The organism is Tepidibacillus sp. LV47 (assembly GCF_048381575.1).
In the GTDB taxonomy this organism is placed as follows: Bacteria; Bacillota; Bacilli; order Tepidibacillales; family Tepidibacillaceae; genus Tepidibacillus.
The window spans coordinates 173,015-230,685 of sequence record NZ_JBLWIF010000003.1 but is presented as its reverse complement, the minus strand read 5'-3'; the positions used below and the strand labels follow the sequence as shown (position 1 = coordinate 230,685).

Here is a 57,671-nt window from a genome sequence, read left to right as displayed (position 1 = left end):
ATGAAGTAAGCCGCTATCAAGTTGACAAATTCCCAGCTATTGTATTTGTTAAAGAGGATGGTACAGATACTGGTGTACGTTTCTACGGTATTCCTTCTGGTTATGAGTTTGGTACTCTTATTGAGGATATCATTGATATTGCCAATGAAAAAACCAATTTATCTCAATCAACCATTGATCAATTAAAAAATATTACACAGGATGTAACGATCTCCGTTTTCGTAACCCCTACCTGACCATATTGTCCTCGCGCGGTTCGCGTGGCTCATCATATGGCTATGGTCAACCCACATATTCGTGGTGAAATGATTGAAGCAATGGAATTCCCAGAATTATCTAGCAAACACAATGTAATGGGTGTTCCAAAAACAGTTATTAATGATGGGGCAGCAGAACAAGAGGGTGCTGTTCCAGAAGAAATCATTTTGCAAAAAATTCTTGCTGCTGTTAGATAAAATAGTGAAGCATCCGTTGATCACGGATGCTTTTTTATGCATTAAATTCGAAAAATAATCGAATAACTTTTGAAAGAGACTCTTTTCTTTATTTGGTACAGTTATTTTTGTTTCACCATAATCTGCTTTTTCTTGTTTTTGTTTTAACTGATTGGATAATTCAACAGCTTTCCAGATGTTAATCTCCCCATAACCGAAATATGGATCTCTTCCCCGTATACCTAAATCTGTAGCTGTCTTCGTAATAATTTTCTTTATTTCCCGATTCGTAAGTTTTGGATAACTTGATTTAATTAATGCCGCTAAGGCTGCAACGTGTGGGCTTGCCATTGAAGTACCTGACAATGCTGCATACCGGTTATTCGGATAAGTACTTGCAATGTTCACACCAGGGGCCACCACATCAACATATTTCCCGTAATTAGAAAACTCTGCACGTTGCTCATCAGGGGCAATTGCAGAAACACCGATTACCTCTGGATAAGCAGCAGGATAACTTAATTGATTGGTATTATCATTACCTGTGGCAGCAACTAAAACGACATTTTTTGAGTAAGCATATAAAATCGCATCATGTAAATATTTAGATTCGGCGTAATTCCCTAGACTAAGATTAATGACATCTGCACCATGATCGGTTGCCCAAATAATTCCTTGAGCAACATCAAATAACGTACCTGCACCTGATTGATCTAATACTTTGATCGGCATAATCTTATTGTACCAAGTAATACCGGCGATTCCCTGGCCGTTATTGGTATTGGCAGCGATAATTCCTGCAACATGGGTACCATGACCATCATCATCCATCGGTAAACGATTAGGATCTATAATATTAACCCCTTTTACCAGCTTACCTTGAAATTCTGGATGGGTTAGATCAACTCCAGTATCAATAACCGCAATCACAATGTCTTTTTTACCTTTTGTTAAGTTCCACCCCAGTTCTGTATCGATGATAGGCAAGTTCCACTGATAATCTAAATATAATCGGTCATTTGGAACTAGAGATCGAATAACGTTTGTTGGCTGTTGATTTATTTCATTAGTTAAATAAATAAAATGAGGTTCAACGTATTCGATTCTTGGATCTTTTTCAATGCTTGTAATTAATGTTTTAGTACTCCTTTTTGGGCAATAAGCGACAATCGTATGGTCGTGTTTCTTTTTTAGTTGTAAATCATATTGCTTTAAAAATAATTGCAGGTCTTTCTGATTCGGTAATTTTTTAAATTTAACGACGATTTCATTTTGTATATAATGACTAATTCCTTTCATTTCTGGGTTGGGTGTAAGATCAGGCAGACTTTGTTCAATATTTAAACTTAGTTTTTTTCTAGAATTATATTTAGTTGGTTTTGTTTTCCATTTATCGTTTTGAAGATGGGTGACGGTATACATTCTCGTTTGTTGTTTTGTTAAAATATGCGAAGAAAGATTGTCATCTATTTGAAACAGATAATGGATGATTTTTGTTCCTTGACGAATCGGAATATCTACATTTATTAACATTTTTTCGTTTTGAAAGTAGGGTTGTGATTGTTTTACCCTCATTAAGTTTCGATCAGCTAAAGTGTGAAATGAAACGATCCGATCTTCATAAATATGTAAAAACTGAACATTAGGGTATTGTTGTTGGATTTTTTTGATCGCTTCATGTTCACTTTTCTGTAATTGAGTTTTTATGTCAGTAGCCATTTGGTAAATCATCATTTGTTTGGTTAAGTAAGAGTCTTGAACGATATAATCATTTTCAGCTTTTTTTTCTATTTGATCAGACACTTGATTTTGCTGTTTGATCACTTTTGGGTTTGGAGTTGTATATTGAAGGGTTAAGATAAACAATACATAAATAATTGCAGTAATTCTTAATAAAAAGCGCATAAAAGATCTCTACCTTTCCAGATACATGGATTTGTATATTAGTGTCTGAAAGGCAAGGGACTTTTATAATCGAGAAAAAAAGGAAAAAGCATAGCGGTAAAGGCTATGCTTTCAATGCTTGTACTATATGGTTTGCAGTTGCTGAATTTTTTCATGGATAAATTGACTAATTTGTTCTACAGCATTTTCCAAATGATCGCTATTTACTTTGAAAAATGGCCCTTCATATTGATTGGTTGCGTATTGATAACGGGGATCATAATAATGTTCTAATAATATTTTAACAACGGTATAAAAATCATTGTTTTCAAGCCCTTGGCGAATGAAAGGTCGAACTTCCGTAGGTAATCGTCTCTCGATTCGCTCAATCCCTGCAATTAACAATTCTTTATGTTTGTCTGATTGGTATTCTTGTAATATCCGATTTACTCTTGTCTCAATTGAAGCGGAAACTAAAATGTGATAACCTTTTTCTTTAGCAGCCATAATGTGATCGGGTATGACAATTTTACCAATTCGTTTACTTTCTGCTTCCAGAATCACCGCGTCAGCTCTTTGTATTTCCTTCAATACTTCATATAAACGTGAATCGAAAGTTTTTTGATTGACAGGATGTGTACCAATTGCACCAAAAACTGATCCTCGATGCCCAGCAAGTCCCTCTAAATCTAAAATAGCAAATCCTTTTTCTTTTAATCGATGTAAGAGTTGTGTTTTTCCAACTCCTGTCATTCCATGTAAAACAAAGGTGGGAATTTGGATCGTCATCAAGGGAATTCTTTTTAGTATATATTGACGATAAGCTCGGTATCCTCCTTCTAATCGGAAAGTCCCCTCATAAATCAGACCGTAAAATGTGGCCATAGCTTTGCTTCTCATTCCGCCACGCCAGCAAAAAAATAGGGGTACTTGTCCTTCTTTTAAAAATTCCCTGACTTGTTTAACCAGACTAGGAATTTTTGGGGAAACGATTTCCATTCCAAGTTCTTTTGCATATTTTGGTCCTTTTTGTTTATATATTGTTCCTACCTGTGCCCTTTCTTCATTATTAAATAATGGAACGTTAATGGCTCCAGGTATGGTTGCTTCTGCAAATTCTTCTTCTGATCGAACATCAATAAGAAGATATTTTGGATCGTTTTCAATCTCTTCATATTTGATATCAATAAACACGGATCTTCACCTCGAAAATAATTCAAACAGCATTTTATATTATAACATTTTTCATACATATAAACCAAAAGAAACCCTTTTTGCCCAAAAGATTCAACATAATATTAACACCGACCCTAAAGGTAAATTAAAAGAAAATCGTTAAAAGGTTACGGATTAATCCGTAACCTTTTATTCTGGGCATATTGATCAATGATTCTTTTTGCTTCTTTCCAAGAACGGATTCGAATTACATTATTTGGTAATAACCCTTGATTATAGGGTGTATCAAATAAAAGAATTGGGATATGAAGTTTTTCCCCCATTGTTCGTGCCGCATCGTAATGATCTTCTAGAAAAAGGTCAATTTGATATTTGATGACTTGTTCGCATTTAAATGCATTGCCCGTCATGACGACACGATCAAAAGGGATTTGATTAATCTCAAACCATTTCATTGTTGGTTCACGATATTCTTCTGATCGGGCCGTAATATAGATTAATCGATAATTTTTTTGTAAATCAAGAAGCACTTTTTTAGCATCCTTAGCTAAAGGGGCCGTTTGATAAACATAGGCACCATATTTTGAATGCCACTTTTCATAATCTTCCTCTGTAATGCCATAAATTTTTGTGATGTCATAAGTGGTTATATCTTCCAATTTAAAACTTTTATTAAAATATTGATTTAGGTGGGGAATAAAGGTAAATGGGTCAGTCACTGTTCCATCAATATCAATCCCAAGGGTATATTCTTTATCCATAAAACACCTCATCCTTCATTAGCAAAAATGTCAATAATTAAAACTAATATTTGCACAAGATAAACAGGATACTAAGTCTAGAACTGTATGTTAATTAAAAGACGGAATGGAGGAATTCCATGTCTGATAAGAAAAAAATTACAGTTCTAAAAGGTTACAGGCCGTTAACTGAGGAAGAATTGGCTGCTGAATTAACTCCAACCTTTGATCAGAAGGTTGTACCTGTGAATCAACAGAAAGAAGAAGACCAACCTAAAAAAGTTAAAGACGGTGATAATACCGTAACAAACAGATTTGGTATTGCCTTCATCGGAGTCATCTTATCCATCCTATCCTTATTTATTTTACCTTATCTGTTAGCTCCTATTGGAATTGTTTTAGGGTATCTTGGATATCGCAGGGGAGATCAAACAGTAGGGTTGTGGGCAATGGGACTTGGAGCCGTTGGATTAATTGGCACTCTCATCATGACGGCCATAGTGTACTAAACTTTATCAAGGCACCTCGATGAGGTGCCTTTTTTTGCATTTATTTTCGTAATTCGCGATAATTTTGCCCTTGGCGTAAAACGGTTACTTTTTCTTGGTCTAGTAATTCCATTAGTGGAACAAGATATTTACGCGATACATTTAACTGTTCTTTTGCCTGTTGAATGGTTATCTTTTGCTCATTTCGTAGAAAATCGGTAATGATCTTTTTCAGCTTTTCAAAAGTCTCATGATGGATGACATGTTTATCGGTCAGTTTTAAAATTTTTCCTTGATTTAAAAGGAAATTGTATAATTCATTCTTTTCTTTTTCATTCAGCTTTACTTCCTTAGTTAAGTCATCCCAGGAATCAGGTGTAAAACCTTGTTCGATCAATTTTTGCTCGAGTTGATTTGCTTGCTCTTGAAGAGTTGGGGGTAATTGTGGTTTGAATGTTGGCAAAGCAACAAACTCCTCTTTGACCATAAGTAAATGTTTCTCTTCCCAATAATCAAATACGTTTTGAGCCATTTTCGGTTTCAATTTTTCCATAAATTGCTTCATGAACTCCGCTTTTGGGTATCCTAAGCGTAATGGAAAGGTTTTATGATATGTTTCTAAGGTAGAAACAATTTGTTTTTCGAGCTTTTCTAGTTGAGTTCTTGCAGCGTAAAATGGGTCTTGGCTTCCAGATTGAAATTCTATGATCTGTAGCTGGTCTGTTAATTTACTTAACCCTACTTCAATCTCGTTTTTTGGAAGAATCAATAGGGTTGATAGTTCTTGTAATGTTAAAAATACATGTGAGCTTGATTGTAATTGTTGAAGAATGAGTTCATCTAAGGTTCCCTTGCTTTTTTGCTTTAACAAATCAATCGTTTCCTGACGATATTTATGCTTTTTTGCATTGGGATCGATAATCGATCCACCACCAATGGTTGTTGATGGAGAAGGACGACGAATGATAAAACGTTCTTTCCGTGATGAGATAATGGGTTCTTCTAGCTTAATCTGGCAATATACTGTTTCACCAGGTAGCGCTTCTTTACGATCATAAAATAGAACTGTACCCATTACTTCAGTCGTACCAATATGAAATTTTACCTCACTGTTTTGTTTTAGTGCAAAATCGATTTCATTTAGAAGATGTAACTCCACATCGACTCTTTGACTTGGTTCCCATTGACCAGGGGTAACTACCGAATCTCCCCTTTGTAAATCTTCTACTTCGATCCCTGTTAGATTGATCGCAACCCGCTGACCAGCGAAAGCTTTATCAACACTTTGGGAGTGAACTTGGAGACTTCGTACACGTACTTTGTGATTAGAGGGCTGAATTTCAAGTTCTTGTCCTACTTCTATCGTTCCTGAATAAACGGTCCCTGTAACAACGGTACCAATTCCTTTTAATGTAAAGACACGATCAATAGGCATACGAAAGAAACCAGTTGAAGTTCGTTCTGGGATTTGGCTAAGCATCTCTTGGATGAGAAGTTTTAATTCATCTATTCCTTCATGGGTAGTACTTGAAACTGCTAGAATAGGTGCGTTTTTTAAGATTGTATCGCTTAATATTTCTTTAATATCCTCTTTTACTAATTCAAGGAAATCTTCGTCTACAAGATCTTTTTTCGTTAAAACGATAATCCCATGTTCGATTCCTAGAAGTTCTAGAATTTGAAGGTGTTCTTTGGTTTGAGGCATGATTCCTTCATCAGCCGCAATCACGAGTAAGACTAGATCAATTCCACCAACTCCAGCTACCATATGACGAATAAATTTTTCATGTCCAGGAACATCAATGAGCGAAACCTGATCACCATTAGGTAACATAAAAGGAGCAAAACCTAATTCAATCGAAATATTTCTTTCTCTTTCTTCTTTTAAGCGGTCTGTATTTACTCCTGTAAGTGCTTTGGACAATGTGGTCTTGCCGTGATCAATGTGTCCTGCCGTACCAACTATATAATGCTTTCTCATACGTATATCCCCTTCTAAAACACATTAAAAATGAATGTTATAGCTATTATAACAAAAAATTTTTACTACGTTAAAAAAAGAAAAGTGAAGCGACAGCCATCGCTTCACACATTAAAAGTTCAGATTCTATATTATTTTACCACCACCTAGGTCCCCATGGGTAAAATCCCCACCAAGGGCGATACCACCAATATGGACGGAATCTCCAGAAAGGATAGCCGAATCCAAACCAAAACCGTTGTTGAATATTAGCTTCTTCAACCTCATCAATGGTTTCTATATCTAAAAATTCAGATTCCTCAGAACCACGAGTATAGGGTATATTCCAGCCATCATACCAAGGATATTGGTTATAAGGATATTGGCCATACCACCACCATGGTCTTCTTCTCCATGGTCTATGTCCATACCAAGGAAAGTAACCATACCAGGGATAGGATTGACCGTACCAAGGATATTGGCCATAAGGATATTGACCATACCCTGGAAACCCAGGATATAATTGTTGATCTAGCTCTGCAGTTTGTTCATCATAATCGAACTCATTTGTTGTGAGTTCCTTTAATTGTTCTTCATTTTGTTTGACATTCAAGTTTTCCATTCTTTTATATCCTCCTTCTGGTGTATTGCCTATTACATCATCAATGTATGGTGAGATACCTAGAAAGGATACAAAAAAAATTAATTTAGGCAAAAGCCTAAAATGAATTCTTCCAGAAAAAAGATTACGTTGATGAATGATTTTGCTTTAAAAATTCTAACAGGTATAGACAACTAGTCTATATAATGTTAAGATGAAATTAGAAAGAAGGTGTTATAGAATGAATCGGTTGTTATTGACTAACGCTACCGTTTATGCGGAAGAAGAACGAATAAAACAAGGATATGTACTTATAGAAGGAGAAACCATTGTCGATATCGGTCCCATGTCGTCGCGACCTGACGTAAACGGAGCAACTGTCATTGAACTAAACGCCGATCATGTTGTCATACCCGGGTTCATTGATATTCATATTCACGGAGCGTCTGGGGCAGATGTGATGGATGCGACAAAAGAAGCGCTACAAACGATGGCCACCGTCCTGCCAGAAGAAGGAACAACAAGCTTTCTTGCAACAACGATGACAGCTTCTTTCGAACAGATTGAGCTGGCGCTACAAAATGTGACTCATTACATTCAGTTTAGCAACCAACCGGGAGAAGCAGAAATTATCGGAATTCATTTAGAAGGACCATTCATATCTCCAAAACGAGCTGGAGCCCAACATCCAAGAAATATTGTGGAACCGAATATAGAGTTGTTTAAAAAATGGCAAGAGATTGCAAATGGATATATTCGCCTTGTAACATTAGCGCCGGAAGAGAAAAATGGATTAGCGTTGACAGCGTATTTAAAAGAACATGGTGTTGTTGCGTCTATTGGTCATTCTGATGCCGTCTATGAACAAGTGAAAGCTGCGATTCAAGCAGGAATTACCCATGCCACTCATTTATTTAACGGCATGCGTGGTATTCATCATCGTGAGCCGGGAGTTGCAGGAGCGGTGCTCATGCAAGATGAGGTACTCTGTGAAATCATTGTTGACGGCATCCATGTGGCACCGGAAATGGTGCGCTTTGCTTATCGGAATAAAGGAAGCGATGGCCTCGTGTTAATTACTGATGCGATGCGTGCAAAATGTCTCGGAGCAGGGGTATATGAGCTAGGTGGGCAAGAAGTAACCGTGCAAGGAGAACAAGCTACATTACAAGATGGCACGCTGGCAGGCAGCATTTTGAAATTGAAAGATGCTGCCAAAAAAATGATAGAGTTTACCGGTTGTACCCTTGACGACATTATTCGCATGGGATCTTGGAACCCAGCCAAACAATTAGGTATTCTTGATCGAAAGGGGAGCATACGAGTCGGTAAAGATGCAGACCTTGTTGTGTTGAATCAACAATATGGGGTCGTCATGACATTCTGTCGCGGCAAACTCGCATATTCGAAATAGGGGGTGTTCTGTCGTGAAACTCATAGAAACAAAAGATTACAAGGAAATGAGCGAAAAAGCTGCGGAAATCATCATTGCTCAAGTAAAGAAAAAGCCAAATTCTGTTCTCGGCTTAGCAACAGGAGAAACGGTACTTGGAACGTATGCGGCATTAGTATACGATCATCGCCAACATAGAACGTCGTATCAGTATATCCAAACAGTCAATTTAGATGAATATATCGGCTTAGGCCCGAACCATCCCAATAGTTATCGCTATTATATGAACGAGCATCTGTTTTCCCATATCGACATCCCTCTCTCGCAAACCCATATTCCGAACGGACTTGCTGCTGATGTGGAAGAAGAATGCAAACGTTACGAGGAATTAATTGAAAAGCTAGGTGGGATTGACTTACAAGTATTGGGAATCGGGCGAAATGGGCATATTGGTTTTAATGAGCCGGGTACTCCTTTTGATTCTATTACTCATATTGTTGAACTAGCTGAATCAACAAGAGAAGCGAACTCACGCTTTTACTCTAGTCTTGAAGAGGTTCCAACCCATGCGATTACAATGGGAATTACTACAATTATGAAAAGCAAGCAAATTATCTTGTTAGCATCGGGAGAAAAAAAAGCACATATTTTATCTCAATTATTCGAAAGAGAAGTTACATTAAACATTCCAGCTTCGATTTTAAAAACACATCCGAATGTGGTCGTTATTGCTGATAAAGAAGCATTGTCGCTTGTAAGCAAAGACCAAAGAAAGGTGTATGTATGATGATTAACAAACATTCTCCACTTCCGATTTACTACCAGTTAGAACAAGGAATTAAAGAAATGATTGAAAAAGGGCAACTCAAACCAGGAGAAATGATCCCATCAGAAAGAGAGTGGGCGGAAACGTATGACATTAGTCGGATGACCGTTCGTCAAGCGATTAACAATTTAGTCAATGATGGTTATTTGGTAAGAAAGCGAGGAAAAGGCACATTTGTCGCTGCGACAAAAATCGAACAGCCGTTAAAAGGATTAACAAGCTTTTCTGAGGATATGCGAGCAAGAGGAATGGAACCAGGAACGAACGTGCTTGAATTTCGGACTATTCCTGCCAGTCCAACGCTCGCGCAGCAGCTGGACATTCGCGAAGGAGCGGAGATTTATGAAATTCGTCGTATCCGTCTAGCTGATCAATTTCCGATGGCCTTAGAGACGTTGTATATGCCTTGTGCTCTTGTACCTGGTTTAACGCGAGAAATTGTAAGCGGTTCTATCTATGAATTTATTGAAACCAAACTAGGATTAGTGATCAGGTCAGCGGTGCAAATAATAGAGGCTTCCGTAGCGCGGAAATTAGAGGCGGATCTTTTGCAAGTGAAAGAAGGGGCACCGGTTTTATCTATTCAAAGAAATAGTTATTTAGAAAACGGTCAATCCCTCGAAGTGGTTAAATCGATTTACCGCGGTGATCGTTACAAATTTACGGTTGAAATGGAACGGAAGAAGAGCAAGTAATTTGCTTTTCTATATATGAAATGATGAAAAAAAGGGAGGAATACGCATGTTAGGATTTTTACAACGAATCGGAAAAGCACTAATGCTGCCGATTGCCGTTCTTCCTGCTGCAGCATTGTTGCTTCGTTTAGGACAGCCTGACTTATTAAATATCCCGTTTATCGCAGCAACAGGGGATGCAATTTTTGCCAATTTAGCTTTATAGTTTGCGATTGGTAAAATTGATAACTGTGTGACACGTTTACGTTTAAAAGTAAACGATATGTCAAAAGTGGAAGAAAACGAGCTGAAAAGGTTAGGGGCAAAAGGAGTCATTCGTTTGAATCAAACGGATTTGCAAGTCGTAGTTGGTACAGATGTTGAGTTTCTGGCAAATGAGATGAGAAATTATAATTTATGTGAATAAAGAGGCTGACCATAGGAGCTGAAACCTCTGTCAATGACAATAAATTGGCTATACTTTTAGATTAACTTATCTATTGTTTTGGAGAGTTTGACTTTTTGCTCTTGTGTCAGCCCTAACTTTTTATACGCTAAAGGATATACGAGAATATGATTATAGCTATGAAATTTGAATTTTATATATAATAAAGAAGGGTGTTCACTATGAAACGTTTATTAGATTGTACCGCTTCTGATTTTCGCAATATGAATGGAAAACAATTGAAACAATCAATTAAAGCGGCCGAGGGAAGAGTAATCGTCTCGGAAGTTATAGGAGCGTAGGGTGAAGGGGTGATATTGATGCTAGATTTTGACCCGTTATTTTATCCCTATTCTTCGCAGAGAATGTCTGTATATGCTAAAAACGGAATGGTAGCTACGTCCCAACCATTAGCTGCACAAGCGGGATTAGACATTTTAAAAAAAGGGGGAAATGCCATTGATGCAGCGATTGCAACTGCCGCATGTTTAACGGTTGTTGAACCCACATCAAATGGAATCGGAGGAGATGCTTTTGCCTTGGTATGGACAAAAGGCACATTGTATGGATTAAATGCCAGTGGTCCATCACCAAAAAGTATTTCCCTTGAATTGGTAAAAAAAGCAGGTTACCACGAAATGCCGAAATTTGGCTTTTTCCCTGTCACTGTACCTGGTGCCCCATCAGCATGGGCTATATTGTCTGAACGTTTTGGGCAGTTACCATTAACAGAGGTTTTACGTCCTGCTATAGAATATGCGGAAAAAGGTTTCCCCATCTCACCTGCATTAGGGAAATATTGGGAAAAGGCCTTTCAAATTTATAAAGCAAACTTAAAAGAAGAACAATTTAAAGCATGGTTTCAAACCTTTGCCCCTAAAGGAAGGGCACCAAGGATTGGAGAAATTTGGCGTTCATTGGATCATGCCAAAACTCTTCAATCCATTGCCGAAACAAAAGCTGAATCCTTTTATCGAGGAGAATTGGCGGAAAAAATCCATCAGTTTTCTAAGCGATATGGAGGTTTTATTAGAAAAGAAGATTTAGAGACATATAAAGCCGAGTGGGTAGAACCGATAAAAGTGAATTATCGCGGTTACGATGTATGGGAGATTCCGCCAAACGGACAAGGACTGGTAGCTCTTATGGCGTTAAATATTTTAAAGGGATTTGAATTTACCGAAAAGGAAACCATCAACACCTATCATAAACAAATTGAAGCAATTAAATTAGCCTTTGCCGATGGAAAAACCTATATTACTGATGCAAAGAAGATGAAGGTAAAGGTAGAAGACTTATTGTCTGAAGCTTATGCAGAGGAAAGAAGAAAACTGATTGGAGAAAAAGCCTTAGAACCTAAACCTTTTAAGCCAGCAAAAGGAGGAACCGTCTATTTAGCCACCGCAGATGGACAAGGGAATATGGTTTCTTATATTCAAAGCAATTATATGGGGTTTGGTTCTGGCTTAGTGGTTCCAGGTACCGGAATTAGTTTGCAAAATAGGGGTCATAACTTTTCTCTCAATCCAGCCCATGTTAATGCCTTAGAGCCATGTAAAAAACCATATCATACCATCATCCCTGGGTTCTTAACAAAAGATAACCAACCAATAGGCCCTTTTGGTGTCATGGGTGCCTTTATGCAACCTCAAGGTCATGTTCAAGTGATTATGAATACCATCGATTTTCATATGAATCCTCAAGCCGCTTTAGATGCACCAAGGTGGCAGTGGTTAGAAGGGAAAAAAGTGGAATTTGAACATACCGTTCCCGTACATATTGTTGATTCCTTAGCTAGAATGGGGCACCAAACCAATTGGGCAATGGGTTCAGGAAATTTTGGCCGTGGACAAATCATTTGGAGAAACGAACATGGAGTATTGGTAGGGGGGACTGAACCAAGAACAGACGGCACAATCGCCGCATGGTAAATAATAAGCATGTCTGATTTTGACGTCAACACATTGTTGTTCCATTTTCTTGATTTCTCCATTTAAACATGATAAAATACTTTATGTTGTTTTTGGGAGTGGTTGAGTAGCTGGTGCTCTCCCCGGTCTTCAAAACCGAGTGGGCGGCACGTGATGTCGCTGGTAGGTTCGATTCCTATCCACTCCCGCCAATACTTAAAAAGGCAGCAACCACAAAGGTTTGTGGTTGTTTTTTGTATCATTATTATAAACTAATCATTCTTTCTACATCAGATTCCAACTTGCATACGCGTTTAAACACTTGAATATCTGCATCTCGTTGGTCTAATTTGTTGTTAATTGTTTGTAACATCGCTATAATATCTTGAGGCCATATTAGACTTCATATTATCTTCAAGATAGGATTCGCTTGTCCTTGTTACTACGATTTAGCTGCATTATTTGCAATAAAGGAAGAATTATTATCATCGCTTAAGTGGATGAAGAAAACTCTTAAACTGAAACCAAATAGTTGGCAGGATTTTGAATCTGATCAGCGATTTGATGGTCTAATAAAAAAGTATGAAAAAGAGTATAAAAAATTTATTGATATGGCAAAAAGCAAAACCAAAAACCGCCCTCATAATGATTAAGGGCGGTTTTTAATTTTTTTCATCAAATCTTGCATATTTTCCGTTTTTATTTGTTTTTTTCCTGATAGTAATAATTGGCCATTAAAGATAACTGCAGGAGCTTTTAATGCAAAAAGGGTTTTCATTGCTTGGCGAAAAGGAACCTTATAACGAAAAATATCTTTGACTAAACGAGGGAATAGATAACTATAGTTCCTCGGGTCCACAACATCAAGATCAATACAATCCCCATATTCACGATGTAAGAATTGATAGAGATCTCCTGTTGATTGAATGATTTTCCTTTCTTCGAAATAGAGGCTCGCTTTTCCAAGCTCTTGCAAAAAATCTCCTTCAAATGGCACACAACATGCCGCAACAATTTCATCCTGTTCTCGAACAATGATGATACTGGGTTTCATCTATCTTTCACACCTAAGCACTTATCTCTTTGTGTTCATTTTTTGTTTGTTTTAACGCCTTACTAGCAAAGAAAATTAAAATAATGGATAGTATAAATAGCGCAAGAGCGACAAAACCGAGAACATAGTTCGATGTTGTTGATTGAGGATTGGTAAAGTTTTTATATACCAATTGCCCTAAAGCAGAAAGGGTAACTGCAAACATAAAGAACATTGGATATTTTGTTATACGATTGCTTTTTCCCATTTTTGCAAGCCAGACAGAGACTGTTAGAAGAGCAATGGCACCTAATAATTGGTTCGCAGAACCAAATACAGGCCAAATGGCTTTCCAATTTCCAAGAGCTAGTAAGCTTGAAGCAATAATGGTAATCGTCGTTGCTACATAAGAGTTTGTTCCTATATTCTTTGTAATGCTTCCGTCAGTTGCTTCTCTTTCAAAGAATTCTTGAAAGATGTAACGGCCTAGCCGTGTTGCTGTATCTAATGTCGTAAGAGCAAAAGCTGAAACAACTAGAGAAGTAAAAGTTACACCAACGTTTTTAGGGATTCCAAGTTCCGCAAGAAAATTACCAACGCCTGTTGAAAATAAGGCGACTGGTCCAGGTGCACCTTTTGCTAGAACAGTAGCTGTATATTGATCCTTCGTAACCATAATTGCAGTGATTAAAGCGACTACTGCTAAAGTGGATTCGATTAACATTCCACCATAACCGATTAGTTTGGCGTCTGTCTCTTTATTCAGTTGTTTCGATGTTGTACCTGATGCAACTAATGAATGGAACCCAGAAATAGCTCCGCAAGCGATGGTGACAAATAAAACAGGAAACATCCAACCCAAACTTGTACTAAATCCGCCATAAGCATCCAGTTTAACGGAAGGATTATATAAGAATAAACCAATAATTGCTCCGATGATCATCCCGTAAAGGAGGAATGAATTTAAGTAATCTCTTGGTTGTAATAAAATCCATACAGGTGCAATTGATGCAACAAAAACATAAACCATGAGAATAAAAATCCAAGTGTTAAAGGATAAGTTCAGTGGATATAAAATACCAATCCAAATGGAAACGAGTAATAGTGCAACACCAATAATTGTACCTATTAATACAGGGAAATTGTTACGATATACGGTAAAACCATAAATAATAGCAACGAAGATAAAGAGCATGGAAGCAGTTCCAGCTTCAGGTACGGCCACGAAAGTATTGGCTACGACATTGGCAAAAACAGCGATGACAAGAACTAAGGTAAGCCAAGCAAACAGATTAAAAAGCCTTTTTCCAGTTTCCCCCATTGTATGATCAATGATGACACCAATTGATTTTCCTTTATGGCGAATCGAAGCCACAATCGAAGAAAAATCATGTACGGCTCCTAAAAATACACCACCGATTAAAATCCAGAGAAAAGCGGGAATCCAACCAAATACAGCCGCTGTAACAGGACCAATGATAGGTGCAGCACCAGCAATTGAAGCGAAATGGTGGCCTAAAAGAACTGGTGCTTTAGCAGGTACATAATCTACACCATCATTCATGGTATGAGCAGGTGTTGGCCGAGAATCATTTAAATCAAATTTTTTGACAAGATAAGAACCATACGTCTTATAAGCTGTTACGAAAACGATGAGAGCAATTGCAATTAAAACCAGTGAACTCATCTCATTCCACTCCTATACTAATTTTGAATGAATTTTAGAGAAGTCCTCATAGGTTGGTAGAATGTTGCAACCTCCTTTCCTTTTTTATTATGAATTACTCGTTTAGAATTAAGATCTATAACGAGTAATCGAATGTCGGCCCATCCTTTTAATGAAAAGGCAAAGGATTTCTTATATTTAAATTTTTTTATTTGGTCCTCAAGAGAAGCCGGGAAATGGTCGACAACAAGAATGCCTGTAAAGGTGCTTGACATATGTTCAGAATGAGGTTTTACCAATTCATCGATCATGCAGATTAAAAATTTTTGAAAAGTTTCAATCTTTGTTTCTGAAATCTCTTCGATAACTTGAAGAAAAAGATACTCATAATTTTTGGCACTCCATATTTTAACATTTTTCGTTCCAAAGAATTTTTCTTGGTGAATTTCTGCTTTTGCAAAAAGATTTATTTGCTGCGTTTTAAACTGAACATCTCGATTAATATCGAAATATTTAGACAATTTCAATTCTATATTAGAAACATACTCATTCCAATTCATGCTAGCCTCCAATAAATAGAAATGAATGTAATATTTTAAATAATATAAATTTTTATTTAATATAATAAAGGATCATCGTCATACTGTAAATAAGTTTATGAAAAAAAAAGAAAATAATTTAGGCTCAGCATTTTTTGCTAGGCTAAAAATGAATTATAGTACGTTAATTGCAACATTAGAAAAAATCGTATAAACTGAAATGTAAATGAAAAAAGGTTAGATAGGAGAGAAAGAGAAATGAAACGAGTTTTTTCTGGTATTCAGCCTAGCGGAGTAATGACGATAGGGAATTATCTTGGGGCAATGAAGAATTTTGTGAAACTCCAAGATGAAACAGAGAGTATTTTTTGTATTGTCGATATGCATGCCATTACCGTTCCTCAAGATCCAAAAGAATTAAAGGAAAATACGTTAAAATTAGCAGCATTATATCTTGCGTCAGGTATTGATCCAAAAAAATCTACATTATTTATACAATCCCATGTACCAGCACATGCAGAATTAGGATGGATTATGCAATGTGTAGGATATTTTGGAGAATACGGGCGAATGACCCAATTTAAAGATAAATCCGCGAAGAAGGAGAATTTTACAGCAGGTCTTTTTACCTATCCTGCATTAATGGCTGCAGATATTTTGTTATATGATGCTGAACTCGTACCTGTTGGAGAAGATCAAAAGCAACATTTGGAATTAACAAGGGATTTGGCCGAACGATTTAATCATAAATATGGCGAAACGTTTGTCTTGCCAGAACCTTATATCCCAAAAGTGGGCGGTCGAATCATGAGTTTACAAGATCCAACGAAAAAAATGAGCAAAAGCGATGAAAATCAAGGAGCTTTTATTTCGATTTTAGATGAGCCTGATGTGATTCGGAAGAAAATTTCTCGGGCTGTAACAGATTCTCTTAATACCATCCGTTATAATCCAGAAGAACAACCGGCGATTAGTAATCTCTTAACAATCTACTCTTTGTTTGCGGAAAAAAGGATTGAAGAGCTTGAACAAATGTATGCTGGGAAGGGGTATGGAGCTTTAAAAAAAGACTTGGCAGAAGTGATTATTCAAGGACTAAAACCCATTCAGGAACGTTATTATGAATTAGTAAAATCTGATGAATTAATTGAAATTTTGAAAGAAGGTGCAGAAAGAGCAGCTTCAATCGCCAATCGCAAAATGAAAGAAGTGAAGGAACGGATGGGGTTTATTGTGTAATATAAAAACGCTGAGTACTTTACTCAGCGTTTTTTGCTTCTCTTAATGGATAAGGGACTGTCCTTTCATTTGATTCTAGAGGTTTACCAACGAATCTAACAAGTAAGAAAATTGCTAGGATTGCAATTGGCAATGCGATCCATACGGATAACCCTAGTCCTACTGGTAAATACCCAAATAGGACGGTGATAAATGCAACAGGGAGTGCATAGTCTAATTGTGTTCTCACATGATCCAAATGGTCACTTCCTGCTCCCATCGAAGAAAGAATTGTGGTATCTGAAATTGGTGAAGCATGATCACCAAAGATTGCACCAGTTAACACAGCCCCAGCACTCATGATAATGAAATTAGGATCCGGTGATAATGCTGCAGCTAATGGAATAGTAAGTGGCATGAGTATTCCCATCGTACCATAAGATGTACCTGTCGCAAAGGAAATAATTGCTCCCAGTATAAATATAATCGATGGTAAGATAAACGCTGGTAACTTATCAGAGAGTAAACCAACTAGATATTTTGCAGTTCCTAACTCTTTCATTGTACTACTTAAGGACCAAGCGAGAAGTAAGATGACTCCGGTAATCAGTAAAGATTTCATTCCATTGATCCAAGTTTCAATCGCTTCACCAACCGTGAAGATTCGTTTCGCAACACCCATAATAATGGCTACGATACTAGAGAATAAAGCGGCTTGAAATAATACAACACTTGCATCTGAAGCACCGAATGTTTCACGAATGGTTTTTAAAGCGAATGGATGGGATTGAATAAAGTGAATCAGTTCCTTATCTTCCCCACCTACAATGGCCATATAACCATTATAGTAAAAACCAGCAAATGAAAGAATCATTAATAAACCGATCGGTATAATTGCTGTCCAAACACTTAGTTGAATGCCTTCTTTTGGTTGATTATCTTTGTCATCGACAGCCATTGGTTTCGCTGTATCGGCAAGAACTTTTCCTGTTGTTCTGGCACGATATTCTGCTTGATACATCGAACCAAAGTCTCTCATCATTAAGGCGATTGCGAGTATGAATACTAAAATTAAAATATTATAAAAACGGAAAGGAATGGTATCAATGAATACTCCATATGCGTTAACCGTTTGACCGATAGAGGAATAGGCATCTTTAATTAGACCTACTTCATATCCGATCCAAGTGGAAACAACCATGATTCCAGCAATTGGAGCTGCAGTTGCATCAACAATAAAAGCGAGTTTTTCTCTCGATATTTTTAGTTTATCAGTAACAGGTCGCATGATTGGACCAACAATCAGGGAATTCGCATAATCATCAAAGAAAACTAAGATTCCCATCAGCCATGTAATAATTTGCGCACTCCTTGGAGTTTTTGCTCGTTTTGCTAACGATTCAGCAACAGCCTTAGCACCACCCATTTTGGTTACAAGACCAATGAGTCCTCCAATTGCTAATACTTGCAAGATAATCCCGGCGTTCCAAGGATCTGCAAGAGAATTTAGGATATATTGGACAACTTGTAATAATGCCTGAATGAGCGACATAAATGGGTTATGTGCGCTTAATTGGAGGAGAAATGCGCCTGAAAAAACTCCAAGAAATAATGATAGCACAACATTCTTCGTAATAAATGCGAGTATAATTGCAATTAAAGGTGGAATGAGTGACCAAAAACCATATATACTAGCATTTTTTGCAGCTTGTTCCGCTTCTTCTGCAAAAACAGGTATCGAGCCACTGATAAAAAATAACATACTAAAGAGTAAGATTTGAAATTTTTGTCTCATCTCATAAGTAGCCTCCTTCATTTTTGAAAAAAAAAAACCTGAAGCACCAACAATGCTTCAAGGTTCTAATCCTTTAGTTAAAAAGGAATAAAAACTCTTGACCATCGATAGCGCTCCACAAACTTGAACGTTTGTGACAGTTCTGCACATATTCTGTACAGAACCAGCGTATGATTTTTTGGCGAAAATCATACACTTCGGCAATACTTCCTTTCAAGTTATTCCAATTGCCATGATGAATAACTCTACTCTTAAGTACTGCACCTCTATCTAGTCAAAAAATATTCAATTTTTCCTTTCCATAATTTAAAGATACTCAGTAAAAGTATTTCTGTCAACTAAAAAATTTTTACAAGTATCATTTTGGGAATGAATAAGGTATTTACTCAATTTGATTATTTGTTTGAAAAAGAAAGAAATATCTCGTATTATTGAAAGTAAAGAAAAGGGAATGAGGATTTAGAAAGGTGTGATCTTTTTGAGAAATAAAAGAAATTGGCTCACCTTGATCATGATTCATCTATTCATCCTTTTTATTGTTTTGCTTGGGGGCTGTTCTTTAGATCAGCATTCTCAGTCTCAACCTAAAGCAACCAATCAATCACTAAATCAGGAGCAAAAGGATAAAAACCAAGGGAACCAGGAAGCAGATCAGCAGCAAAAACAGCAATTTGATACTGAGCAAAAAAAAGGAGATACGATTATTATTAATACTCCACTACCTGACTCAACGGTTAGACTAGGAATGAGTTTTGTACTTAAAGGGAAGGCAAAATTGGATGTAAATGAACTATATTATGAATTTGAAGACGGACATAATATCTTAAGCAAAGGAAAATTCCCTTTAAGTTCTAAAAAAGATGCGGCGGGTTTTGCAGAATTTAACTATACCATAAAATTAGAACAAAATCCTAGCAGCCCATATGGAACTTTGATTTTATATGTTCTACAAAAAGATGGGGCAAGAACCGAACAATTGATGGTAACTTATAAATTTGATCCATCCATTGTGAAACCTTAAGTATGATTCATAATCCTTTTCATTTTTTCTACAATAAATTCGAACTCCTTTATTTCAATTGTACGAACATCTAAGACAAATTGTTCTTCAAAGATTCGTCCAATAATATGTGGAGGTGATACCCTTAGTTCCTGCTCAAATTGATGAACGGGAAGATGAAGAGGTTTTAGGCTTATCAATTTGCTCTTGAGCTTAACATCAGGCATAGATCCACCGCCGATTTCGGAAAAGCCATCAATGATTTTCAATTCAAATTGATCTGACACCACTGGTTTTAACATTTCGTAAAGTTTTTGACTTCGTTCTTGAATCATCTTTTCATCCATCAAAATCATTTTTAAAGTAGGAATTTTTTCATGAGCTTCTCCGAGTAAATAATGGCGTAAGGTTGCTTCTAAAGCAGCAAGTGTCATTTTATCGATTCGAAGGGAACGAGTTAATTGATTTTTTTTCAAGCGGTCAATCCACTTTTTCTTTCCGACAATAATACCGGCTTGAGGGCCTCCTAATAATTTATCCCCACTAAATGAAACGAGATCTGCTCCTGTCTTTACTGCTTCTTGTACTGTCGGTTCATTGCCAATGCCATGTTTTTTTAAGTCATAAAGAACTCCGCTGCCAAGATCTTCATATACAGGAATTTTGTGTTCTTTGCCAATTTCAACAAGGGTTTTTAAACAGACTTCTTTCGTAAAACCGATAATTTTAAAATTACTTGTGTGCACTTTCATTAATAAAGCGGTTTGGTCTGTAATCGCCCGTTCATAATCAAAGCGATGGGTTTTGTTGGTTGTTCCAACTTCTATTAAACGAGCTCCACTTTGGGTCATAATTTCAGACACGCGGAAAGAACCCCCGATTTCCACAAGTTGTCCCCGGGAAACAATCACTTCTTTTCCTTGTGCTATCTCTTTCAAGATTAGAATCACAGCAGAGGCATTATTATTCACAACGAGTGCTGCTTCCGCACCTGTTAACTGAACGAGTAAATCTTCTACATGGTCATAACGAGATCCCCGTTTTCCTGTGGATAATGTATACTCTAAATTGGTATATTCAGAAGCTGTTAGTTGAACGGCTTTGATCGCCTCGTGAGATAACTTTGCTCGCCCTAGATTCGTATGCAAGATTACTCCTGTTCCATTTATGACAGAGCGTAAATGAGGAGTTGTGATTTGTTCATAACGATCCATGATTTTTTCTAAAATCGTCGATAATGAAAGAATAGTAGGCGTTTCTGTTTGTAAGATCTTTTCCCTTTCTTTTTCAATCGTTTCTGATACAAGATCAGAAATCAAGTCAAAATGTGTATTTTTGATCAGTTTTACAACTTCTGGAAGTTGTAGAATCGTTGAAATCGCAGGTAAAGATCTTAAGGCTTTTTTTTGTTTCTCGTTTAGCATAATATAAACCCCTTCATGACAAGCTTACTTTTTAAAATTATTTTATAATAAAAATATTTTTTAAATCAAAAAACTTGAATAGAAAACCCACGCTCCCTCGAACGTGGGTATCCCTGATGACGAAAATTTAAAGAACTTGAATTTTTCCCGGGTGTTTATCTGTTACTTCTCCGATTATACGCGCATTTTTTACCCCGAGGTCGTGCATTTTTTGCAGTAAGTCAAAAGCAGCCTTCTCTTCTACAGCGACAAGTAAGCCACCAGAAGTTACGGCATCTGCTAAAATGAGTTGATCGTGATAATCGAGGTGTTCTGCAAATAAGACATGTGGAGAAACCCATTTAAGGTTATCTTTACTTCCAGCAGGAACGTGGTTATTCATTGCCAACTCTTTTGTTCCATCAAGAATTTCCACTTTTGTTGAATCGATCACAAGCCCAACATTTGTATCCTTGACCATTTCAAGGGAATGTCCCAATAATCCAAACCCAGTTACGTCTGTAACAGCGGAAATAGGAAAGCCTTTCATTGCTTCTGCAGCATATTTGTTTAAAAAGGCCATGACTTCCGTAACTCGATCGATTTGTTTTTGACTCAGGACTCCGTCTTTAATACCTTTTGTTTGGATACCAACTCCAATGGGTTTGGTTAAAATGAGTAGATCTCCAGGTTTCGCACCACGATTTGCCCAAATTTGGTTTGGATGAGCCGTACCTGTTACCGATAAACCGATTAGTGGTTCTACATTGTCGGTGGAATGGCCGCCAATTAATATTGCACCAGCCTCTTTGATCTTATCAGTACTTCCTCTAAGAATATCTGCTAACATTTCAGGACCTAGCTTACGGATAGGATATCCCACAATGTTCATGACGGTTAATGGTGTCCCACCCATTGCATAGACGTCACTTAGTGCGTTTGCAGCAGCGATTTGTCCGTACATATATGGATCATCAACAATCGGTGTGAAGAAATCCACCGTTTGGATTAATGCGAAATCATCGGATAATTTATAAACACCAGCGTCATCAGGGGTTTCTAAGCCGATTAATACATTTTCATTGAATTCTTGTTTAGGTAAATGACGCAAAACTTGCGCCAGGTCCTCAGGACCAATTTTGCAACCTCACCCAGATTTAGAAGTGGTTTGGGTTAATCTCGGTTTGTCGTTGTTCTTGTTGAGATTTAAATCCAAAATTTCCACATGAAACCCCTCCTTTTGTAAAAACTATGTACTATTATAATTTATTTTTTAGAAGAAATCTATTTCGACCATAATTCTTTGCCATATTTTGTCCAGAAATTGTTCTTTGCTATTTCTTCTTGAAGAAAATTTTGTTATCATACCTTTTACTGAGAAAAGATATATGATAAGGGTGAGAGCAATGATTTATGATTCAATCCTTATTCGTTATGGTGAAATTGCTTTAAAAGGAAAAAATCGTTATCGTTTTGAGGATCGTTTACTTCAAAACATTCGAGATGTCCTTAAAGATTTACCAAAAATAAAAGTTATAAAAACCTTTGGGCGTATTTATGTTGAATTACATGGAGAACCCCATGATATTGTGATTGAGCGGTTAAAAAAGGTATTTGGAATTGTTTCCTTTAGTCCTGTAAAAAAAACGGATTTAGACGTAGAAGAAATTAAAAAAACAGCACTTCAATTACTTAAGCAAATCAACCCCTTTCCAAAAACATTTAAAGTAGAAACGAAACGACCCTATAAGTTATTTCCATTGAGTTCACCAGAACTAACCTATGAGGTTGGTGCTTACATCTTAAGAAACACTGAAAATTTGACGGTTGATGTTCATCATCCTGATACTGTTGTTGATATTGAAATAAGACAAGAGGGGGCATTTATTTATTCCCAGACGATTCAAGGTGTTGGTGGAATGCCAGGGGGAAGCAGTGGTCGAGCACTTGTTTTGATTTCAGGAGGGATTGACAGTCCTGTTGCTTCCTACTTTGCGATGAAAAGGGGGTTACAAGTAGAAGGGATCCATTTTCATACATATCCAGTAACCACAGAAGAATCGCTTCAAAAAGTCCTTGATTTAGCAAAAGTACTCTCTCATTATTCTGGATCTTTTCGCCTTCATCTTGTCCCTTTTTTAGAGATACAAAAGGAAATAAAAATATATGCTCCAGAAAGTTACAACATTACGATCATGCGCAGAATGTTTTTACGAATTGCCGAGCGTTTGGCAAAAAAGAGACATGCGTTAGCATTAGTCACAGGTGAGAGTTTAGGACAAGTGGCAAGCCAAACTTTAGAAAGTATGTATACCATTAACCATGTCGTACGTATCCCGATTCTTCGTCCTCTCATTACAATAGATAAACTAGACATTGTTGAAGTAGCAAAAAAAATTGGTACCTATGAAGCATCAGTTCGACCGTTTGAAGATTGTTGTTCGTTGTTCGTACCAAGAAACCCCACAACGAAACCAAAAATAGAGCGAGCAGAGTTTATAGAGCAAAAAATGGAAGTAGATAAGCTGATTGAAGATGCAATTCAAAGAACGAGAACAATTACCATCACACCCCAAGATGATATGAAAGCAAAGGATGTGCTTTTTACAGATATAAAAGAATTTATGAAATAACATTTTATCCCAAAAGGCGGTCTCATCGATGAGAAGCCTTTTTTCTTTATGCGATGAATGGATAATACAAAATGTGGGAAATCTAACAGTGATATGTTGAAAAGGAAAGGAGTACATTCCTTTGAATGCTGGATTGTTTGAATTGTGGAGAGTATTGGATTTTATTTATCAACATATCACAAGGTTAGAGTACGTGGATAAAAAGAGTAATATCTTCCGTGTCGTTTTTTGTAAGTACCGCGGTCCAGATTTAATTACGAGAGATGGTGTTATCATTCATCATGGAGATCCTATTGTGAAATTACATATATATAATTGGAAATTAACCAAGATGTTAAAAGGAATTACAAATGAAACTCGACTGGGATTAACCACCTTACGAATCGTCAAAGATTCGTTACCAACATTGGCTGATTATATTTACAATCACCCAAAAGGGGAAAATGTAAAAGCACTCGTTGGAACGACCTTTTTACATCGGGGAATTCATCATTTAGGCTTTGACGTCGATAAAGTACCCAATACCTTAAAATTCAAATGGAAAGAGCAATATTTGCGTTTAATACTTTATATCATTCATCCCAATGGGAAAGAACGGCTGAAGTTAAGGTCAGAAGAGTTAGTTCCAAAAAGGGTATATATGTCGAAAGATCAATTATTCAAACGCTACTTGCTTCCCCAAGAAGAGGATGTCAAGGAGGAAAGACGATGAAAATTCTGATCATGACCGAAGAGTTTGCAGGAAATGGACATCATAAAGCAGCTGAGTCCCTTTTAAAAACGATGAAAAAAATAGATCCAAGACATGAAGTAAAGATTGTTCATTTACTCAAGATCATCAATCAAACATTAGAACAATGGATTCAAAAAATCTATCTTTTCATCATCCTCAAAAAACCAAGAATTTGGGGCTGGATCTATAAAAAAGAAGGGAATTTTTCCCTTTTATTTAAACCATTTATTGCATATGCGATGCTAGGTAAATTAGATCGTTTTTTAAAAGAGGAAAACCCTGATCTGATTATTGCTACCCATGCTAGCGGTTTAACTGCTTTAGCCAAACTAAAAAAAAGAAATCATTATAAATTAGCTGCTGTTTTTACAGATTATCATTTGAATAGTTTTTGGATTCATCCAGAAATTGATTATTATTTTGTTGGCCATGAAGAACTAAAGAATCGATTGGTTAAAAAATATCAAATGGAACCAGAGCGGGTGATTATTTCGGGGATCCCCATTGATCCAAGCTTTTCATGTTTGAAACAAGATCCACTAACTCAAGAGAACGCAAATTTTCGTATTTTAGTTATGGGTGGGGGCTTAGGGATTGGTTCGATGAAAGAGATCGTTCAATCCTTGCAGAAGATTAAGAATGTCCCTTTTTCTGTCTATGTCATTACTGGAAGGAATCAAAAGTTATATGATGAGTTAACTCAATTAGCCTCTTCTATCAATTATTCCCTTGAGGTTTTACCTTACATTGAGGATATTTGCCCTATTATGATGAAAAGTCATTTAATCATTACGAAACCAGGAGGTTTAACCATTTCCGAAGCTTTATCCACTTCTACTCCCATTTTCATCTATCAACCGATTCCTGGTCAGGAAGAATATAATGCACGGTTTTTAATTAAAAACCGTTCTGCGATTCGTATTCATAATTTGGATCACATTGTTTATTGGGTAGAATACCTTTATCATCACCCAAGAATCTATCAGAAATTCATCCAACATCAAAAGAAAATCGCCAAACCTGATTCTTCCTATGTGATTATTGAAAATCTATTAAATCGTTTATAAGAAAATTAAGGCTGCTATAGCAAATGGTATAGCAGTTTTATATTATTGTTAAGAAACAAGAGTGTGAATAGTGATTTCAGGACGGGAACGAAGACGAATATTTAATCCGGTTTGACCAAGTCCTTCACTAATATAAAAAGGTCTTTTCTTGTAGAAATGCAACCCTTTAATAATGTTTTGTCGTGCCAATTCTCCCATTTTTATAAGATGATAAGGTTTTGGCCAATGGATTTGACCGCCGTGAAAATGACCAGAAAGGAGATAATCAAATGGATATCCTTCCATTTGTAAAACAATATTTGGATCATGAGATAGTACAAGATTGATTCCATTTTTTTCGATATTTTGGTATGCTTTAGAAATATCACTTCTTCCTGTAAAATGGTCATCAATGCCAATAATATTGACAATTTGTCCGTGAATTTGGATTGTATGACTCTCGTTGATTAAAACGATGGCTCCTGTTTCTTCGATTTTTTGGCGAAAATCATGAATACGATCCCGTAATAAATAGTCATGGTTGCCAAATACAACATAAATCCCATATTTTGGTTGTCGTTGATGAAGAACAGCAAGATACTGAAGAAATTTATCGATGTTTTTGGCTTTATCTAAATAGTCGCCTGTCAATGCAATCAGATCAATCTCTTTTTCTTTTAATTGTTGATATAATTGACTAGGTGTAATCGAGATCTTCTCCATATGCAAGTCTGATAAATGTAAGATATGAATAGGTTTTTTAGTTTTTATCCCATTTATTCTTAATTGAATATGATTAAATTCTAGTTTATAGGTATTTCGGTGGGAATAGTAGTATAAAAGTCCAAATGCGAGTAAAGGAATTGCCCATTTTTTCACTATCTATCACCTTTCCATATGGAACATACAATCCTCATGTTAAATGACTGTTGAAGAATTGTATATATAAAAAATATGGAAAAAGAGATAGATACAAGAGTGATAACATGAATAATAGGAGGTATGTATGGAAAACGTCCATTTTTCTTTAACTTCTTTATTGATTGTCACAATTCTTTCTTTTTTAGTTCCGATACTTATTCGAAAAATAAAACAGATCTATATCCCCGTTGTTGTCGGTGAAATTCTTGTTGGGATGATTATTGGGAAAAGTGGTTTTGATTTAATAGTCATGGATGAATGGTTGCAATTTATCCAATTTTTTGGTTTAGCCTATTTAATGTTCGTCGCAGGTTTAGAAATTGATTTTGAAATTTTTACGAATCAAGAAGAAAAGCAAAAAGCAAGTAAATTACTAAATCCTATCACCCTTTCTTTGGTTATGTTAGGAATAACGTTATTCTTGGCTTATTTGGTATCGATTCTTTTACGGAGTATGGGATTTATTAAAGATCCTTTATTAATGGCATTAATAGTTGGAACAACATCTCTAAGTGTTGTAATGCCAGTTTTAAAAGAAAGGAAATTATCCAATACTCGTTTTGGCCAATATATCATTACTGGTGCAGTCATAGCTGATTTTGTTACTATGTTACTCATTTCTGTGGCAGTATCCATTTTTAAAGGTGGATTTAGTGTAAAGATTCTCTTTGTATTTGCTTTGTTAGGATTGGTTCTTTTCTTTTATCGAGTTAGTCATCGTTTTCAAGGAAATCCTATATTTCAAGAATTAGCCCATGGAACGACACAAATTGGCATTCGTGGTTCATTTGCATTGATGTTAATTTTTCTTGTCTTAGCTCAAGCTATTGGAGTTGAAATGATTTTAGGTTCATTTTTGGCAGGAGTTGTTGTTTCTTTAATCGGTGATCCAACAAGAAGGGAAGAAATCGTTCATAAACTAGATGCAATTGGTTTTGGCTTTTTAATCCCTACATTTTTTATTTTAGTTGGCGTTAATTTTGATGCATCTGTTCTAATCAACAATCCAAGAGGCTTATTGCTCGTACCACTCTTATTCATCATTGTTTATATCGTAAAAGGACTACCTGTATTATTGTTCAAATTTTTATTCCCATGGAGAGAGACGATTGCTGGAAGTATTATTTTATCAACGCAGATGAGTGTAACGATTGCGGCAGCTACAATTGGAGTTAATATTGGAGCGATTTCCAATGAAGCAAATGCTGCAATTGTATTAGTGGCCATATTGACAAGTATCATCTCGCCGATTTTATTCGGGAAACTGATCCCCATCGTTGAGAAAAAAGAAGAAGATCATTATGTACTAATCATTGGTGCAACGAGAAATGCTATTCTTCTAGCGAAACGATTTTTAAATTCGGGGATCAAAGTGTTTATGGTCGATTCTGATGAAGAAAAAGTACATGAAACGATGATGTCTGGTTTGAATGTGATTTGGGGAAATGCCCTTGATCCAGAATTAATCGAACAATTTGAGGCTGAAAAAGTAAGGGCAATAGTAGTGCTTACAGGAAATGATCAAGTAAATTTTGAAATTGCTCATTTTCTATCCTATTATTTTTCATCACACATTTATGTCGTTCTCAATGACCCAACTTTGATGGAAAAAGCAAAAAAAATGGAAAAAATACGGCCATTAAACCCTCAATTGTCTACAGTAAGTTTATTAGAAAATATGATCAAACACCCAGTTACTGCCGATATCTTAGAAGACCGATTAGGATTACACATGGAAGAGATTGAAATATGGGATAAGAGATTGATCGGAAAAACCGTTCGCAATCTAAAAATTTTTGCCGATATTCTTCTTGTCTCCATCTACCGTAAAGGGGAAACGATTCTTCCCCATGGGGATACAGAAATCGAAGAAGGGGATATTCTTTTAATCCTAGGGACAAAAGAGACCATCGAACAGTTTAAAAATACTCTTTATATTTAAGGATTGGAAATGGTTTTTATGATTCTATAAGCGTGTTGGAATATACAACCTTATTTTTAATTCATTAAATTTTTAAAAAAATTGTAAAATTTAAGAGGGAATTGTTATTTTTTGTAGAAGTTAGAAATTAATTTAGAAAATAAGTTTGATAAAGTAGCGAGGTGATAGGTAAAAAGTGGAGATACCAGAATATATCGATCGTTTAATTGATTTTTGCTTATCCATTGACGCAAGCGATATTCATATCGAGCCGTTTGAGAAAAGGGCAATAATTCGTTATCGCGTGGATGGTTTTCTTAAAGTATATGAAGAGATTACCCTTCAACAACAAAAAGCGATGCTTTCAAGGATGAAATTGCTTGCAGATTTGAATGTGGCGGAAAAGAGATTGCCACAAGATGGTGCAATTACCATCGATCATCACGGTATGGTTACTGATTTACGAATTTCAACTCTTCCAACCATTTATGGTGAAAAAATGGTGATTCGCCTTTTAAAAAAAGAACCTCGTTTTAAAAAGATTGAAGAATTAGGAATGTCAGAAGGACTACGAATTCAATATCAACGTGTGTTACACCAAACAAACGGATTAATTTTAATCACAGGACCTACTAGTTCAGGGAAAACGACCACACTTTATGCATCACTGCAGTTTTTAAATCAAATATCCAATAATATTACGACCTTAGAAGATCCAGTAGAATATAAAATCAACGGGATTAATCAAGTTCAAGTTCAATCAGAGATAGGTTTAAGTTTTGCGAAGGGATTACGAGCGATTTTAAGACAAGATCCGAATGTGATTATGATTGGGGAAATAAGGGATCGAGAAACCGCCAATATTGCGATTGAGGCAGCATTAACCGGACATTTGGTTTTATCTTCTTTACATACGTATGATTCTGCTAGTGCGATTACACGGCTATTAGACATGGGGATTGAACCTTATTTAGTGGCATCATCGATCCAAATGATTCTTGCACAACGACTTGTTAGAAAAAGTTGTGAGTGTAAAGGATTGGATCCTACTTGTGTATATTGCAAAGGAGAAGGATTTTCAGGTCGTTTTGCCATTTTTGAAGGTCTGCCAATCGTCGATCCGATCCGAGAATTAATTCTCAAACAGGCAACGACTCATGAAATCCGGTTAAAAATGAGGGAATTACAATTTAAGCAATTACAGGATATTTTACTGGAAAAGGTAGAGCAAGGACTTACAACGATGGAAGAATTCCATCGAGTTTTGGTGACAAATTATGAATAAAAGTTGGTTTTTACGAAAATGGAATGATTTTTTACTTAGCGAATTTAGTCGTTTAATGAAGATTCAAATTCGTAATGGGGTTCCCTTTATACAAGGAATTCGCTTAATCAAAGATGTGATGCCTAAAAAGGTGAGTAAAGATTTCGACCAATTTATTTATTGGCTAGAACAAGGAGAAACCTTATCGGCTACACTTAAAATTCTTCAATTTCCAAAATCCTATGTTTCCTTTGTAACCATTGGAGAAAGTCATGGTGATTTAGCGTTAGCGTTTGAACAATGTGAGTGGTATTTCAAGCAAAGATATCAATTTAAACATGCTGTACGTAACGCCCTTGCATATCCCATTTTTCTTCTATTATTAATAATTTTTTTATTTATGTTTTTTACCACGATTTTGCTTCCTCAGTTTCTACAATTATATAAGACACTGCAAATCGAAACTCCATCTACAACTCGATTGATTTTCACAATTTATCAATGGTTTCAAGACTATAAATTATGGCTTTTTCTTTCTGTATCTGTCATCTCCCTTGTGATTTATTTTCTGTTTAAAAATAAAAATTTTCTGAAAAAATTCAAGTTATTTCTGCTTCGCTTCCCTTTACTGAAAAAATATTGGTTACAAACATACACATATCATTTTAGCTCTAATTTAAGTCTTTTCTTAAATCATGGAATTTCATTAATCACAGGAATGGACATTCTGGCTGAGTCTAATGAGATATTAATACAAGAAGCAAGTATGAGAATTAAAAAATCATTATATGAAGGAAATAGTTTAGCGGAAATATTAGCAGAGGAGAAAATATTTTTGCCTTCATTTTTGGAAATGATACGGTTCTATGAATCAGTTGGTTCATTAGACACAGGAATGAAACAATATAGTGAGCAATTGCAAAAACAAATGGAATCAGAATTAAAACATAAACTAAAATGGCTCGAACCGATTTTAATTTCTTTAACGGGAGTATTTGTGTTTATTTTAATTTATATTTTATTTTCGCCTATTTTTTCATTAATTCAATCGATTTAAAAGGGGTTGATGGAGATGATTCGCTCAATAAGGCAAAATCAGAAAGGATTTACATTAATTGAATTATTAGTAGTTATATTCATTATTGGTGTAATCTTAGCTATTGCCACACCAAATTTAAGAGCTTCAGGGGAAAAAGCCCAAAAGAAAGCTTGTTTGGCTAATCAAAAATTAATTCAAGTACAATTAGAAAATTATTATCTCGAATATAACACTTATCCAGATGCTTCAAATTTTGTTACAGAATTGGCGAAAAAAGGGTTTCTAGATTCCGTCGTAACCTGCCCTTCAGGAGGAACCTATTCTTTTGATCCCAATTATGTAGATCCATCAACAGGTCTAACACGAGTAAAAGTAACATGTAGTATACATCCCGAAGCCGAGTAAGAAAACAATGAATAAAAAGGGTTTAAGAAATGGATATGCTAAATCATAAAGGTTTTATCCAGCTGGAAGTGATTTTTGTACTTTTTATGATTGGGATTCTTTTATCTTTTTCTATCCCATCATTTCATCATCTACAAGGGCGATCTGAGCTGGATCAATGGGTAGATCAATTTTTAGCGGATTATTATTGGGTGCAACAAGAAGCAATCCATTCGGATAAATGGGTGGAAATTGTTTTCAATCCTGATTACCATTATTATCTCATTCGTAATGAACGAGGTCTGATCAAAAAAGTGCAGTATAGTGACAAAATTTCCGTCTCAGAAAACTTCTTAAATCACCGTATTATGTTTAATGCTTTAGGACGTTTAGCCTATCGAAATGGAACCATTGATGTCATCTCTTCATCGGGAAAAAGACAGTTAGTGATTCAATTAGTAACGGGGCAGATCCATGTTGAAAGATAAAGGAATCATTATGGTAGAAACATTATGGGCTATATTTATCTTCAGTGTGATTCTGATGATTATCATTCCTACTTATCGACAAATGATGATCGAAAGGGAATATCGGAATCAAGATTATATGGCCCTAGCTATCGCTCGTTCTGAAATGGAAGTGAGTCAAGAACGATTACAGGGAAAGGAATACAATAAAAATATTTATCATGTTCAGGTTCATGTACAACCATATAATTCCCAAATTCTTGAAATACAGGTGATTGTATCATGGAAACAAGAAGAACAAAAACGGGGGATTTCTTTGAAGAAATTGGTCTATTCAGATACACAATGAATTCAAAAGGATTTACTTATGTTGAATTCATGATTATGATTTCCTTTTTTACCTTTTTAGTTGGTTATCTTTACCATTTTTTGATTTTAACACAAAAAGAAAAGGAAGAACAAAGAACTCAATTTGTTCTTCAGCATTCTTATCATATGGGATATAACTACTTAAAAAGCAGTGTATTACCTGCATCCCGTTTCTTTGGTGGTGGACAAACATTATATATTGAAAGTAAAAGTAAATTAGAGGCATTTCGTTTTGATGGAGTGAAAGTCATACGTGAGGTAAAAAAAGGGGAAGGAGCGCTTGATGGTACAGTGATTGTTTTTGAATATGTGGATTCGATTCGTTTTGAAATTTTACCAAACGGAGAAGGAATTCATCTATCGGGACGTTTAAAATTAGCTGATCAAGTGTTTTCCTTCGATGATTTTATTCTAAAAAGGGTACAGTCATGATGGCTCTCTTACGAAAGCAGGATGGTTTTGTGTTCCTTCCTGTTATAGGGGCATTCTTTATTATTCTTTTATCACTCATCCCATTTGTTGAGAGACAATTGATCTGGAAAGATGATTTTATGAAGATGAAAATGGAAACTGAAATGGACTACTTATTGGAATCTGGAGTAGCATTCGCATTGGATCAGTTAAAGCAAAATCCCAATTTCCAAGGAAATATGTCGTTCGTTTACAATGGCCAAACATATGTCGTACAATTTAACCAAGATTTATATCAATCAATCGTTCATTGTACGATTAGCATACCGGATTTGACATACAAAAGGATTTATGTAGATATTTCGAAAACAAATTATACGATCATTGATTGGAAAGAAGGATTTCAATATGATTAACGCACAACATATTATTCTCATTGGTTTTATGGGAGCAGGAAAAAGCACGATCGGTAAGGAACTAGCGAGACAACTTCATTATCCCTTTATGGATGTTGATGAAGAGATTGTGCGGCAAGAAAGAAGAACCATTCCCGAAATTTTTAAAACAGGAGGAGAGACTTTTTTCCGTCAAATCGAATCTGAGGTATTTGCCAATCTTGTTCAAAACAAAGAAAGGTCTGTAATTGCTACAGGTGGAGGAATTATATTATTGGAACAAAACCGGTCAATCTTGAAACGACATCAAACCATTTTACTAGAGGCGTCACTGGATACGCTTTTTAAACGAGTTTCAAAGCAACAACAAGATCGCCCATTATTAAAGACGGATTCAGATATGAAAAGTAAAATGGAAGTGCTTTACAATGAACGTTTACTCTTGTATCATGAATCGGCTAAATATATCATTCAAACAGATGGGAAAAGTATCGATACAATCGTAGAAGAGATACGATCTTGTATAGAACTCCCCTAAAATGTCGATACTTTATACATAAGGGGGAGTTTTTATGAATTTCAATGATTTGATCAAATACTTAACGGTGCAAATCGTGGAACGAATGAATCAACCGCGAACAAAAAGACTTCATGAAAAAAAACATAAAAGCTCATTTTCAACTCATTGGTTTGGTCTTATTCCTTTTTCATTAAAAATGATGATAAAAAGATTTCAGAAAAACATATAAAATTGCATAGTCTCATCCCTTCTCGTTCATATTAAAAAAGAGAGGGGGTGTGTCTAATGGCGCGTATTGCTGTTGAACAGTCCTTACAATCCGTAAAAGAATATCTCCAAAATAAAGGATATGAAGTGGTTGATCTGAATCAAAATACACAAGCAGATGCGATCGTGATTACAGGTCAAGATAGAAATATCTTGGGGATGCAGGATATTACAACCAAATCTCCTGTGATTAATGCCAAAGGGTTAACCCCGGAGGAAGTATACCAACAATTATCTAATCGTTTATCATGATCTGATTTGCTTAAAAAGAGCTTCGGAGTTGATTTTTTCCAAAGCTCTTTTTTAATTAACGATTCGTCCAAGCCACGATTTGTCCAAACTTTAGTAAATCTTCAAGGGAAATAAAACGTAGAAGATCTAAGTCATCATCATAAATCGCTAGATAAAGTTGATTTTGATTCCATAGATGATAACCGATAATCGGATAGGCAAACTTTACTTGTTTGTTATATTTATTGCCAATAAACATCATCTTTTGGTTATTTTTTAGTAAGGTTTGGATTTGGTTTAAATCAAATATTCCTTTATTTTGTAAAGAAATCGTTAACCATGATAAATCGCTACTAGGATAGAAGGAAAGATTTTTGTTATCATAAGCTTCTGTTAAGTGGTCTTGATATGTAAGAAATGTTGACTGGATAGAACGGATGTTTTGTTCATTTAAGTCAGGGAGCCACTCACCTGTGGAACCTTCAATATAAACAATTTCTTTGCCTAGATCGAATTTCCAAAAATTCTCAATTGGTGATAAATAATAAAAGGATCTTGGGGTAAGTTGTCTAATCTCCTGATTGGTAATGATATTCTTTTGATAAGGTAAAAAATTCCCGATCCCATATTCTACGATTTGTTCCTGATGGGATGAATCCGTTGTAATAATAAGATAAGCCTTATACCCAATATTCACAGGGATGGTTAACATCGTATGCGTTGGTGTTAACGAATATTGTTCGGTACTGTTTTGGATTGTGTTTTCATTTAGGTCGCTAAAAAAGGGATCTTTTTTTAGCTCATTTAACCAATTCGCCATAAGTAGAGTTTTTGAACTTGTTTCTAATTTACTTAACCCTGTTTTTTGAACCATGATAAAAGCAATCAGAATGGCTAGGATAGAGAAAAAATATTTAAAATAACGTTTTTTCACGATCTGTTTTTTCACCTCTTTTCGATAAATTTCAAAATTAATCCCACCACTAATTGTATTTTGTTAAAATCGCAATGTCTGTTAGTTCCTGTCGCTTAATAATGTGAATTTATTGATAAGTTTTAGCGAAAGAAGCTGAAAAATGAAAAAAAGATAAGTTAGAACAGGGCTAAACCGATTGTTCTAAATAAAAAATTCCATAATTAATAGGACGAACCATAATTCTTGGGGAATACTGCCATTTTATTTCATTAATCCGTTTCTCTTTGTCGGCTAGTCTTTTCTTTTTTTCTTCTTTTTGTTTGTTATCGTCTTCGTTTTTATTTATTTCAGAATGGTTTTGATAATAATTTTCAATTTGTTCTAGTTCGAATTCAAGCTGTTCTTTTGCCAATTTAGCCCATGTAAAGTCCTGATTATTAATCTCGCTTAGTATCCATTCCTCCAATTGAAGTACAGCTTCACGAAAGGTAATAAAAGGAGGAATCGTAGAAACATTTGCAGGCAAGACAGGAGTTAAAGGGATTCCTTCTAAGAAGGAAAGAAAGTTGCTCTTCATTTTTCCATTTCCTAAATTGATTCCTAATGAAAGAAAGAGGTCTTTCTTTTTGTCGCTGATGAATTCAACCTTATAGTTGACTCCTAACCATGGATGAAGGTTATGAACTGTCATTTGCTGATTTGGATATATTCGCATTGCACGACTTTGGATTTGTTGATAGAGTCGAACAATTTTTCCCCGTTTTTTTACCGAATCAAAAATTTGATGAAGGCGTCTGGATCCAAAGTTAACGAATTCTCCACGGATATCTTTTGCATTTTCTGGATCAAAAATGAATGTCATCGTTAGCGTCTCAGGTTCTACACCTGTTCTTTCGACAAAAGTCCAATAGTAAGGGCGGTTCGTTAGATCTTTGTCTACATCAACGGAAAGTTTTACTTGAATATGGGTAGGAGCTTTTTCAATAAACTCACATTGATGAAGATCTAGATATTTTTCCACAAAATTTCTCACCCATGTGTGATTCATCTGTTTTCCTTCACTCCATTTTTAATTCGATTTCCAATTCCGGCTAAACGTTTTCTTACTTCTTGATCATCTTTTGCTTCGATCATGATATCCATAATATTACTTTCAAAATCTTTCATTTGTAATTTTTCTAAAATCGTATCTAATGACCCAATCACATTTTCAAACATATTAATTTTTTCATGCAAGAGATATAAAATATGTTCTTCAATGGTTTGGTTTGTCGATAAATTATAGATATAAACATCTTTTGTCTGGCCTAAACGATGAACACGCCCAATTCGCTGTTCTACCCTCATTGGATTCCAGGGTAGATCATAATTGATAATATGATTACAAAATTGAAGGTTAATCCCTTCACCACCAGCTTCCGTTGCGACCATCACCTGTGCTTTGCGCTCAAATAGTTCCATCATCCAATCTTTTTTTCCGCGGTTAAACCCTCCACGATAAGGAACAGTGCGAATACCTTCTTCTGCTAATTTACTCATGAGAAACTCTTGGGTGGCCCGATATTCTGTAAAAATGATGACTTTTTCATTTTTTAATTCTTTGAGTAGAGAAATCGCTTTTTCTAATTTCGACTGTACTTCGACCTCTTTTGCGATCCTTATTAAACGTAGGATCTCCTCCTTCATTTCTTCGCTACCACCCGATTTTTTAAACATATTGACTAAAGTAATAAATGCTGCGTCACGGCTACTACATATTTCCCGTTGTAACGTAATAAGGGCAAGCATATTTTGCATATCCCCACGATATTTTCGATAATTGCCTTTGACAAAATTAGAAATTTCATCATATAAACGTCGTTCAGGTTCTGTTAATTCAATGGCAATATTTCTTACGATTCGTTTTGGAAATTCAAGCTGAATATTTTCGTCCGATCTCTTATTTCGGATCATTACCTTTTCAATCTCAGCTCGTAATCGCTCTTTGTTTTTGGGACTTCGTTTATCTTTCATGTGTTCCTTTTGAAAATGATAGTAGCGACCTAACTGACCTGGTTTTAAAAGGGTAACAAGATTATAAAGTTCGATCATGTCGTTTTGTATAGGAGTAGCCGTCAATAAGAGGATAAATTTTTTGCGGATGTTGTTAATGAACTCCCAATTTTTTGTGTTTTTATTCTTTAATTTGTGTGCTTCATCAACAACTAACATATCATAATCTTGTTTTAGAATTATTTCTCGATGGGGTGGACGTTTTGCAGTATCCATGGAAGCGACAATAATATCATACTTTTCCCACATCCACTCTTTTTTTTGGGCTACAGCAGGAATATCAAATTTTTGATTTAATTCTCGTGTCCACTGTAAAACGAGGGAAGCAGGAACTAAAATTAAAATTTTTTTAACAAGACCACGTATTAAATATTCTTTTATGATTAGTCCTGCCTCAATCGTTTTACCTAGGCCCACTTCATCTGCTAATATAGCTCGTCCATGCATTTCATTTAATACTTTTTTTGCTGTTTCTATCTGATGAGGAAAAGGAGTTAAATTGGATAAATGGGATAGACACTGTAGTTCATCAAAGTCTTTTATTTTCATCATTTCTTCCGCTTGATAGGCCATTTGAAACACTTCCCACATATCCCATGGGCCGTCTTGTTGAAAGGTACTTTGAAGATGTTCGATCCATTCTTGGTCAAAGTGAATGGGTATCATTTGGTCTTCTCGTAGAAGCGAATAAATTTTTTCAGGTACCTTAGTCATCTTCCTTCTCCTTTTTAAAACCTTTAAGACGATTTTTCCGCTTTATTCGCATATTTTAGTATGAGCGAAACTTTCATTTTTATGTTTAAACTCTAGAAAATCGATGAAAAATCTACCGTGATCAAATTTCAACTGGTATAATAAAAATTAAGTATTATTAATTTTTTAAAAAAGAATAATTGGCGAATGAAGATAAAAGGAGAGACTACATGAAGTAGCGCCGAAGGAGCAAACCGAATAAGGTGAATCTCTCAGGCAAAAGAACTTTTATCTGACGCAACTCTGGAGAGAGCTCATTTTTCGAGCCGCCCAAGGGGAAACTTTAGATAATTAAAGGTAACTCTCAGGCAAAAAGGACAGAGCAGATGATAGAAACATATCATTTGTTTTGTCTTTTTTTTTAAGAAATTTTCTGAATTGAGAAAGATAAATAATAGGAGGTGCTTTAATGACTGATGAATTGAAAAAAACACCACTTTATCCTTTATATCAAAAATACGGAGCAAAACTCATCGAGTTTGGGGGATGGGAACTTCCTGTTCAATTCTCTGGAATTATTGAGGAGCACATGGCTGTTAGGGAACGAGCAGGCCTTTTTGATGTTTCTCATATGGGAGAGGTGGAAATAAGAGGGAAGGATGCCCTCCAATTTATTCAAAAAATGATTACCAATGATGCTGCAAAACTAGTTGATGATAAAGCTTTATATAGTCCGATGTGCTATCCTGACGGGGGCACAGTTGATGATCTATTGGTTTATCGATTGGCTGAGGATCATTATCTCCTTGTCATCAATGCTGCGAATATAGACAAAGATGTAGCTTGGCTTCAAGAGCATCGTGAAGGGGATGTGGAAATTAAAAATATTTCGTTTGAAGTGTCTCAATTCGCTTTACAAGGCCCACTAGCAGAAAAAGTATTACAAAAAATTGCAGATATCGATTTGTCTACCATTGGATCTTTTTCCTTTCGGCGAGATGTTGATTTAAAGGGAATCAAAGCAATGGTCTCGCGAACAGGATATACAGGAGAAGATGGCTTTGAAATCTATTTATCCAATGATGACGCGCCAAAACTTTATGATATAATATTAGAGGTTGGGAAAGAAGATGGCGTCATTCCTTGCGGGCTAGGGGCTAGGGATACATTGAGATTTGAGGCAAAATTACCTTTATATGGGCAAGAGCTCTCACCAACCATCACTCCTATTGAAGCGGGACTTGGTATTTTTGTCAAATGGGACAAAGGGGATTTCATAGGTAGAGATGCTCTATTAAAACAAAAAGAAGAAGGAGCTCCTAGAAAATTAGTAGGGATTGAGATGATTGAACGAGGTATACCTCGCTCTCATTATCCTGTATATGTTGGTAATGAGAAAATAGGTGAAATTACTTCAGGTACCATGTCTCCTACAATGAAGAAAAACCTTGGACTAGCTCTGATTAAAACGGAACATGCAACGATAGGAAATGAAGTTTGGGTGGAGATTCGAAATAAGAAATTAAAAGCCCAGATCGTAAAAACTCCTTTTTATAAGAGGAGCAAGTAAAAAGTATTTACTTACATAACATTTAGGGAGGTTTATTTGCATGAGTGAATTAAGACCAGATTTAAAGTACAGCAAAGAGCATGAATGGGTAGAAGTATTAGGCGATAACAAAGTTCGAATTGGAATTACTGACTATGCCCAAAGTTCTCTTGGAGATATCGTTTTCGTGGAAATTCCAAGTGTGGGTGACGAAGTAACGGCAAATGAAACCATGGGTTCGGTTGAGTCTGTAAAAGCTGTTTCTGATGTTTATTGTCCTGTATCTGGTAAAGTTGTTGAGATTAATGAGAGTCTGGAAGATGCGCCTGAAGTGATCAATGAAGATCCATATGGTAAAGGTTGGATGGTTGTTGTCGAACTTAGCGATCCATCTGAACTAGATCAATTACTATCTGCTGATGAATATGAAGCCTTTATAAAAGAGGAGGAATAATCTCAATGACATCCCGATATATCCCAAATACTGGCCAAGATCAACAGGAAATGTTGACAGCCATTGGGATTAAATCGGTAGAAGAACTATTTGCCGATATCCCAGAAACTGTCCGTTTTAAGGGCCATCTGAACATCCCAAAAGCCATGTCCGAGTTAGAGGTTACTCGGCATATGCAACAATTAGCAAGTAGAAACATAACAATAAATGAATACGCTAATTTTCTAGGAGCAGGGGCTTATCATCATTTTATACCGAGTGTAGTGAATCATGTTATCTCACGTTCAGAATTTTACACAGCATATACTCCCTATCAACCTGAGATCAGTCAAGGAGAGCTCCAAGCGATTTTTGAATTTCAAACATTAATCGCTGAATTAACTGGGATGGAGGCAGCAAACTCATCGATGTACGACGGAGCAACATCATTAGCAGAGGCTGCAGCGATGGCTGCAGGCTCTACCCGTCGTCATAAAATCGTTGTTTCTCTTGCTGTCCATCCAGAATCGAGGGAAGTACTCAAAACAACAGTAAAAGGACATAATCTTGATCTTATTGAGGTAGGATTTAAAGATGGTGTAACAGATTTAGAAGAGCTGCAACATGTAATTGATGAACAAACGGCAGCAGTCATCGTTCAGTACCCGAACTTTTTTGGGCTTATTGAAGATCTTCATACCATTGAAAAAATCACTCATGAGAAAAAAGCCTTGTTCATCGTTAGCGCCAATCCAATGGCTCTTCCAATTCTAAAACCACCTGGTGAATATCATGCGGATGTTGTGGTAGGAGACAATCAGCCCATGGGTATACCCGTATCTTATGGAGGTCCACATGTAGGATTTTTTGCCACGACTTCAAAATTGATTCGTAAAATGCCAGGGCGTATTGTCGGACAAACCGTAGATGATGAAGGAAATCGTGGCTTTGTTCTTACCTTGCAAGCCAGAGAACAACATATTCGCCGTGAGAAGGCAACATCCAATATTTGTTCAAACCAAGCATTAATGGCTTTAGCCTCAGCTGTATATATGAACGCAATGGGTAAACAAGGAATTCAAGAAGTGGCAAAACAAAACTTGCAAAAAGCCCATTATGCCTATCAAGTCTTAACAGCGCTAAAAGGGGTCGAACCTTTATTTAAAGGTCCATTCTTTAATGAATTTACGATTAAATTAACGAAACCCGTATCAGAAGTGAATCGAGAATTATTAAAATATGGAATTATTGGTGGTTATGATTTAAGTTCAGTTTATCCTGATTTGGAAAATGCGATGCTGGTTGCGGTAACGGAAATGAATACCAAGGAACAAATTGATGACCTTGCTTTTAGACTGGAGGGAATATTATGAGAAAAGAAAAGGCCCTCGTTTTTGAATTAAGTAAGCCAGGCAGAGTTGCGTATAGTTTACCTGAACTTGATGTCCCCGAAATGGAGATGGAACAGCTTCTTTCTAAGGAAATGATAAGAGAAAACCCACCAGATTTCCCTGAATTGTCTGAATTGGATCTCATGCGTCATTATACAGAATTATCTCACCGCAACCATGGTGTAGATTCGGGCTTTTATCCTTTAGGATCTTGTACGATGAAATATAATCCCAAAGTGAATGAAGATGTTGCACGTTACCCAGGGTTTGCTCATATTCATCCCTATCAACCCATAGAAACGGTTCAAGGGGCTTTGGAGATGATGTATCATCTCCAAGAGATGCTTCAAGAGATTACTGGAATGAATAAAGTTACCCTACAACCTGCAGCAGGTGCGCATGGTGAATGGACAGGTTTAATGATGATCCGTGCTTATCACGAAAGTCGAGGGGATTTCCAGCGTAAAAAAGTTATAATTCCTGATTCCGCACATGGAACGAATCCAGCATCTGCAACGGTAGCAGGTTTTGAGACCGTTACAGTAAAGTCTAATAAAGATGGGAATGTAGATGTAGAGGAATTAAAAAAGGTTGTGGGGAACGACACAGCTGCACTTATGTTAACCAACCCCAATACTCTTGGTTTATTTGAAAAAGACATCGTCGAGATTTCCAAGATTGTTCATGAAGCTGGAGGACTTCTTTATTATGATGGAGCGAATGCAAATGCCATCCTAGGATATGCTCGCCCTGGAGATATGGGATTTGATGTTGTTCATCTTAATCTGCATAAAACTTTTTCTACCCCTCATGGTGGTGGTGGGCCAGGGGCAGGTCCAGTTGGGGTTAAGAAGATTTTAGAACCTTTTTTGCCAAAACCTTTAGTTGCGAAAAAGGGGGATCAATACTACCTCGATTATGATATCCCTAAGTCGATTGGTCGAGTAAAAGCATTCTATGGCAATTTCGGTGTTCTTGTAAGGGCTTATACTTATATTCGTTCAATGGGGCCAGATGGTCTAAAAGCAGTGGCTGAAAATGCGGTGCTCAATGCAAACTATATGATGAGAAAACTTCAAGATTATTACGATTTGCCGTTTAAACAGCATTGCAAGCATGAATTTGTTTTATCTGGTAAAAAACAGAAAAAACTTGGAGTACGGACATTAGATATTGCCAAACGGTTATTAGATTTTGGTTTTCATCCGCCAACGATCTATTTCCCACTAATTGTAGAAGAATGTTTGATGATCGAACCAACAGAGACGGAAAGCAAAGAAACGTTAGACCGATTTATCGATGCTTTGATTCAAATCGCAAATGAAGTAGAAAATGAGCCTGAAAAGGTTTTAGAAGCACCTCATCATACGGTTGTAGGTCGTTTGGATGAAGCGGCAGCAGCAAGGAACCCCATTTTACGATATACGAAAAAATAAAACGATTTTTCTTTTTCCAATGAAAAAGGTCACTGTGATATTCAGTGGCCTTTTTATGTTTAGGAAAATTCAGATCAATTTTTCGAATTCTGCTTGTATAGCACGAACAATTGGACCAGGGCCATTGCTAATGGTTTTATCATTTACTTGAATTACTGGTGTTATTTCTTGCGTTGTGCTACTAATAAATGCCTCATCAGCTCGATAAATATCCTTTACGCTAAATACATTTTCAATGAAGGGAATTCCTAATTGGTTTGAGATTTCTTCAACCACCATTCTCGTAATCCCTTTTAAAATAAAATGATCTGCAGGATGGGTGTAAATTTTCCCATCTTTCACAATATAAAAATTGGATGAACTTCCTTCCGTAACAGAATTGTCTCGAATCTGGATTGCTTCTTCGGCTTGATGATCATAAGCGTATTGTTTTGCAAGGACATTCCCGAGTAAATTTAAGCTTTTAATATCACAACGTAACCAGCGAATATCTTCAACAGTAACTACTTTAATTCCATTTTTTAATTGGTTGATTGGTCTTTTGAATTCTTTGGTATAGGCAGTAAGAACTGGTTTTACTTTTTCAGGAAAAGCATGGTTCCGTGGTGCAACCCCTCGAGTCATTTGAAAATAGACAATTCCATCTTGTAGGTTGTTCATTTCGATTAGTTGTGTTATCTTTAATTTTGTTTCTCCTTTAGACATAGGTAATGGTAAGCGTATTTCTTTCGCACTACGTTCAAATCGATCTAAATGATCATCAAGGCGAAAAGGTTTGCCGCGATATACGCGCACAACTTCATAAATACCATCACCAAACTGATAACCACGATCTTCAATATCAATATGGGTATCTTGATTTCTTTGCATGAATTGATCGTTGATTAATATCACACCTGTCACTCCAGTCTTTTTTATTTTTCAATTCCAATTGTAACATGAAATAAAAATGGTGGAGTATGGAATTTGATTAATTTTTTGTTTGATATTTTGGTTTTTAAAAAGATACGAAAATGGTAGAAAATGAAACTTAAACCCTATTTTTTTCTCTGTTCTTCTATGAAATTCATTCTTTTGTCACTAGATATATCTATATATTGTGGTATATAATGTGAAACGTCACAAGATATAGTTAGCAACTAGATTAAAAAGACATACATAGATTGAGGAGGGGCAAATGGAATGAATCAATCGTCTACACGTTTAGAAGGTCTAAGTGAAAAAATTTTTTTAGACCGTTACGCATTAAAAGATATGTTACATCAGGATGTATCTGTTGGGGATACTGTGTTGGTTTTAACCAAGGATGACCCCAAATTTCCCCAAAAGGAAGTTGGCGAAGTCATTTCAATTGAAGGTGAAACAATTAAAGTTGGCTTGCGAAGTGGACAAGTCATTGATACAGTGATTGGAAAAATTACAAAACCATTAGAATTAACTCCTGAGGAGATGTGGGATCGCTTAGCGAAAGCCATTGCTGCGGTAGAAAAACCGGAAAAAAGGGAAGAATGGACGAAAAAGTTCCGCAAGGTGTTAGATGATTGGAAGTTGGTTCCAGGTGGTCGTATCGCAGCAGGAGCTGGGGCTAGTGATGAATTAACACTTTTTAACTGTTATGTAATACCATCTCCAAAGGATAGCCGTGGCGGAATTATGGAGACTTTAACTCAGATGACTGAGATCATGTCTCGAGGGGGCGGAGTTGGAATTAACCTATCTTCATTAAGACCAAGACGAGCAATTGTAAGAGGTGTCAATGGTTCATCCAGTGGAGCCGTTTCTTGGGGTGGATTATTTAGCTATACCACTGGTTTAATTGAACAAGGTGGGTCGCGCCGTGGAGCGTTAATGCTCATGTTGAACGATTGGCACCCCGATTTACTTGAATTCATTACAGTAAAACAAACAATGGGCCTCATTACTAATGCCAATCTTTCTGTAGCAATTAGTGATGACTTTATGAAAGCTGTGAAACAAGATCTTGAATGGGAGCTTGTCTTCCCTGATACAGCAGACCCAGAATATAATGATCTTTGGGATGGGAATCTTAAAAAGTGGAAAGAACTTGGTAAACCAGTCAAGGTTTACAATAAAATGAAGGCAAGAGAAATTTGGCATATTATTATTGAATCTGCTTGGAAATCGGCAGAACCTGGCGTTGTCTTTATGGACTATTACAATAAAATGTCAAACAGTTGGTACTATAACCCAATTATTAGTACAAATCCTTGCGCCGAACAAGGATTACCAGCATGGGGTGTATGTAATCTCTCTTCCATTAACCTTTCAAAATTCGTGAAAAATGGTCAAGTGGATTGGGATGCTCTTGGCGAGACGGTTGAAATCTCTGTTCGTTTCTTAGATAACGTGATTGATGCAACTCCATATCATTTTAAAGAAAATGAAGAGAATCAAAAGAAAGAGCGTCGAATCGGTTTAGGTACAATGGGCTTAGCAGAAATGCTAATTAAATTAAAAATCCGTTACGGTAGTCCTGAATCCTTAGAATTTTTAGATAAGTTGTATGGATTTATTGCCAAGCGAGCTTATCTTGCTTCAACAGAGATTGCTGCTGAAAAAGGATCATTTCCAATGTTTGACGCCGAAAAATTCCTTCAAAGTAAATTTGTGCAGCAATTTGATGATGAAGTCAAACAAGCCATTCGTGAAAAAGGAATGCGAAATGTAACGGTACTTACCCAAGCACCAACGGGAAGTACTGGTACCATGGTTGGTACGTCTACAGGTATTGAACCATTCTTCGCTTTTGAATATGTCCGTCAAAGCCGTTTAGGATTGGACAAGCAATATGTGCCAATTGCAAAAGAATGGTTAGAAAAGCACCCTGGAGAAAAACTGCCTGATTACTTTGTCAGTGCAATGGAATTATCTGCAGAAGAACATATTCGTGTTCAAGCAGCGATTCAAAAATGGGTTGATTCATCCATTAGTAAAACTGCAAATGCCCCTGCTGACTTTACGATTGAAGATACAAAGAAATTGTATGAGTATGCTTATGATTTAGGTTGTAAAGGTGTCACCATTTATCGTGATGGTAGTCGTGATGTCCAAGTGCTGTCTACTGAGAAGAAAGAGGAAGTAGCAGAAAGTAAAGCAAATACACCATCAAATGAAAAAGCAGAAAAAGTATATCGCCGTAGACCTAAAAAATTAACCGGTGCCACATACAAAATGAATACACCACTGGGAAAAGCATATATTACCATCAATGATGTAGATGGTAGTCCATTTGAAGTGATTGTTAATGTTGGAAAAGCTGGTAGTGATGTATTTGCAATGTCTGAAGCATTAGGACGGGTTTCTACACTCTTCTTGCGTTTTGGTGAGATTCCTGATGGAAACAAAGCGAGATTGTTAATTAAACATCTTAAAGGAATAGGTGGATCAGGAGCTGTAGGTTTCGGACCTAATCGTGTAGAATCAATTCCTGATGCTGTGGCAAAAGCATTAGAAATGCATATTGATGGAGAAGATCCCAATGGATCTATTGCAGTAACGAAAGAACCAACATTAGATCAACCTCGTGAACATGAAGAGATTCATACTGACCATAAACATTTAAACGATGATCTAGATATTCCAGAGGGATTAGACTTATGTCCAACTTGTGGATCTGCTTCATTAGTGAATGAAGAAGGATGTAAACATTGTATCTCTTGTGGATATACGAGATGTTCATAATAAAAGAAAAAGGTATCTAGGTATTTTCCTGGATACCTTTTTTAACCGCATAATAGACACAATATTTTCTAAATCATGGATGGAAAGGAAGGATTGTATGTTAAGAAAAATCAAAAGTACATCTATGGGAAAAAGCGGATATTCAATATTTTAGCAGATAAAGTAGAAACAGTGACTCCCTTCCTCGGAGAGAGAATATTGAATAACACAAAGCAAGGAGCACATATTAATTGGCTAACAAAAGGGAAAATCGATTGGCGTTTCATAAGTTGTTCTATAAAAGGAATATCATTGAATGACTCCACAATAAAGTAGGAAAAAAATGTTTTGTGAATTTGAAAGAGGTATGATGATAGTATTGTTAAATATTACATAAATAGGAGGAAACATTTATGTCAAAGGTCGTAGAACGTTTTTTAAACTACGTGAAATACGATACTCGCTCAAATGATGAATCAACAACTGTTCCTACCACACCTGGTCAAATGGTATTAGCCAAAGCAATTGCTGAGGAATTAAAACAAATTGGTCTACAAGAAGTAAAAGTTGATGTTAAGGGATATGTTTATGCAACATTACCTTCCAATATAGAGAAAGAAGTACCGACCATTGGCTTTATTGCTCATATGGATACAAGCCCAGATATGACAGGTACGAACGTGAATCCTCAAATTGTGAAAAATTATGATGGTGGAGACATTGTGTTAAATAAAGAACAAAATATCGTTCTTTCCCCGAAACAATTTCCTGAATTAAAAAATTACATAGGCAAGACATTAATCACCACCGATGGAACCACATTACTTGGAGCAGATGATAAAGCAGGTGTCGCTGAAATCGTCTCGGCGATGGAGTATCTCATTCAACATCCTGAAATTCCTCATGGGAAAATTCGGATTGGCTTCACTCCTGATGAGGAAGTAGGTAAAGGTGCTGATCACTTCGATGTAGAAGGATTTGGTGCTGATTTTGCCTATACAATAGATGGCGGGCCAATTGGCGAATTGGAATATGAGAATTTTAATGCTGCAGGAGCAAAAGTACGAATCCGGGGAAGAAATGTTCATCCTGGGACAGCGAAAAATAAAATGATCAATTCCATGCTTGTGGCCAATGAATATATCGCTTCATTACCAGAAAACGAAACCCCTGCCTATACAGAGGGATACGAAGGATTCTACCATTTGATCAGTATGAAAGGGGAAGTAGAAGAAACCACGCTTCAATATATCATCCGTGATTTTGATAAAACATCTTTTGAAAATAGAAAAAAGAAGATGTTGGAAATTGCGGCAAAACTGAACCAAAAATATGGTGAGGGAATTTGTACGGTTGAATTAAAAGACCAATATTACAATATGAAGGAAAAGATTGAACCTGTAAAGCATATTGTGGATACTGCATTTGAGGCAATGAGGAAAGTGGGTATCGAACCGATTGTAAAACCTATTCGTGGGGGAACAGATGGGGCAAGACTCTCTTATATGGGATTACCCACGCCTAATATTTTTGCTGGTGGTCACAATTTCCATGGCCGCTATGAATTTATTCCAACTTTTGCGATGGAAAAAGCCGTAGAAGTCATTCTTAAGATTGTTGAATTATATGCTAAGAAATAATATTTTAGAGAAAATCATGACGGTGTCTATCTTTGTGATAGATCCCGTTTTTTTTTGTTGGCAAAATATTCAGAACATGATACGCTTCGTTTAAAAGTACCGATAGAATTTTGGGTGATTCATAGTGAAAGTGATTCCTATATCATCAACTCGGTAGTTGTACATGTAATATTGTTACGGTAATTTATTTAACTTTAATAAAATAGATAAAAAATAAAAAGGAAAAATCAATAAAAAAGGAGCAATGCAAATGAATCGTTTTGTTCCAGTAAATTCAGAGAAAGATATCTTCCCACAATATCAGGAGACACCAATTGGGAGATTGTTAGAATATTACAATCTTAATCGATCCTTAGAAGATACTTATCAGAAAGCTGAATTATTAAGGGTATCGGATTATCGTGTAGAAAACACGTGTTAACTGATTGATGTTTGTCAAGTCATAAGTCGGAAAATCGTGTGGAAGGACATCAAATAAAATTTTATTTGAAACTGATCAGTATTCTATAAAACACTACATTTAATAAGGAGCAAAAGAAAACCCTTGGTTTATCAGCATAGAATCGAACTTTTATTAACATATTTTTAGAATCAATTCACCCTTCAAAACAGTTATATATTCCTCCACTCCTGACTGAGGGGAACAACTACACTAATTTTGATTCGTAATAATGTCTTAAGTTATCAGAATCGATACGAGAAATCTATAGTCCTGTCCGTTTTGCTTTTCATGTTGTAGAGATAATCCTACTATATTTACGGACGTACAACACATCTTATAGTGTTGACAGGATAAACAGTAAAAGCTAAAATATAAACCAACAGTAATCCGTAAGATTAGTAATGGCAACCTCATGTCTAATAGTACTTTAGCAGGCAGTTAATATTTATTTTATTATTGACTGTGTGAAAAAGTACTGAACGGATTGAGGTTAAGATTATGATAAGGCAGTATATTTCATTATCCCCATTCTGTGTTGGAAAAAGAAATATACTTTTTTTTTTGGGAGGTAGAATATTGAAGAGTACAAAATGGACAAAAGGATCTTTGGAAGCTGAGATAGGTAAAGCTTTAACGCAATGGGAAAAAGATTTTTTAGGACGAGGTTCCGTGTCAGTAAAAACAGATATTCTAAGGGATATGGTGGTTGTTACTTTAAATGGAATTCTTACACCTGCCGAATACAAACTTTGTGACACAAAAGAAGGATTATTGTCGGTAAAAAGAATTCGTTCTGATCTAGTAGAGTCTGGTCGAGAAAAACTGTACCAACTGATAAGGGATTTGACCGGAGAAGAAGTGGTGAGTTTTCACACTGATCTTAGTACTCGCACCGGAGAACGAATTATGGTTTTTAGATTGTACAGTGATTTGCAAAAGAAATTGTCATAAAAACATGGTAGACCTTCAAAACATGAAAAATGAGTTGAAGGTAAACCGGTATGATTCAAGCCAATGTGTTGAAATTCATTATTGGTTGTTGAATATGCCGGTTTTTTTTATTGAAGAAACTAATGCAGACTTAAGAAATCCAATGAGCTGTATCACACAAATAGGAGGGTTGATTGAAATGTATGAAATCGTTTTACAGAACTTATTATCACCATTCGTGTTATTTTTTTTATTAGGTATTATGGCTGCTATATTTAAATCAGATTTGAAATTTCCTAATGGGCTAAGTGAGGCGTTAAGTATTTATCTATTGATGGCCATTGGTATCAAAGGGGGAATTGAACTTTCTCATTATGCGTTAGGCACCGTAATGAAGCCTATTCTCGGAACCCTGTTTTTGGGTGTTTTCATTCCTGTACTGTCGTTAATCGTGCTTCGTTTCATGAAAATGGATCTAAAAAACGCCATAGGATTGGCAGCGACATACGGTTCAGTCAGTATTGTGACTTATGGAGCTACTATTTCTTTCCTTGGTAAGAATGGGGTGGATTATGAAGGGTTTATGAACGTATTAATCGTATTATTGGAAAGCCCAGCCATTTTTGTCTCCTTGTTTCTGTTAAGGTTATTGCAGAAGGCTCCAGATAACCGAAGAATTGCTACTCACCGTCTAGGCTTTGCTGCAGGCATTTATTCGGCTATGAATGGTTTGTTTGATAAAGAAGTGATTAAAGAAAGTTTATTAGGAAAGAGTGTATTGCTTTTGTTGGGGAGCCTTCTTATCGGTTGGTTTGTTGGCCAAGATGCCGTATCTACTGTGAAACCATTGTTTATCGATCTTTATGGAAGCATCTTAATTTTATTTTTATTAAATATGGGATTAATCGTTGGACAACGACTTCCTGAAGTTAAAAAACATGGATGGAAAATTTTATTATTCGGGATCTGTATGCCGATTGTTGGAGGAACCCTTGGAGTTTTTGTAGGGAAAATGGTTGGCCTTTCGCTAGGAGGGGCCACGTTAATGGGGGTATTAGCAGGAAGTTCTTCTTACATTGCTGCTCCCGCCGCCTTAAAATCCTCCGTTCCTGAGGCCAACCCGTCGATTTATCTCGGGTTATCACTTGGAGTGACCTTTCCTTTTAATTTGATCATTGGAATACCTCTGTATTTTGCCATAGCACAACTTCTTCAATAGTGTTTCAAATAAATTAATGGGGTGAATCTCATGTATTTAGATAAAACAAAAAGTTTTATTTGTAATCGGAATGGAGTGCGAATTGGAACGATTATTACATCAGGCGATCAATATCCATCCGGAAAACATGTTAATTTTAAAAAGTTTTGGACCCGTGATTTCACATCCTTACGGTGATTAAATGCGAGACATCATCATTGTTTGTTTATCAGGAAAATGTTGAAGAAATTTTTGTGGTCGGCACAAAAGATGGTCAAAAGAATACAGTGGATATACAAGATTTACTTAACAAAATATATGAGAAAGATGGACTAAAAGAGAAAATACAAACATTAGATTATCTTTTTAAAAATTGCATGCCAGAATTTCTTGGTGGCAATCTAAGTGAATGGTTAGAGGGCAGCAAAACTTTAACTGAGGGCATACAGAATAGTGTCAATATTATTCGTGATCATCCGTTGATGCCATCTCATGTTAAGGTTCACGGATTATTTGTGAACAAGGAGAACAGAAAACTATCAGAAATTGACGTTTCCTAAGAAACTACTACTTGTAGATCTAAAAATACTACTAATCCATTTTTTCGGGTGATTTTCAAAATATGGTAAATGGGTTTAAGGTAAACGGGATCTTCAAGATCAATGTTGCACACACATTTATTTTTTGGACATTCTGTTTTTTATAAAGAAAGGAAGACGTTATGCGCATGCACCCCATACAAGGACAGAAAAGCAGCCCTATCGACAATGTATGGGAAACAACAGGCTATTGGCCGATCTTCAATGTTTGAGATCGGCAATGAAGTAGACTTTGTCTTAAGCGAAGTAAAACGTTTACGATTGCGCTATCCAAAGATCATGGTTGCTCCACTCTTATATAAAGTGGAAGATAACAGACTTTACTTAATCAGAGAAGATTAGAAAGAAATAGAAAACCGAGCACATTGCCCGGTTTTTTTGATGGAAAGAAAGTATAAGATTTTGGGAACAACAACTCCCCTAATAAGCTGGCTTGTATGTTCTATAAGCTACGACTGTAGTGAGCGAGCTTTCCCTCCGACCTTATTTACGGAAAGCCGTAAGGTTAGTAGCAGCATTAGAACATACAAGCCATTTCATGTTTTATAAGCAGCGACTTTTGGGAGTGTATTTATATAGACAACGGAGTGCGTTGGAATATACAAAACAATTTTTACCAAGAAGGGAATGGTTACTCAGTCTTTGAAAGTAATAACCCAGCTTTTTCTAATGCCTCACATACTTCATCGAGTTGTTCTTCTGTTTCTGCTTCTAATGTATGAAGATGAACACCTCCTGTTAAGTCTGACAAATAAGATGCCTTTGTTTCATTCATCTTATCAATAAATTGTTGAACCTCTCTGCGATTTTTCAGCATCAATGAGGCAGTTAATTCCCCATAGATAGGGTGTTCAACAATGACATCCTTAACCAATACCCCATGATCAACCATAATATTCAGTTCCTCTTTTGTTTGCTGAGTTGAATGGGAACAAGCGATGATTCGACGGTATGGGTAACTTTCTTCTTTATCGTTCATATAGACATAACCTTGGGAGGTTGCAATGATCGGTTCGTTTTTTGCTTTTAATAAAGATATATCTTGTACAATCACTTGCCTACTTACATTCATCTTTTCTGCGATTTGTTGGCCAGTTAAGGGTTCTTTCGATTGTTTTAACCAATTCAAAATCAGTTTCCTTCGCTCTTCACCTAGTTTCTTTTTTCCGTCCATTTTAATCACCTCATGAATAAACTGATAGCTTTATTATACCGTATCTGTGAATTTGAACAAAACCATTTACCATGAGTAAAATAGACATTCCCCTAGAACCAATGATTTACTATAAACGTACGATAAATAGGGAAGGGAGGAATGGCGATGAGTGAGTTGGAACGAATCTTTCGTGATATGGAAAATTACTTGTTACAACAAGTGAATCAATTATTTTATGGATTTCCTTCATGGTACCCATCGTTGCCGTCTAGTACTGAAATAAATGAACATATTGAAGAAAAAGATGAAAAAATTCTCGTTTATATTGATCTTCCTAATTTATCAAAAGATCATAAGATTCATCTTTCCGTTAATCGGGATCATTTAGTTATGGAAGGAAAACTTTCCAAGCAAGAAAATACTCGTTCTAACAGTGGGAAAAGTGTGAATCGTAGCTATTCTGAATACTTTTATAGGAACATTCCATTACCGGCTAGAGTTACAGCAAAAGGGGCAAAAGCAGAATATCAACATGGCAGGTTGAAAGTCAGCCTCAACAAGGTAGGACAATTTGAAGATGGAACAATTCATATCGATTTTAGATCGTAGAAAACCCTATATATAGTAATTCTTGGATGGGTGCTTGATCCTTATGAATCGGCCTCATACAGGGAAAAATAATAGATCTTTGTAAATCCTTTCTTTTTATTCGAGATAAGGACAAGTTTGTTTTGAACGGTGATTTCATAGTAATCATCAGTTCCATATTGATTGGCCATAAAGATTCCATGTGACTTTGGTTTAATGAGAAAATGCTTACCGCTTTTGTAATCATACAGTTTTATTGTTGTTTCATCTTGAGTAACAGATACATAAGAATTACTTTTGTAATCATAGATGGTATCGCCAAAATCATAAGTAAATGTTTCTCCACTTCTGCTTTCTGTTAATATTCTTATTTTTTTTCCAGTGACTTTGTGAGCAACGACGTAGGATAATAGAGGTTCAATAAACATTAAAATCCCCTCCAATTTAAGATCATTCAAAGGTTTTTGGTATAGTATTATATGAAAGGCTTCTAAAAAAGTGTAATCGATGTCATGGAAAATCTGTGGCTTTTTAGAATCAAAGTAGAATGTTATTTTATTTTGCTGAAAAGTATGATAAGTTATAAAAGCAGGTATGAAATTGGTCTAGGAGGAGATTTGGTGTGGATGGTGGGAATTTGAATCTCTGGTTAGCATTTATTGGAGGGGTTGTTTCTTTTATTTCTCCATGTGTATTGCCTTTGTACCCTTCCTATCTTTCTTATATTACAGGGATTTCTGTGGACCAATTGAAGAACAATTTTAATCAAAGAGATATTCGAAAACGAGCTTTATATCATACATTATTTTTTACCATCGGTTTTTCTATTATCTTCATCTCTTTAGGTTTTAGTGCTAGTCTAATTGGGGATCTTTTTTATCAATTTCAGGATATTGTTCGAAAAATCGGCGCAATATTAATGATTGTCATGGGATTATTCCTAGGGGGTTTTGTTAAATGGAATTGGCTTATGAAAGAACGGCGAATGGAGATTAAAAATAAACCAACAGGATATTTAGGATCTCTGTTTATTGGGATTAGTTTTGCCGCTGGTTGGACACCTTGTGTAGGGCCAATTTTAACCCTTATTTTAGCTTTAGCCGCAACAGATCCATCAAAGGGCACAATCTATTTACTTGCTTATAGTATTGGCTTTGCTCTCCCATTTTTTATTATGGCCTTTTTTATCGGTTCTACAAAATGGATTGTTCGTTATTCAGAAAAAGTGATGAAAATCGGTGGAGCTTTACTTGTATTTATTGGAATTTTGCTATTTACCAATCAAATGGCTAAAATTACGGTATATCTAACAAAGTGGTTTGGGACAAGTTGGTTTTAATTTGATATTGCTGAAGCACTTAAAGTCAGCTCTTCTTCCGTGACTAAAATGATCCAAAAACTAGACAAGGACGAATACCTGATTACGAAAAATATCGGGGATTAATTCTTATACTTTAACTGGGGAATATTGAGGATGAAAAGTTGATCTTTCAAGATGTAGAAGGAATTGAACACCATTTTAGCTGGAATCGATTGAAGCGATCCAATGATTGGTCATGTATTTGAAACTAAACAAAGACTTCATTGATCAATTCCATCAATTTAAAAAGGCGATAGATGATAAGGGAATAAGTGAAGGCTGTTATTTACGTGACAGTCTTTTTTATTTGTTTTCTTCATACATTTAAATAGGAATGTATGGAGGTGTTTTTATGTATGCGGATATCGTGATCGAGGGTGGTGGTGTCAAAGCGATTGGTTTAATCGGAGCTATTTATGAAGCGGAAAAAAGAGGATACGAATGGAAACGATTAGCAGGAACATCGGCTGGAGCAATTATTGCTTCTTTTTTAGCAGCAGGATATACATCTGAAGAATTAAAAAAAATCATGATGGAGATGGACTACAAGAAATTTATACGGAAAAAAGGAATCTTACATGTTCCTTTTATTGGTCCAATGACGAATTTATTAAGATACTCTGGTATCTATAGTGGTGATGCACTGGAAGAATGGATTAGGGAGAAATTATTGGCAAAAGGTGTAAGAGTGTTTAAAGATTTGGAAAAACCTGTTTATATTATCGCATCTGATATTACTAATGGTACACTCCTCAAACTCCCCGATGATCTTATTCAATTTGGCATTGAACCATCCACGTTTGAGATTGCAAAAGCTGTAAGAATGAGTACAAGTCTTCCTTTTTTCTTTCAACCAGTCCGACTAAAGACGAATGATGGAAATAAGAAAGGTTATCATTATATTGTTGATGGGGGAATATTGAGTAACTTTCCTGTTTGGATATTTGATAGTGAATTTTACCCGAAATGGCCAACATTTGGCTTTCGCCTCGTGTCTGAAAAAACAGGAAAGCCACATATGATAAAAGGACCTTTTTCATTAGGCTATGCGTTGATCACGACAATGATGGATGCACATGATATGCTTCATTTAAAAGAACAGGATTTCGTAAGAACAATCATGGTCAATACCCTTGGAACAAAGACAACAGAATTTGATATTTCAAAAGAGCAAAGGGAAAAATTATATATATCTGGTGTGAATTCAGCTAAGAAATTTTTTAACCAATGGAATTTTGTCAAGTATGTCTCAATATATCGATCTAAAAAATCTCAGGCGTAAAGATCAAGCCGTAATCGTAAGGGATTACGGCTTTTTATCATCTTTATTTCCTTTAATTACGGTAAAGCGGCTTATTCTTCTTTTTTTCGCACCTTTCATTTGCCGAGAATAATGAGATAGATTCCGATTAAGTATCCAATTCATTTTCTCAGGATGTTTATAAAAATAGTAGATCGTACTAAAAACAATTAGAGGAATTAGGATGCCTGAAGGGTTGATGCGGATAGATTGGGCTACTCCAATGATAAATAGCGCCAAGATTAGCCAATAGAGAACTCTTTTTTTTCCCAACTCATTCATTCCCTTCTTTTCTTATTTTATCAGTAACCCTTCATCTGGAGTTGTATCGAGTTCAATCATTCGTTTAAAGGAAGCAATAGATACTTCAATTTGTTTAGGATCTGGTTCTTTTGTTGTAAAGTGTTGTAACCAAATTCCAGGTAACCCAAGCCATTTTAAGATCGGGATATCTCTAACCGCGTTAGTAAATCGTAAAAATTCATAAGATACCCCAATAACGACCGGAATCAAAATAATCCTTTGCAAAACGCGATCCCAAATCGAATGGTAAGGGAAATATACATTAAAAATCGAATAGATCAATACCCCGATAATTACAGTTAGAATCATAAAGCTACTGCCACAACGATAATGAAAACGGGAATGTTTTTTTACATTCTCAACGGTTAATTCTTCCCCAGCTTCAAAAGTATTAATAACCTTGTGTTCTGCTCCATGGTATTGGAACAATCGTTTGACAAAAGGGGTTGTAGCAATCGCAAGAATATAACCCAATAATAAAAGAATCTTGATTAATCCTTCAATGAGATTATTGATAAATTGATTAGGAACCAATGTTCCAAAGAGAATTTGCGCCAAAGCAGCAGGTAAAGCAGTAAATAAAAGTTTCCCAAAAATGAATGATAGGATACCAACGATACTTACCCCTAATATCATCGTTAGTTTGGAAGTAGTTGGTTGAACTTCTTCACCAGGATTTACGTCAAATCGTTCTGCTGAGAAATTCAAGTGTTTTGAACCGTTTGCAATCGATTGAAAAAGAGCGATAATCCCTCTTAGATATGGAACCTTTTTTAATTTATGAAGCGTTTTATTCTCAATATTTTTCATTGTAAAAAATTCAAGAGTTTGATCTTTTCGTCGTATGGCAGTCACCGATACATTTTTGCCTGTAAACATAACGCCTTCAATAACGGCTTGCCCACCATATAATGGACAGGTTTGTTTTGACAACGAAGTTCACCTCACAATACTTTAAGCTTATTCTTCAGATTTATCTTAGATTTTAACATGATTTTGGCTTGAAACCAATGAATTCCTTGACCTTGTTACGAAAATAGTGCAATAGTGTATATCTTTACTCTCTTTCCAAAATAATAGTAAAAGAATTCCCATTTTTATGTAGGAGGTTGTTTATGGAACTATTTATTAAACGGTTTATCGATTTACTTGATGAAGAAATTCCTGTTTCTATGGTTCATACTGTTATTGAACAACCTTTAGGTGCAGCGCTGAATGATTCTTATGTTTTGATTCATGCGCGCAAAGACTTAGCAGCTGAGGATAGCCCTTATGTGGAAATAGAAATCTATCCAATCGATTACCGTAAGGCACGATTTTTATTTGCTTTTACATTCCCTAAAGATAGTATTCAGATCGATAAGACAAAATTTGAGGAAAAATTAAAAAGTGGGAAAAACATAAAAGCAGAAAAAATCATTCCTTTACAAAATACAGACGAAGAGTATTATGAACTGTTTGCTGAAAACGAATGGAATCTTCCAGAAAATAATGCAGAAATTGATCAAGCGATTGGAGAAATTCTAGAAATTATTAAGGAATGGATGAGTAGTAGTGGTTACCAAACAAATGACCTATAAACAAAAAAAAAGAAGGATGGCCATTCAAATAGGTTTAGCAGCAGGGATGATTTGGGGTTTATTATCTTTAGCTGCCTATTACCTTCAGTTTACAGACGTTGGTCCCTCCATCTATGCAAAACCTATATTGAAACCTGAGTATGTCTTAAAGTGGCAAGGTCATTTTATTGGTTTAGGTTTTTTTATCATCTATACGTTACTTTTTTCCTTCTTTTATGCACAATTTTTAATAAAATATGCAAGCCCCTTTGTTGGAATTGGCTATGGTTTCTTTTTATGGGTCTTTGTTTTTTATGTTCTCAATCCAATATTTCATTTGACAAAACCAGTCCGTGAACTAGGGTTAAATACCAATTCAGTGATGTTATCTTTGTATATCCTCACAGGATTGTTTATTGGTTATTCCCTTTCTAGCGAATTTAATAACCTCGAACAAGAGGAAGATCAACAAAATAACATTTAGGAAATGCAGCTATTCAAATAGCTAGAATTATGATAAAATATTTGAGAAAAAATGCCATTTAGGAGAGGGTTATGAAAAAGAAAGTTTTAGTTCTGCATGGACCTAATTTAAATCTTCTTGGGAAGCGAGAACCCCAAATCTACGGAACGACTACATTAGAAGAGTTGCATCAACA

Annotated in this window: 59 protein-coding genes, 1 tRNA gene, 6 pseudogenes and 2 riboswitches (2 of these 68 running past the window's edge); of the genes and pseudogenes, 45 read left to right on the top strand and 21 right to left on the bottom strand. The window is 35.9% G+C overall.

All coding sequences use genetic code 11. The annotated features are described in order from the left end of the window. Both ACMW72_RS06120 and ACMW72_RS06115 read left to right on the top strand, forming a co-directional pair. A protein-coding gene (locus ACMW72_RS06120; protein ID WP_418367954.1) for a hypothetical protein crosses the window boundary here: on the top strand, positions 1–236 show its 3' portion. Its footprint begins 232 nt before the window's first position; only the last 236 of its 468 coding nucleotides appear in the window; its start codon lies beyond the left edge, outside the window; the stop codon is at positions 234–236. A gap of 36 nt (positions 237–272) precedes the next feature. Beyond that, positions 273–380, top strand: a pseudogene (locus ACMW72_RS06115) (thioredoxin family protein); the annotation flags it as partial. On the opposite strand, the gene ACMW72_RS06110 reads toward ACMW72_RS06115, so the two are convergent. The 3 genes from ACMW72_RS06110 to ACMW72_RS06100 form a co-directional block, all read right to left on the bottom strand. Continuing rightward, positions 333–2,339, bottom strand: a complete 2,007-nt coding sequence (locus tag ACMW72_RS06110; RefSeq protein ID WP_418367953.1) for a S8 family peptidase — start codon at positions 2,337–2,339, stop codon at positions 333–335. The pseudogene ACMW72_RS06115 and the gene ACMW72_RS06110 overlap by 48 nt on opposite strands. Before the next feature lie 123 nt (positions 2,340–2,462). Then, entirely contained in the window at positions 2,463–3,512 is a 1,050-nt protein-coding gene (gene mnmH / locus ACMW72_RS06105) for a tRNA 2-selenouridine(34) synthase MnmH (RefSeq protein WP_418367952.1), read from the bottom strand. A 149-nt stretch (positions 3,513–3,661) separates the two neighbouring features. Further along, positions 3,662–4,255 (bottom strand): 5' nucleotidase, NT5C type, encoded by a 594-nt coding sequence (locus ACMW72_RS06100; protein ID WP_418367951.1) that lies wholly within the window; start codon positions 4,253–4,255, stop codon positions 3,662–3,664. Positions 4,256–4,374: 119 nt separating this feature from the next. On the opposite strand from ACMW72_RS06100, the gene ACMW72_RS06095 reads away from it, so the two are divergent. Next, positions 4,375–4,743: a hypothetical protein gene (locus ACMW72_RS06095; protein WP_418367950.1), complete on the top strand. Its 369-nt coding sequence runs from the start codon at positions 4,375–4,377 to the stop codon at positions 4,741–4,743. A 40-nt stretch (positions 4,744–4,783) separates the two neighbouring features. Here ACMW72_RS06095 and selB read toward each other — a convergent pair whose 3' ends face one another. Both selB and ACMW72_RS06085 read right to left on the bottom strand, forming a co-directional pair. Continuing rightward, a complete protein-coding gene (gene selB, locus ACMW72_RS06090) occupies positions 4,784–6,703 on the bottom strand; it encodes a selenocysteine-specific translation elongation factor (RefSeq protein ID WP_418367949.1) in 1,920 nt (639 codons plus the stop codon). A gap of 136 nt (positions 6,704–6,839) precedes the next feature. Then, on the bottom strand, positions 6,840–7,304 hold the full coding sequence (locus ACMW72_RS06085) for a hypothetical protein (protein ID WP_418367948.1): 465 nt from the start codon (positions 7,302–7,304) through the stop codon (positions 6,840–6,842). A gap of 220 nt (positions 7,305–7,524) precedes the next feature. Between ACMW72_RS06085 and nagA the strand changes: the two genes are divergently transcribed. From nagA to ACMW72_RS06045, 8 genes and pseudogenes are all read left to right on the top strand, one after another. Then, positions 7,525–8,697: an N-acetylglucosamine-6-phosphate deacetylase gene (gene nagA / locus ACMW72_RS06080; protein WP_418367947.1), complete on the top strand. Its 1,173-nt coding sequence runs from the start codon at positions 7,525–7,527 to the stop codon at positions 8,695–8,697. 13 nt (positions 8,698–8,710) lie between these two features. After that, on the top strand, positions 8,711–9,463 hold the full coding sequence (nagB, locus tag ACMW72_RS06075; RefSeq protein ID WP_418367946.1) for a glucosamine-6-phosphate deaminase: 753 nt from the start codon (positions 8,711–8,713) through the stop codon (positions 9,461–9,463). Continuing rightward, positions 9,463–10,197 (top strand): GntR family transcriptional regulator, encoded by a 735-nt coding sequence (locus ACMW72_RS06070; RefSeq protein WP_418367945.1) that lies wholly within the window; start codon positions 9,463–9,465, stop codon positions 10,195–10,197. Before nagB ends, ACMW72_RS06070 begins: the two co-directional genes overlap by 1 nt. Before the next feature lie 46 nt (positions 10,198–10,243). Further along, positions 10,244–10,399, top strand: a pseudogene (locus ACMW72_RS06065) (PTS sugar transporter); the annotation flags it as partial. 9 nt (positions 10,400–10,408) lie between these two features. Further along, a pseudogene (locus ACMW72_RS06060) lies at positions 10,409–10,603 on the top strand (glucose PTS transporter subunit EIIB); the annotation flags it as partial. Between the two features lie 200 nt (positions 10,604–10,803). Beyond that, positions 10,804–10,917, top strand: a pseudogene (locus ACMW72_RS06055) (haloacid dehalogenase-like hydrolase); the annotation flags it as partial. 24 nt (positions 10,918–10,941) lie between these two features. Further along, positions 10,942–12,552 (top strand): gamma-glutamyltransferase, encoded by a 1,611-nt coding sequence (ggt, locus tag ACMW72_RS06050; RefSeq protein WP_418367944.1) that lies wholly within the window; start codon positions 10,942–10,944, stop codon positions 12,550–12,552. Positions 12,553–12,646: 94 nt separating this feature from the next. Continuing rightward, a tRNA-Sec gene (locus tag ACMW72_RS06045) sits at positions 12,647–12,743 on the top strand. A gap of 437 nt (positions 12,744–13,180) precedes the next feature. On the opposite strand, the gene ACMW72_RS06040 is transcribed toward ACMW72_RS06045, so the two are convergent. From ACMW72_RS06040 to ACMW72_RS06030, 3 genes are read right to left on the bottom strand one after another with little or no spacing between them, the layout of a single operon-like run. Further along, positions 13,181–13,585 (bottom strand): hypothetical protein, encoded by a 405-nt coding sequence (locus tag ACMW72_RS06040; protein ID WP_418367943.1) that lies wholly within the window; start codon positions 13,583–13,585, stop codon positions 13,181–13,183. 13 nt (positions 13,586–13,598) lie between these two features. After that, entirely contained in the window at positions 13,599–15,251 is a 1,653-nt protein-coding gene (locus ACMW72_RS06035; protein WP_418367942.1) for a carbon starvation protein A, read from the bottom strand. A gap of 17 nt (positions 15,252–15,268) precedes the next feature. Then, positions 15,269–15,790: a hypothetical protein gene (locus tag ACMW72_RS06030; RefSeq protein WP_418367941.1), complete on the bottom strand. Its 522-nt coding sequence runs from the start codon at positions 15,788–15,790 to the stop codon at positions 15,269–15,271. Between the two features lie 237 nt (positions 15,791–16,027). Between ACMW72_RS06030 and trpS the strand changes: the two genes are divergently transcribed. Continuing rightward, on the top strand, positions 16,028–17,008 hold the full coding sequence (gene trpS / locus ACMW72_RS06025) for a tryptophan--tRNA ligase (RefSeq protein ID WP_418367940.1): 981 nt from the start codon (positions 16,028–16,030) through the stop codon (positions 17,006–17,008). 19 nt (positions 17,009–17,027) lie between these two features. Here trpS and ACMW72_RS06020 read toward each other — a convergent pair whose 3' ends face one another. Then, positions 17,028–18,782: a Na+/H+ antiporter NhaC family protein gene (locus tag ACMW72_RS06020; RefSeq protein WP_418367939.1), complete on the bottom strand. Its 1,755-nt coding sequence runs from the start codon at positions 18,780–18,782 to the stop codon at positions 17,028–17,030. 100 nt (positions 18,783–18,882) lie between these two features. After that, a riboswitch (Lysine riboswitch) is annotated at positions 18,883–19,059 on the bottom strand. A 201-nt stretch (positions 19,060–19,260) separates the two neighbouring features. Between ACMW72_RS06020 and ACMW72_RS06015 the strand changes: the two genes are divergently transcribed. Next, the gene (locus tag ACMW72_RS06015; RefSeq protein WP_418367938.1) at positions 19,261–19,803 is read left to right on the top strand and encodes a hypothetical protein; all 543 of its coding nucleotides are present in this window, start codon (positions 19,261–19,263) and stop codon (positions 19,801–19,803) included. Here ACMW72_RS06015 and selA read toward each other — a convergent pair. Together selA and selD are read right to left on the bottom strand one after the other, a co-directional pair. Further along, positions 19,800–21,206 (bottom strand): L-seryl-tRNA(Sec) selenium transferase, encoded by a 1,407-nt coding sequence (gene selA / locus ACMW72_RS06010; protein WP_418367937.1) that lies wholly within the window; start codon positions 21,204–21,206, stop codon positions 19,800–19,802. The genes ACMW72_RS06015 and selA overlap by 4 nt on opposite strands. A 127-nt stretch (positions 21,207–21,333) precedes the next feature. Continuing rightward, the gene (gene selD, locus ACMW72_RS06005; protein WP_418367968.1) at positions 21,334–22,401 is read right to left on the bottom strand and encodes a selenide, water dikinase SelD; all 1,068 of its coding nucleotides are present in this window, start codon (positions 22,399–22,401) and stop codon (positions 21,334–21,336) included. Between the two features lie 190 nt (positions 22,402–22,591). Between selD and thiI the strand changes: the two genes are divergently transcribed. The 3 genes from thiI to ACMW72_RS05990 all read left to right on the top strand — a co-directional run bounded on the left by thiI (position 22,592) and on the right by ACMW72_RS05990 (position 25,618). Beyond that, a complete protein-coding gene (gene thiI, locus ACMW72_RS06000) occupies positions 22,592–23,818 on the top strand; it encodes a tRNA uracil 4-sulfurtransferase ThiI (protein ID WP_418367936.1) in 1,227 nt (408 codons plus the stop codon). Positions 23,819–23,939: 121 nt separating this feature from the next. Next, positions 23,940–24,530 carry a YkoP family protein gene (locus tag ACMW72_RS05995; protein WP_418367935.1) on the top strand — a complete coding sequence of 197 codons (591 nt, stop codon included), beginning with the start codon at positions 23,940–23,942 and terminating at the stop codon, positions 24,528–24,530. Then, complete coding sequence (locus ACMW72_RS05990; protein ID WP_418367934.1) at positions 24,527–25,618, top strand: MGDG synthase family glycosyltransferase; 1,092 nt, start codon at positions 24,527–24,529, stop codon at positions 25,616–25,618. The genes ACMW72_RS05995 and ACMW72_RS05990 overlap by 4 nt, the downstream gene beginning before the upstream one ends. 48 nt (positions 25,619–25,666) lie before the next feature. On the opposite strand, the gene ACMW72_RS05985 is transcribed toward ACMW72_RS05990, so the two are convergent. Then, positions 25,667–26,479 carry a metallophosphoesterase gene (locus tag ACMW72_RS05985; RefSeq protein ID WP_418367967.1) on the bottom strand — a complete coding sequence of 271 codons (813 nt, stop codon included), beginning with the start codon at positions 26,477–26,479 and terminating at the stop codon, positions 25,667–25,669. Between the two features lie 124 nt (positions 26,480–26,603). Between ACMW72_RS05985 and ACMW72_RS05980 the strand changes: the two genes are divergently transcribed. Both ACMW72_RS05980 and ACMW72_RS05975 read left to right on the top strand, forming a co-directional pair. Further along, positions 26,604–28,460, top strand: coding sequence for a monovalent cation:proton antiporter family protein (locus tag ACMW72_RS05980; RefSeq protein ID WP_418367933.1), 1,857 nt, complete (start codon positions 26,604–26,606; stop codon positions 28,458–28,460). A 175-nt stretch (positions 28,461–28,635) separates the two neighbouring features. Next, positions 28,636–29,448 (top strand): annotated as a pseudogene (locus tag ACMW72_RS05975) (GspE/PulE family protein); the annotation flags it as partial. 201 nt (positions 29,449–29,649) lie between these two features. Here the strand turns inward: ACMW72_RS05975 and ACMW72_RS05970 are convergent. Continuing rightward, positions 29,650–29,781: a hypothetical protein gene (locus tag ACMW72_RS05970; RefSeq protein ID WP_418367966.1), complete on the bottom strand. Its 132-nt coding sequence runs from the start codon at positions 29,779–29,781 to the stop codon at positions 29,650–29,652. Here ACMW72_RS05970 and ACMW72_RS05965 point away from each other — a divergent pair. The 9 genes from ACMW72_RS05965 to ACMW72_RS05925 are packed head-to-tail and all read left to right on the top strand — an operon-like array spanning position 29,780 to position 33,807. Further along, positions 29,780–30,760: a type II secretion system F family protein gene (locus ACMW72_RS05965; protein WP_418367965.1), complete on the top strand. Its 981-nt coding sequence runs from the start codon at positions 29,780–29,782 to the stop codon at positions 30,758–30,760. The two genes, ACMW72_RS05970 and ACMW72_RS05965, sit on opposite strands and share 2 nt — an antisense overlap. A gap of 15 nt (positions 30,761–30,775) precedes the next feature. Next, positions 30,776–31,147 (top strand): competence type IV pilus major pilin ComGC, encoded by a 372-nt coding sequence (locus ACMW72_RS05960; RefSeq protein WP_418367932.1) that lies wholly within the window; start codon positions 30,776–30,778, stop codon positions 31,145–31,147. Positions 31,148–31,176: 29 nt separating this feature from the next. Then, entirely contained in the window at positions 31,177–31,614 is a 438-nt protein-coding gene (locus ACMW72_RS05955) for a hypothetical protein (RefSeq protein WP_418367931.1), read from the top strand. Then, on the top strand, positions 31,601–31,942 hold the full coding sequence (locus ACMW72_RS05950) for a hypothetical protein (RefSeq protein ID WP_418367930.1): 342 nt from the start codon (positions 31,601–31,603) through the stop codon (positions 31,940–31,942). Before ACMW72_RS05955 ends, ACMW72_RS05950 begins: the two co-directional genes overlap by 14 nt. Continuing rightward, positions 31,876–32,394: a hypothetical protein gene (locus tag ACMW72_RS05945; RefSeq protein ID WP_418367929.1), complete on the top strand. Its 519-nt coding sequence runs from the start codon at positions 31,876–31,878 to the stop codon at positions 32,392–32,394. Before ACMW72_RS05950 ends, ACMW72_RS05945 begins: the two co-directional genes overlap by 67 nt. Then, positions 32,391–32,789 carry a hypothetical protein gene (locus tag ACMW72_RS05940; RefSeq protein WP_418367928.1) on the top strand — a complete coding sequence of 133 codons (399 nt, stop codon included), beginning with the start codon at positions 32,391–32,393 and terminating at the stop codon, positions 32,787–32,789. The genes ACMW72_RS05945 and ACMW72_RS05940 overlap by 4 nt, the downstream gene beginning before the upstream one ends. After that, the gene (locus ACMW72_RS05935) at positions 32,782–33,306 is read left to right on the top strand and encodes a shikimate kinase (protein ID WP_418367927.1); all 525 of its coding nucleotides are present in this window, start codon (positions 32,782–32,784) and stop codon (positions 33,304–33,306) included. The genes ACMW72_RS05940 and ACMW72_RS05935 overlap by 8 nt, the downstream gene beginning before the upstream one ends. A gap of 34 nt (positions 33,307–33,340) precedes the next feature. Further along, positions 33,341–33,517: a YqzE family protein gene (locus ACMW72_RS05930; protein ID WP_418367926.1), complete on the top strand. Its 177-nt coding sequence runs from the start codon at positions 33,341–33,343 to the stop codon at positions 33,515–33,517. 56 nt (positions 33,518–33,573) lie between these two features. Then, positions 33,574–33,807 (top strand): YkuS family protein, encoded by a 234-nt coding sequence (locus ACMW72_RS05925; RefSeq protein WP_418367925.1) that lies wholly within the window; start codon positions 33,574–33,576, stop codon positions 33,805–33,807. A gap of 55 nt (positions 33,808–33,862) precedes the next feature. On the opposite strand, the gene ACMW72_RS05920 is transcribed toward ACMW72_RS05925, so the two are convergent. The 3 genes from ACMW72_RS05920 to ACMW72_RS05910 all read right to left on the bottom strand — a co-directional run bounded on the left by ACMW72_RS05920 (position 33,863) and on the right by ACMW72_RS05910 (position 37,468). Then, positions 33,863–34,720: a hypothetical protein gene (locus ACMW72_RS05920; RefSeq protein ID WP_418367924.1), complete on the bottom strand. Its 858-nt coding sequence runs from the start codon at positions 34,718–34,720 to the stop codon at positions 33,863–33,865. 169 nt (positions 34,721–34,889) lie between these two features. Continuing rightward, positions 34,890–35,723: a YqhG family protein gene (locus ACMW72_RS05915; protein ID WP_418367923.1), complete on the bottom strand. Its 834-nt coding sequence runs from the start codon at positions 35,721–35,723 to the stop codon at positions 34,890–34,892. 23 nt (positions 35,724–35,746) lie between these two features. Further along, positions 35,747–37,468: a DEAD/DEAH box helicase gene (locus tag ACMW72_RS05910; RefSeq protein ID WP_418367922.1), complete on the bottom strand. Its 1,722-nt coding sequence runs from the start codon at positions 37,466–37,468 to the stop codon at positions 35,747–35,749. Positions 37,469–37,654: 186 nt separating this feature from the next. Further along, a riboswitch (glycine riboswitch) is annotated at positions 37,655–37,745 on the top strand. A gap of 171 nt (positions 37,746–37,916) precedes the next feature. On the opposite strand from ACMW72_RS05910, the gene gcvT reads away from it, so the two are divergent. The 4 genes from gcvT to gcvPB are packed head-to-tail and all read left to right on the top strand — an operon-like array spanning position 37,917 to position 42,256. Continuing rightward, positions 37,917–39,017 (top strand): glycine cleavage system aminomethyltransferase GcvT, encoded by a 1,101-nt coding sequence (gcvT, locus tag ACMW72_RS05905; protein WP_418367921.1) that lies wholly within the window; start codon positions 37,917–37,919, stop codon positions 39,015–39,017. 40 nt (positions 39,018–39,057) lie between these two features. Then, positions 39,058–39,450 (top strand): glycine cleavage system protein GcvH, encoded by a 393-nt coding sequence (gcvH, locus tag ACMW72_RS05900; RefSeq protein WP_418367920.1) that lies wholly within the window; start codon positions 39,058–39,060, stop codon positions 39,448–39,450. 5 nt (positions 39,451–39,455) lie between these two features. After that, positions 39,456–40,802, top strand: coding sequence for an aminomethyl-transferring glycine dehydrogenase subunit GcvPA (gene gcvPA / locus ACMW72_RS05895; RefSeq protein ID WP_418367919.1), 1,347 nt, complete (start codon positions 39,456–39,458; stop codon positions 40,800–40,802). Continuing rightward, positions 40,799–42,256, top strand: a complete 1,458-nt coding sequence (gcvPB, locus tag ACMW72_RS05890) for an aminomethyl-transferring glycine dehydrogenase subunit GcvPB (protein WP_418367918.1) — start codon at positions 40,799–40,801, stop codon at positions 42,254–42,256. The genes gcvPA and gcvPB overlap by 4 nt, the downstream gene beginning before the upstream one ends. A gap of 69 nt (positions 42,257–42,325) precedes the next feature. Here the strand turns inward: gcvPB and dat are convergent, their stop codons facing one another. Next, entirely contained in the window at positions 42,326–43,150 is an 825-nt protein-coding gene (dat, locus tag ACMW72_RS05885) for a D-amino-acid transaminase (RefSeq protein WP_418367917.1), read from the bottom strand. A 288-nt stretch (positions 43,151–43,438) separates the two neighbouring features. Here dat and ACMW72_RS05880 point away from each other — a divergent pair, with 288 nt between their 5' ends. From ACMW72_RS05880 to ACMW72_RS05850, 7 genes are all read left to right on the top strand, one after another. After that, entirely contained in the window at positions 43,439–45,958 is a 2,520-nt protein-coding gene (locus ACMW72_RS05880) for an adenosylcobalamin-dependent ribonucleoside-diphosphate reductase (RefSeq protein WP_418367916.1), read from the top strand. Positions 45,959–46,350: 392 nt separating this feature from the next. Beyond that, on the top strand, positions 46,351–47,577 hold the full coding sequence (pepT, locus tag ACMW72_RS05875; RefSeq protein ID WP_418367915.1) for a peptidase T: 1,227 nt from the start codon (positions 46,351–46,353) through the stop codon (positions 47,575–47,577). A 250-nt stretch (positions 47,578–47,827) separates the two neighbouring features. After that, positions 47,828–47,998, top strand: a complete 171-nt coding sequence (locus tag ACMW72_RS05870) for a hypothetical protein (RefSeq protein WP_418367914.1) — start codon at positions 47,828–47,830, stop codon at positions 47,996–47,998. A gap of 597 nt (positions 47,999–48,595) precedes the next feature. Next, a complete protein-coding gene (locus ACMW72_RS05865; RefSeq protein ID WP_418367913.1) occupies positions 48,596–48,970 on the top strand; it encodes a DUF2294 domain-containing protein in 375 nt (124 codons plus the stop codon). A gap of 178 nt (positions 48,971–49,148) precedes the next feature. Continuing rightward, positions 49,149–50,168, top strand: a complete 1,020-nt coding sequence (locus tag ACMW72_RS05860) for a sodium-dependent bicarbonate transport family permease (RefSeq protein ID WP_418367912.1) — start codon at positions 49,149–49,151, stop codon at positions 50,166–50,168. Positions 50,169–50,401: 233 nt separating this feature from the next. Then, positions 50,402–50,707, top strand: a complete 306-nt coding sequence (locus tag ACMW72_RS05855) for a hypothetical protein (RefSeq protein ID WP_418367911.1) — start codon at positions 50,402–50,404, stop codon at positions 50,705–50,707. A 207-nt stretch (positions 50,708–50,914) separates the two neighbouring features. Then, on the top strand, positions 50,915–51,088 hold the full coding sequence (locus tag ACMW72_RS05850) for a hypothetical protein (protein ID WP_418367910.1): 174 nt from the start codon (positions 50,915–50,917) through the stop codon (positions 51,086–51,088). Positions 51,089–51,377: 289 nt separating this feature from the next. Here ACMW72_RS05850 and ACMW72_RS05845 read toward each other — a convergent pair whose 3' ends face one another. Then, positions 51,378–51,920, bottom strand: coding sequence for a transcription repressor NadR (locus tag ACMW72_RS05845; RefSeq protein WP_418367909.1), 543 nt, complete (start codon positions 51,918–51,920; stop codon positions 51,378–51,380). 147 nt (positions 51,921–52,067) lie between these two features. Between ACMW72_RS05845 and ACMW72_RS05840 the strand changes: the two genes are divergently transcribed. Then, the gene (locus ACMW72_RS05840; protein WP_418367908.1) at positions 52,068–52,511 is read left to right on the top strand and encodes an Hsp20/alpha crystallin family protein; all 444 of its coding nucleotides are present in this window, start codon (positions 52,068–52,070) and stop codon (positions 52,509–52,511) included. Between the two features lie 41 nt (positions 52,512–52,552). Here the strand turns inward: ACMW72_RS05840 and ACMW72_RS05835 are convergent, their stop codons facing one another. After that, on the bottom strand, positions 52,553–52,918 hold the full coding sequence (locus ACMW72_RS05835) for a hypothetical protein (protein ID WP_418367907.1): 366 nt from the start codon (positions 52,916–52,918) through the stop codon (positions 52,553–52,555). A 194-nt stretch (positions 52,919–53,112) separates the two neighbouring features. Here ACMW72_RS05835 and ACMW72_RS05830 point away from each other — a divergent pair, with 194 nt between their 5' ends. The 3 genes and pseudogenes from ACMW72_RS05830 to ACMW72_RS05820 all read left to right on the top strand — a co-directional run bounded on the left by ACMW72_RS05830 (position 53,113) and on the right by ACMW72_RS05820 (position 55,132). Continuing rightward, on the top strand, positions 53,113–53,829 hold the full coding sequence (locus tag ACMW72_RS05830) for a cytochrome c biogenesis CcdA family protein (RefSeq protein WP_418367906.1): 717 nt from the start codon (positions 53,113–53,115) through the stop codon (positions 53,827–53,829). Between the two features lie 3 nt (positions 53,830–53,832). After that, a pseudogene (locus tag ACMW72_RS05825) lies at positions 53,833–53,927 on the top strand (transcriptional regulator MntR); the annotation flags it as partial. A gap of 275 nt (positions 53,928–54,202) precedes the next feature. Continuing rightward, positions 54,203–55,132 (top strand): patatin-like phospholipase family protein, encoded by a 930-nt coding sequence (locus ACMW72_RS05820; protein WP_418367905.1) that lies wholly within the window; start codon positions 54,203–54,205, stop codon positions 55,130–55,132. A 24-nt stretch (positions 55,133–55,156) separates the two neighbouring features. On the opposite strand, the gene ACMW72_RS05815 is transcribed toward ACMW72_RS05820, so the two are convergent. Continuing rightward, positions 55,157–55,423, bottom strand: coding sequence for a hypothetical protein (locus tag ACMW72_RS05815; RefSeq protein ID WP_418367904.1), 267 nt, complete (start codon positions 55,421–55,423; stop codon positions 55,157–55,159). A 21-nt stretch (positions 55,424–55,444) separates the two neighbouring features. Continuing rightward, positions 55,445–56,386, bottom strand: coding sequence for a DUF1385 domain-containing protein (locus tag ACMW72_RS05810; protein WP_418367903.1), 942 nt, complete (start codon positions 56,384–56,386; stop codon positions 55,445–55,447). Between the two features lie 182 nt (positions 56,387–56,568). Here ACMW72_RS05810 and ACMW72_RS05805 point away from each other — a divergent pair, with 182 nt between their 5' ends. The 3 genes from ACMW72_RS05805 to aroQ all read left to right on the top strand — a co-directional run. Further along, positions 56,569–57,033 carry a hypothetical protein gene (locus ACMW72_RS05805; protein ID WP_418367902.1) on the top strand — a complete coding sequence of 155 codons (465 nt, stop codon included), beginning with the start codon at positions 56,569–56,571 and terminating at the stop codon, positions 57,031–57,033. After that, positions 57,008–57,496 carry a YqhR family membrane protein gene (locus ACMW72_RS05800; RefSeq protein ID WP_418367901.1) on the top strand — a complete coding sequence of 163 codons (489 nt, stop codon included), beginning with the start codon at positions 57,008–57,010 and terminating at the stop codon, positions 57,494–57,496. The genes ACMW72_RS05805 and ACMW72_RS05800 overlap by 26 nt, the downstream gene beginning before the upstream one ends. Before the next feature lie 71 nt (positions 57,497–57,567). Beyond that, positions 57,568–57,671, top strand: the 5' end (the start) of a protein-coding gene (gene aroQ, locus ACMW72_RS05795; RefSeq protein WP_418367900.1) for a type II 3-dehydroquinate dehydratase. It continues 340 nt past the right edge of the window; only the first 104 of its 444 coding nucleotides appear in the window; it begins with the start codon at positions 57,568–57,570; its stop codon lies off the right edge, out of view.

What these genes read in the sequence shown, in the direction of transcription:
- ACMW72_RS05860 (WP_418367912.1), top strand. Translation starts at nt 49,149, where the DNA reads ATGTATGAAATCGTTTTACAGAACTTATTATCACCATTCGTGTTATTT.
- ACMW72_RS05965 (WP_418367965.1), top strand. Translation starts at nt 29,780, where the DNA reads ATGAAGATTCAAATTCGTAATGGGGTTCCCTTTATACAAGGAATTCGC.
- nagA (WP_418367947.1), top strand. Translation starts at nt 7,525, where the DNA reads ATGAATCGGTTGTTATTGACTAACGCTACCGTTTATGCGGAAGAAGAA.
- ACMW72_RS06085 (WP_418367948.1), bottom strand. Translation starts at nt 7,304, where the DNA reads ATGGAAAACTTGAATGTCAAACAAAATGAAGAACAATTAAAGGAACTC.
- ACMW72_RS05820 (WP_418367905.1), top strand. Translation starts at nt 54,203, where the DNA reads ATGTATGCGGATATCGTGATCGAGGGTGGTGGTGTCAAAGCGATTGGT.
- ACMW72_RS05945 (WP_418367929.1), top strand. Translation starts at nt 31,876, where the DNA reads ATGGAAACAAGAAGAACAAAAACGGGGGATTTCTTTGAAGAAATTGGT.
- ACMW72_RS06020 (WP_418367939.1), bottom strand. Translation starts at nt 18,782, where the DNA reads ATGAGACAAAAATTTCAAATCTTACTCTTTAGTATGTTATTTTTTATC.
- ACMW72_RS06100 (WP_418367951.1), bottom strand. Translation starts at nt 4,255, where the DNA reads ATGGATAAAGAATATACCCTTGGGATTGATATTGATGGAACAGTGACT.
- ACMW72_RS05910 (WP_418367922.1), bottom strand. Translation starts at nt 37,468, where the DNA reads ATGACTAAGGTACCTGAAAAAATTTATTCGCTTCTACGAGAAGACCAA.
- ACMW72_RS06035 (WP_418367942.1), bottom strand. Translation starts at nt 15,251, where the DNA reads ATGAGTTCACTGGTTTTAATTGCAATTGCTCTCATCGTTTTCGTAACA.
- selA (WP_418367937.1), bottom strand. Translation starts at nt 21,206, where the DNA reads ATGCTAAACGAGAAACAAAAAAAAGCCTTAAGATCTTTACCTGCGATT.
- ggt (WP_418367944.1), top strand. Translation starts at nt 10,942, where the DNA reads ATGCTAGATTTTGACCCGTTATTTTATCCCTATTCTTCGCAGAGAATG.
- ACMW72_RS05990 (WP_418367934.1), top strand. Translation starts at nt 24,527, where the DNA reads ATGAAAATTCTGATCATGACCGAAGAGTTTGCAGGAAATGGACATCAT.
- ACMW72_RS05835 (WP_418367907.1), bottom strand. Translation starts at nt 52,918, where the DNA reads ATGTTTATTGAACCTCTATTATCCTACGTCGTTGCTCACAAAGTCACT.
- ACMW72_RS05935 (WP_418367927.1), top strand. Translation starts at nt 32,782, where the DNA reads ATGATTAACGCACAACATATTATTCTCATTGGTTTTATGGGAGCAGGA.
- ACMW72_RS05850 (WP_418367910.1), top strand. Translation starts at nt 50,915, where the DNA reads ATGTATGGGAAACAACAGGCTATTGGCCGATCTTCAATGTTTGAGATC.
- ACMW72_RS05950 (WP_418367930.1), top strand. Translation starts at nt 31,601, where the DNA reads ATGTTGAAAGATAAAGGAATCATTATGGTAGAAACATTATGGGCTATA.
- ACMW72_RS06095 (WP_418367950.1), top strand. Translation starts at nt 4,375, where the DNA reads ATGTCTGATAAGAAAAAAATTACAGTTCTAAAAGGTTACAGGCCGTTA.
- gcvPA (WP_418367919.1), top strand. Translation starts at nt 39,456, where the DNA reads ATGACATCCCGATATATCCCAAATACTGGCCAAGATCAACAGGAAATG.
- ACMW72_RS06040 (WP_418367943.1), bottom strand. Translation starts at nt 13,585, where the DNA reads ATGAAACCCAGTATCATCATTGTTCGAGAACAGGATGAAATTGTTGCG.
- thiI (WP_418367936.1), top strand. Translation starts at nt 22,592, where the DNA reads ATGATTTATGATTCAATCCTTATTCGTTATGGTGAAATTGCTTTAAAA.
- gcvPB (WP_418367918.1), top strand. Translation starts at nt 40,799, where the DNA reads ATGAGAAAAGAAAAGGCCCTCGTTTTTGAATTAAGTAAGCCAGGCAGA.
- ACMW72_RS05960 (WP_418367932.1), top strand. Translation starts at nt 30,776, where the DNA reads ATGATTCGCTCAATAAGGCAAAATCAGAAAGGATTTACATTAATTGAA.
- ACMW72_RS05870 (WP_418367914.1), top strand. Translation starts at nt 47,828, where the DNA reads ATGAATCGTTTTGTTCCAGTAAATTCAGAGAAAGATATCTTCCCACAA.
- trpS (WP_418367940.1), top strand. Translation starts at nt 16,028, where the DNA reads ATGAAACGAGTTTTTTCTGGTATTCAGCCTAGCGGAGTAATGACGATA.
- ACMW72_RS06030 (WP_418367941.1), bottom strand. Translation starts at nt 15,790, where the DNA reads ATGAATTGGAATGAGTATGTTTCTAATATAGAATTGAAATTGTCTAAA.
- ACMW72_RS05805 (WP_418367902.1), top strand. Translation starts at nt 56,569, where the DNA reads ATGGAACTATTTATTAAACGGTTTATCGATTTACTTGATGAAGAAATT.
- ACMW72_RS05980 (WP_418367933.1), top strand. Translation starts at nt 26,604, where the DNA reads ATGGAAAACGTCCATTTTTCTTTAACTTCTTTATTGATTGTCACAATT.
- ACMW72_RS05925 (WP_418367925.1), top strand. Translation starts at nt 33,574, where the DNA reads ATGGCGCGTATTGCTGTTGAACAGTCCTTACAATCCGTAAAAGAATAT.
- ACMW72_RS06070 (WP_418367945.1), top strand. Translation starts at nt 9,463, where the DNA reads ATGATTAACAAACATTCTCCACTTCCGATTTACTACCAGTTAGAACAA.
- ACMW72_RS05845 (WP_418367909.1), bottom strand. Translation starts at nt 51,920, where the DNA reads ATGGACGGAAAAAAGAAACTAGGTGAAGAGCGAAGGAAACTGATTTTG.
- ACMW72_RS05840 (WP_418367908.1), top strand. Translation starts at nt 52,068, where the DNA reads ATGAGTGAGTTGGAACGAATCTTTCGTGATATGGAAAATTACTTGTTA.
- ACMW72_RS06110 (WP_418367953.1), bottom strand. Translation starts at nt 2,339, where the DNA reads ATGCGCTTTTTATTAAGAATTACTGCAATTATTTATGTATTGTTTATC.
- ACMW72_RS05955 (WP_418367931.1), top strand. Translation starts at nt 31,177, where the DNA reads ATGGATATGCTAAATCATAAAGGTTTTATCCAGCTGGAAGTGATTTTT.
- ACMW72_RS05880 (WP_418367916.1), top strand. Translation starts at nt 43,439, where the DNA reads ATGAATCAATCGTCTACACGTTTAGAAGGTCTAAGTGAAAAAATTTTT.
- ACMW72_RS05940 (WP_418367928.1), top strand. Translation starts at nt 32,391, where the DNA reads ATGATGGCTCTCTTACGAAAGCAGGATGGTTTTGTGTTCCTTCCTGTT.
- selB (WP_418367949.1), bottom strand. Translation starts at nt 6,703, where the DNA reads ATGAGAAAGCATTATATAGTTGGTACGGCAGGACACATTGATCACGGC.
- pepT (WP_418367915.1), top strand. Translation starts at nt 46,351, where the DNA reads ATGTCAAAGGTCGTAGAACGTTTTTTAAACTACGTGAAATACGATACT.
- gcvH (WP_418367920.1), top strand. Translation starts at nt 39,058, where the DNA reads ATGAGTGAATTAAGACCAGATTTAAAGTACAGCAAAGAGCATGAATGG.
- gcvT (WP_418367921.1), top strand. Translation starts at nt 37,917, where the DNA reads ATGACTGATGAATTGAAAAAAACACCACTTTATCCTTTATATCAAAAA.
- ACMW72_RS05930 (WP_418367926.1), top strand. Translation starts at nt 33,341, where the DNA reads ATGAATTTCAATGATTTGATCAAATACTTAACGGTGCAAATCGTGGAA.